Source organism: Limibacillus halophilus (assembly GCF_014191775.1).
Taxonomy (GTDB): domain Bacteria; phylum Pseudomonadota; class Alphaproteobacteria; order Kiloniellales; family CECT-8803; genus Limibacillus; species Limibacillus halophilus.
In genome coordinates, this window is sequence record NZ_JACHXA010000006.1 from 57,051 (window position 1) to 114,721 (window position 57,671).

General features: G+C 55.2%; 49 protein-coding genes and 1 tRNA gene (2 of these 50 cut by a window edge). 24 read left to right on the forward strand and 26 right to left on the reverse strand.

What is annotated here, in order from left to right; all coding sequences use genetic code 11:
- Nucleotides 1-1,887 carry the 3' portion of a PAS domain-containing protein gene (locus FHR98_RS11310; RefSeq protein WP_183416807.1) on the forward strand. It extends 1,383 nt beyond the left edge of the window, so the window shows 1,887 of its 3,270 coding nt (coding positions 1,384-3,270); its start codon lies off the left edge, out of view; the stop codon is at nucleotides 1,885-1,887.
- Between the two features lie 177 nt (nucleotides 1,888-2,064).
- On the opposite strand, the gene FHR98_RS11315 is transcribed toward FHR98_RS11310, so the two are convergent.
- A complete protein-coding gene (locus tag FHR98_RS11315) occupies nucleotides 2,065-2,892 on the reverse strand; it encodes a Rossmann-fold NAD(P)-binding domain-containing protein (protein WP_183416808.1) in 828 nt (275 codons plus the stop codon).
- 113 nt (nucleotides 2,893-3,005) lie between these two features.
- Between FHR98_RS11315 and FHR98_RS11320 the strand changes: the two genes are divergently transcribed.
- Nucleotides 3,006-3,611: a TetR/AcrR family transcriptional regulator gene (locus tag FHR98_RS11320; protein WP_183416809.1), complete on the forward strand. Its 606-nt coding sequence runs from the start codon at nucleotides 3,006-3,008 to the stop codon at nucleotides 3,609-3,611.
- A 37-nt stretch (nucleotides 3,612-3,648) separates the two neighbouring features.
- Here FHR98_RS11320 and FHR98_RS11325 read toward each other — a convergent pair whose 3' ends face one another.
- Nucleotides 3,649-4,467 (reverse strand): alpha/beta fold hydrolase, encoded by an 819-nt coding sequence (locus tag FHR98_RS11325; RefSeq protein WP_183416810.1) that lies wholly within the window; start codon nucleotides 4,465-4,467, stop codon nucleotides 3,649-3,651.
- A 69-nt stretch (nucleotides 4,468-4,536) separates the two neighbouring features.
- Between FHR98_RS11325 and FHR98_RS11330 the strand changes: the two genes are divergently transcribed.
- The 4 genes from FHR98_RS11330 to FHR98_RS16845 all read left to right on the forward strand — a co-directional run bounded on the left by FHR98_RS11330 (nucleotide 4,537) and on the right by FHR98_RS16845 (nucleotide 7,840).
- Nucleotides 4,537-4,839 (forward strand): ArsR/SmtB family transcription factor, encoded by a 303-nt coding sequence (locus tag FHR98_RS11330; protein ID WP_246377760.1) that lies wholly within the window; start codon nucleotides 4,537-4,539, stop codon nucleotides 4,837-4,839.
- A 169-nt stretch (nucleotides 4,840-5,008) separates the two neighbouring features.
- Nucleotides 5,009-6,697 carry a DUF6538 domain-containing protein gene (locus tag FHR98_RS11335; RefSeq protein WP_322091249.1) on the forward strand — a complete coding sequence of 563 codons (1,689 nt, stop codon included), beginning with the start codon at nucleotides 5,009-5,011 and terminating at the stop codon, nucleotides 6,695-6,697.
- Between the two features lie 95 nt (nucleotides 6,698-6,792).
- The gene (locus FHR98_RS16745) at nucleotides 6,793-6,918 is read left to right on the forward strand and encodes a hypothetical protein (protein WP_281369948.1); all 126 of its coding nucleotides are present in this window, start codon (nucleotides 6,793-6,795) and stop codon (nucleotides 6,916-6,918) included.
- A 679-nt stretch (nucleotides 6,919-7,597) separates the two neighbouring features.
- Complete coding sequence (locus FHR98_RS16845) at nucleotides 7,598-7,840, forward strand: type I restriction enzyme endonuclease domain-containing protein (RefSeq protein ID WP_367575441.1); 243 nt, start codon at nucleotides 7,598-7,600, stop codon at nucleotides 7,838-7,840.
- On the opposite strand, the gene FHR98_RS11345 is transcribed toward FHR98_RS16845, so the two are convergent.
- The 6 genes from FHR98_RS11345 to FHR98_RS11370 form a co-directional block, all read right to left on the reverse strand.
- On the reverse strand, nucleotides 7,770-8,768 hold the full coding sequence (locus tag FHR98_RS11345) for a YeiH family protein (RefSeq protein ID WP_246377763.1): 999 nt from the start codon (nucleotides 8,766-8,768) through the stop codon (nucleotides 7,770-7,772). The two genes, FHR98_RS16845 and FHR98_RS11345, sit on opposite strands and share 71 nt — an antisense overlap.
- Before the next feature lie 87 nt (nucleotides 8,769-8,855).
- Entirely contained in the window at nucleotides 8,856-9,617 is a 762-nt protein-coding gene (locus tag FHR98_RS11350) for an enoyl-CoA hydratase/isomerase family protein (RefSeq protein ID WP_183416813.1), read from the reverse strand.
- Nucleotides 9,618-9,627: 10 nt separating this feature from the next.
- Nucleotides 9,628-10,836, reverse strand: a complete 1,209-nt coding sequence (locus tag FHR98_RS11355) for a CaiB/BaiF CoA transferase family protein (protein WP_183416814.1) — start codon at nucleotides 10,834-10,836, stop codon at nucleotides 9,628-9,630.
- Nucleotides 10,833-11,939 carry a Rieske 2Fe-2S domain-containing protein gene (locus tag FHR98_RS11360; protein ID WP_183416815.1) on the reverse strand — a complete coding sequence of 369 codons (1,107 nt, stop codon included), beginning with the start codon at nucleotides 11,937-11,939 and terminating at the stop codon, nucleotides 10,833-10,835. Before FHR98_RS11360 ends, FHR98_RS11355 begins: the two co-directional genes overlap by 4 nt.
- Nucleotides 11,940-11,998: 59 nt before the next feature.
- Nucleotides 11,999-12,976 (reverse strand): PDR/VanB family oxidoreductase, encoded by a 978-nt coding sequence (locus FHR98_RS11365; RefSeq protein ID WP_183416816.1) that lies wholly within the window; start codon nucleotides 12,974-12,976, stop codon nucleotides 11,999-12,001.
- 270 nt (nucleotides 12,977-13,246) lie between these two features.
- On the reverse strand, nucleotides 13,247-14,362 hold the full coding sequence (locus FHR98_RS11370; RefSeq protein ID WP_183416817.1) for a TRAP transporter substrate-binding protein: 1,116 nt from the start codon (nucleotides 14,360-14,362) through the stop codon (nucleotides 13,247-13,249).
- Between the two features lie 250 nt (nucleotides 14,363-14,612).
- On the opposite strand from FHR98_RS11370, the gene FHR98_RS11375 reads away from it, so the two are divergent.
- Entirely contained in the window at nucleotides 14,613-15,518 is a 906-nt protein-coding gene (locus FHR98_RS11375) for a LysR family transcriptional regulator (RefSeq protein WP_183416818.1), read from the forward strand.
- Between the two features lie 24 nt (nucleotides 15,519-15,542).
- On the opposite strand, the gene FHR98_RS11380 is transcribed toward FHR98_RS11375, so the two are convergent.
- The 3 genes from FHR98_RS11380 to FHR98_RS11390 form a co-directional block, all read right to left on the reverse strand.
- The gene (locus FHR98_RS11380; RefSeq protein WP_183416819.1) at nucleotides 15,543-16,925 is read right to left on the reverse strand and encodes a TRAP transporter large permease; all 1,383 of its coding nucleotides are present in this window, start codon (nucleotides 16,923-16,925) and stop codon (nucleotides 15,543-15,545) included.
- Nucleotides 16,916-17,578 (reverse strand): TRAP transporter small permease subunit, encoded by a 663-nt coding sequence (locus FHR98_RS11385; protein ID WP_221205862.1) that lies wholly within the window; start codon nucleotides 17,576-17,578, stop codon nucleotides 16,916-16,918. The genes FHR98_RS11380 and FHR98_RS11385 overlap by 10 nt, the downstream gene beginning before the upstream one ends.
- A 562-nt stretch (nucleotides 17,579-18,140) precedes the next feature.
- A complete protein-coding gene (locus FHR98_RS11390) occupies nucleotides 18,141-18,752 on the reverse strand; it encodes a hypothetical protein (RefSeq protein ID WP_183416820.1) in 612 nt (203 codons plus the stop codon).
- A 97-nt stretch (nucleotides 18,753-18,849) separates the two neighbouring features.
- Between FHR98_RS11390 and FHR98_RS11395 the strand changes: the two genes are divergently transcribed.
- On the forward strand, nucleotides 18,850-19,254 hold the full coding sequence (locus tag FHR98_RS11395; RefSeq protein WP_183416821.1) for a GIY-YIG nuclease family protein: 405 nt from the start codon (nucleotides 18,850-18,852) through the stop codon (nucleotides 19,252-19,254).
- A gap of 188 nt (nucleotides 19,255-19,442) precedes the next feature.
- Here the strand turns inward: FHR98_RS11395 and FHR98_RS11400 are convergent, their stop codons facing one another.
- A complete protein-coding gene (locus FHR98_RS11400) occupies nucleotides 19,443-19,835 on the reverse strand; it encodes a hypothetical protein (protein ID WP_183416822.1) in 393 nt (130 codons plus the stop codon).
- Nucleotides 19,836-20,111: 276 nt separating this feature from the next.
- Between FHR98_RS11400 and FHR98_RS11405 the strand changes: the two genes are divergently transcribed.
- Genes FHR98_RS11405 through FHR98_RS11430 form a run of 6 tightly spaced genes read left to right on the forward strand, consistent with a single transcriptional unit; the run spans nucleotide 20,112 to nucleotide 30,029 of the window.
- On the forward strand, nucleotides 20,112-21,668 hold the full coding sequence (locus FHR98_RS11405) for a class I SAM-dependent DNA methyltransferase (protein WP_183416823.1): 1,557 nt from the start codon (nucleotides 20,112-20,114) through the stop codon (nucleotides 21,666-21,668).
- Between the two features lie 11 nt (nucleotides 21,669-21,679).
- Nucleotides 21,680-22,933 carry a restriction endonuclease subunit S gene (locus FHR98_RS11410; protein WP_183416824.1) on the forward strand — a complete coding sequence of 418 codons (1,254 nt, stop codon included), beginning with the start codon at nucleotides 21,680-21,682 and terminating at the stop codon, nucleotides 22,931-22,933.
- Complete coding sequence (locus FHR98_RS11415) at nucleotides 22,930-23,760, forward strand: hypothetical protein (protein ID WP_183416825.1); 831 nt, start codon at nucleotides 22,930-22,932, stop codon at nucleotides 23,758-23,760. Before FHR98_RS11410 ends, FHR98_RS11415 begins: the two co-directional genes overlap by 4 nt.
- A gap of 47 nt (nucleotides 23,761-23,807) precedes the next feature.
- Entirely contained in the window at nucleotides 23,808-24,590 is a 783-nt protein-coding gene (locus FHR98_RS11420; RefSeq protein ID WP_183416826.1) for a hypothetical protein, read from the forward strand.
- 53 nt (nucleotides 24,591-24,643) lie between these two features.
- Nucleotides 24,644-26,779: a GmrSD restriction endonuclease domain-containing protein gene (locus FHR98_RS11425; RefSeq protein ID WP_183416827.1), complete on the forward strand. Its 2,136-nt coding sequence runs from the start codon at nucleotides 24,644-24,646 to the stop codon at nucleotides 26,777-26,779.
- A gap of 31 nt (nucleotides 26,780-26,810) precedes the next feature.
- On the forward strand, nucleotides 26,811-30,029 hold the full coding sequence (locus FHR98_RS11430; protein ID WP_183416828.1) for a type I restriction endonuclease subunit R: 3,219 nt from the start codon (nucleotides 26,811-26,813) through the stop codon (nucleotides 30,027-30,029).
- A 233-nt stretch (nucleotides 30,030-30,262) separates the two neighbouring features.
- On the opposite strand, the gene FHR98_RS11435 is transcribed toward FHR98_RS11430, so the two are convergent.
- Nucleotides 30,263-31,282, reverse strand: a complete 1,020-nt coding sequence (locus tag FHR98_RS11435) for a hypothetical protein (RefSeq protein ID WP_183416829.1) — start codon at nucleotides 31,280-31,282, stop codon at nucleotides 30,263-30,265.
- Nucleotides 31,283-31,913: 631 nt separating this feature from the next.
- On the opposite strand from FHR98_RS11435, the gene FHR98_RS11440 reads away from it, so the two are divergent.
- Nucleotides 31,914-32,627 carry a hypothetical protein gene (locus FHR98_RS11440; protein WP_183416830.1) on the forward strand — a complete coding sequence of 238 codons (714 nt, stop codon included), beginning with the start codon at nucleotides 31,914-31,916 and terminating at the stop codon, nucleotides 32,625-32,627.
- 58 nt (nucleotides 32,628-32,685) lie between these two features.
- Here the strand turns inward: FHR98_RS11440 and FHR98_RS11445 are convergent, their stop codons facing one another.
- The 9 genes from FHR98_RS11445 to FHR98_RS11485 all read right to left on the reverse strand — a co-directional run bounded on the left by FHR98_RS11445 (nucleotide 32,686) and on the right by FHR98_RS11485 (nucleotide 43,029).
- On the reverse strand, nucleotides 32,686-33,624 hold the full coding sequence (locus tag FHR98_RS11445; RefSeq protein ID WP_183416831.1) for a hypothetical protein: 939 nt from the start codon (nucleotides 33,622-33,624) through the stop codon (nucleotides 32,686-32,688).
- Nucleotides 33,625-34,132: 508 nt separating this feature from the next.
- A complete protein-coding gene (locus FHR98_RS11450) occupies nucleotides 34,133-34,507 on the reverse strand; it encodes a hypothetical protein (RefSeq protein WP_183416832.1) in 375 nt (124 codons plus the stop codon).
- 624 nt (nucleotides 34,508-35,131) lie between these two features.
- Nucleotides 35,132-36,307 (reverse strand): hypothetical protein, encoded by a 1,176-nt coding sequence (locus tag FHR98_RS11455; protein ID WP_183416833.1) that lies wholly within the window; start codon nucleotides 36,305-36,307, stop codon nucleotides 35,132-35,134.
- A gap of 208 nt (nucleotides 36,308-36,515) precedes the next feature.
- Nucleotides 36,516-37,547, reverse strand: a complete 1,032-nt coding sequence (locus FHR98_RS11460) for a hypothetical protein (protein WP_183416834.1) — start codon at nucleotides 37,545-37,547, stop codon at nucleotides 36,516-36,518.
- Nucleotides 37,548-37,561: 14 nt separating this feature from the next.
- Entirely contained in the window at nucleotides 37,562-37,936 is a 375-nt protein-coding gene (locus tag FHR98_RS11465) for a hypothetical protein (RefSeq protein WP_183416835.1), read from the reverse strand.
- A 436-nt stretch (nucleotides 37,937-38,372) separates the two neighbouring features.
- Nucleotides 38,373-38,447: transfer RNA gene (locus FHR98_RS11470), tRNA-Gln, on the reverse strand.
- A gap of 92 nt (nucleotides 38,448-38,539) precedes the next feature.
- A complete protein-coding gene (locus FHR98_RS11475) occupies nucleotides 38,540-39,475 on the reverse strand; it encodes a 4-(cytidine 5'-diphospho)-2-C-methyl-D-erythritol kinase (protein ID WP_246377767.1) in 936 nt (311 codons plus the stop codon).
- On the reverse strand, nucleotides 39,475-41,160 hold the full coding sequence (locus FHR98_RS11480; RefSeq protein WP_183416836.1) for a tetratricopeptide repeat protein: 1,686 nt from the start codon (nucleotides 41,158-41,160) through the stop codon (nucleotides 39,475-39,477). The genes FHR98_RS11475 and FHR98_RS11480 overlap by 1 nt, the downstream gene beginning before the upstream one ends.
- 213 nt (nucleotides 41,161-41,373) lie before the next feature.
- A complete protein-coding gene (locus tag FHR98_RS11485) occupies nucleotides 41,374-43,029 on the reverse strand; it encodes an electron transfer flavoprotein-ubiquinone oxidoreductase (protein WP_183416837.1) in 1,656 nt (551 codons plus the stop codon).
- A 220-nt stretch (nucleotides 43,030-43,249) separates the two neighbouring features.
- On the opposite strand from FHR98_RS11485, the gene FHR98_RS11490 reads away from it, so the two are divergent.
- The 3 genes from FHR98_RS11490 (at nucleotide 43,250) to moaB (ending at nucleotide 46,745) form a co-directional block, all read left to right on the forward strand.
- Complete coding sequence (locus FHR98_RS11490) at nucleotides 43,250-44,161, forward strand: uracil-DNA glycosylase (protein WP_183416838.1); 912 nt, start codon at nucleotides 43,250-43,252, stop codon at nucleotides 44,159-44,161.
- Nucleotides 44,162-44,407: 246 nt separating this feature from the next.
- Nucleotides 44,408-46,195, forward strand: coding sequence for a lytic transglycosylase domain-containing protein (locus FHR98_RS11495; protein WP_183416839.1), 1,788 nt, complete (start codon nucleotides 44,408-44,410; stop codon nucleotides 46,193-46,195).
- 1 nt (nucleotide 46,196) lies between these two features.
- The gene (gene moaB / locus FHR98_RS11500; RefSeq protein WP_183416840.1) at nucleotides 46,197-46,745 is read left to right on the forward strand and encodes a molybdenum cofactor biosynthesis protein B; all 549 of its coding nucleotides are present in this window, start codon (nucleotides 46,197-46,199) and stop codon (nucleotides 46,743-46,745) included.
- On the opposite strand, the gene FHR98_RS11505 is transcribed toward moaB, so the two are convergent.
- Nucleotides 46,742-47,401, reverse strand: a complete 660-nt coding sequence (locus FHR98_RS11505; protein WP_322091250.1) for a TIGR04282 family arsenosugar biosynthesis glycosyltransferase — start codon at nucleotides 47,399-47,401, stop codon at nucleotides 46,742-46,744. The genes moaB and FHR98_RS11505 overlap by 4 nt on opposite strands.
- Complete coding sequence (locus FHR98_RS11510) at nucleotides 47,398-48,090, reverse strand: TIGR04283 family arsenosugar biosynthesis glycosyltransferase (RefSeq protein WP_183416841.1); 693 nt, start codon at nucleotides 48,088-48,090, stop codon at nucleotides 47,398-47,400. The genes FHR98_RS11505 and FHR98_RS11510 overlap by 4 nt, the downstream gene beginning before the upstream one ends.
- A 144-nt stretch (nucleotides 48,091-48,234) precedes the next feature.
- On the opposite strand from FHR98_RS11510, the gene FHR98_RS11515 reads away from it, so the two are divergent.
- The 6 genes from FHR98_RS11515 to uvrC all read left to right on the forward strand — a co-directional run bounded on the left by FHR98_RS11515 (nucleotide 48,235) and on the right by uvrC (nucleotide 54,659).
- Nucleotides 48,235-49,341, forward strand: coding sequence for an aminoglycoside phosphotransferase family protein (locus FHR98_RS11515; protein WP_183416842.1), 1,107 nt, complete (start codon nucleotides 48,235-48,237; stop codon nucleotides 49,339-49,341).
- 70 nt (nucleotides 49,342-49,411) lie between these two features.
- A complete protein-coding gene (locus FHR98_RS11520) occupies nucleotides 49,412-50,494 on the forward strand; it encodes a PA0069 family radical SAM protein (protein WP_183416843.1) in 1,083 nt (360 codons plus the stop codon).
- A 111-nt stretch (nucleotides 50,495-50,605) separates the two neighbouring features.
- Nucleotides 50,606-51,019, forward strand: coding sequence for a peptide-methionine (R)-S-oxide reductase MsrB (msrB, locus tag FHR98_RS11525; protein WP_183416844.1), 414 nt, complete (start codon nucleotides 50,606-50,608; stop codon nucleotides 51,017-51,019).
- Nucleotides 51,020-51,041: 22 nt separating this feature from the next.
- A complete protein-coding gene (locus FHR98_RS11530) occupies nucleotides 51,042-51,827 on the forward strand; it encodes an SDR family oxidoreductase (RefSeq protein ID WP_183416845.1) in 786 nt (261 codons plus the stop codon).
- Between the two features lie 16 nt (nucleotides 51,828-51,843).
- Nucleotides 51,844-52,245 carry a dihydroneopterin aldolase gene (locus FHR98_RS11535; protein WP_183416846.1) on the forward strand — a complete coding sequence of 134 codons (402 nt, stop codon included), beginning with the start codon at nucleotides 51,844-51,846 and terminating at the stop codon, nucleotides 52,243-52,245.
- A 488-nt stretch (nucleotides 52,246-52,733) separates the two neighbouring features.
- A complete protein-coding gene (gene uvrC / locus FHR98_RS11540; protein ID WP_437126638.1) occupies nucleotides 52,734-54,659 on the forward strand; it encodes an excinuclease ABC subunit UvrC in 1,926 nt (641 codons plus the stop codon).
- A 28-nt stretch (nucleotides 54,660-54,687) separates the two neighbouring features.
- On the opposite strand, the gene mutL is transcribed toward uvrC, so the two are convergent.
- Both mutL and FHR98_RS11550 read right to left on the reverse strand, forming a co-directional pair.
- A complete protein-coding gene (mutL, locus tag FHR98_RS11545) occupies nucleotides 54,688-56,496 on the reverse strand; it encodes a DNA mismatch repair endonuclease MutL (RefSeq protein WP_183416847.1) in 1,809 nt (602 codons plus the stop codon).
- A gap of 89 nt (nucleotides 56,497-56,585) precedes the next feature.
- Nucleotides 56,586-57,671 carry the 3' portion of a phosphoglucose isomerase-related protein gene (locus FHR98_RS11550; protein ID WP_183416848.1) on the reverse strand. 198 nt of this gene lie beyond the right edge of the window, so the window shows 1,086 of its 1,284 coding nt (coding positions 199-1,284); the start codon falls outside the window, past its right edge; the stop codon is at nucleotides 56,586-56,588.

Consider the following 57,671-nt stretch of genomic DNA (forward strand, 5'->3'; position numbering starts at 1 on the left):
TTTCGCGAGATTGCGGAAACCATAGGTGAGGTGTTTTGGATCAGCAGCCCGAAGGCAGATGAAATTTACTACGTCAGCCCGTTGTATGAAAAGTTCTGGGGCCAAAGCTGCGAAGAGCTGTACCGCAACCCGATGATCTGGGTCGACGCCATCCACGAAGACGACCGGCCGCAGGTCGACCCTGCGCCTCAGGAATTTCCAAATGGCAGCTATGACGCGCAATACCGGGTCGTCAGACCGGACGGTTCAACGATCTGGATTCAGGACCGCCATTTTCCGGTCTACGATTCACAAGGGACACTCCTTCGAGTGGTCGGTGTCGTTACCGACATAACCGAGCAAAAGATGGCTGCCGAGCGACTGAAGCTCCAGGAAGAGCGGTATCGGCTCGCCGCCAAGATTGTCAGCGATGTCATTTGGGATCGGGATATCGCCAGCAACACGGTCTGGTGGAGCGACGGGCTTCCAGAGGTATTCGGTCATGATTGGTCCGATCCCCACACAAGCAGGCAGTTGTGGAGGGAGCACGTTCATCCCGATGATCGCGAGCGCGTTTTCAAGGAGTTGCAAGACTTGGTCGAGAACGACGCCGGGTTCTGGTCCATGGAGTACCGCTTGCGCCGAGCCGACGGAAAGTATGTAAACGTCTCAAACGATATCGTCATTATCCGCGATAAAAACGGCAAGGCGGTTCGGATGCTCGGCTGCACGACCGACATCACCGAACGAAAGGTCATGGAAGAACAGGTTCGTCAGTCCCAACGGCTTGAAGCGGTTGGACAGATCACCGGCGGCGTCGCTCACGATTTCAATAATTTACTGACCGTGATCTTGAGCAACGCCGAAGAACTGGAGGAGAATCTCCCCCCGAGCTCTTCCCTTCAGGCGCTTGCGGAACTGACACGCATTGCCGCGGAGCGAGGCGCAGAACTGATCAGCAGCTTGCTGGCCTTTTCTCGCCAACAACCGCTCAACCCTAAACCAACGGATGTCAATGCTCTCATTTCAAACATGGCGAACCTGCTAAGACGGGCATTGGGCGCACAGATCTCTATTTCCATGCGCCTGAACGGAAGTCCCGCCCAAGCCATGGTCGACAGCCCTCAACTCGAAAGCGCGATTCTGAACCTTTGCATCAACGCCCGAGACGCCATGCCGGAAGGCGGCGAGTTGATCATAGAAACCGAAAACGTTTCTGCCGCATCGGACGCGGTTCTCCAGAAAGCCAACCTACAAACCGGCGACTATCTGCTTCTTTCGGTGACCGATAACGGCTCGGGCATGGACGCGCAAACACTTGCCCATGCCTTCGAACCCTTCTTCACGACCAAGGAAGTCGGGAAGGGCAGCGGTCTGGGTCTCAGTATGGTTTATGGGTTCGTGAAACAATCCAAGGGACACATTGACGTTCAATCAAAACCCGCCAAGGGAACCCGTACAAGGCTCTACTTCCCCCTTGCGCAAGGTGATGCGCCGCAAAGGACGCATCAGACACGCAGGCCCAGAAGTGCTGCGGGGACCGAGAGGATTTTGTTGGTGGAAGATGATGATCTGGTACGCCGAAACGTTTGCAGCCAACTGACGCTGCTGGGCTACGACGTGACCAGTGTTGCCGATGGCCATCAAGCTTTGCGAAAACTCGAGGAAGGTCGCTTCAATCTATTGTTTACGGACTTGGTTATGCCAGGCGGAGTTAGTGGTCAGAAACTTGCCACGGAGGCAAGACGCCTGGACCCGGCACTGCCAATAATCTTTAGCTCGGGGTACTCCGAAGACGCTGTTGTGGGTAAAAGGGGTCTGGAAACCGGCGTTCATTTGCTGGCCAAGCCATATCGCCGCCATCAGCTTGCCGAAACGGTTCGCAAGGCCCTCGACACCGGCACGTAGGGAACCGAAGGGTTGACGCCGGGTCAGCTTCCTACGGCACTGTGACTCCAAAGCGCGGCATCGGATTTTCCATACCGCGAAGAGAATACTCTCCCAGCGCCCGCCAGTCGGCCGACCTCGCCGATGCAGGCCTGTCCCTGTGATGATCATCTCAGGGACAGGCCCTTGCCAACTCCTTCAAGCTGCGGCTTTCCAGAACCCCTCCGCGGCCGATGCCCGGCAGAAATCCGCGAAGTCACGGGGCTCCCGCCCGAGGGCCCTTTGCACACCATCACCCAGGAACTGGTTCCGTCCGTCCAGTGTTTGACGGCATATCTCCGTCAGGATGTCGGCAATGAAGGCTCCGCTGATCGCGACCATGGATGCGCGGAATGACTCCAGGGAGATTGCGCGGTAGTCGATCTTGCGCCCCAAGACAGAAGAGACCTCGGCTGCGGCGTCCGCGAAGCTCAGTAACCGCGGACCCGTCACTTCATAAAGCTCACCCGCATGACCCTCCTCGGTTAAGGCAGCGACTGCTACATCGGCGATATCGTCGGCATCGACGATTGGCTCAAGCATCTCGCCCGCCGGAAGAGCGATCGCGCCGCCGAGAAGATGCGGGAGCAGATAGCCCTCGGTGAAGTTCTGAGCAAACCACGCGCACCGAACCAAGGTATACGCCACACCGCTGTCCGCAACGATGGCCTCGCAACGCTGTGCATGCAGTTCTCCGCGACCCGATAGGAGGACGAGACGTTGGACGCCCGCTTCGGCGGCAATCTTCGTTAGCGCCTCGATCTTTTCCGCCGCGCCCGGGAACGCGAGGTCGGGAAAGTAGGAAATGTAGATGGCTTTAGTGCCGGCAACAGCAGCGCGCCACCCCTCCGGCCTGTCCCAGTCAAAAGGTAGCTTGGCTTGGCGCGATCCTTCACGCACCACCTCCCCACGGACTCGCAGTCGCTTGCCGATACGAGAGCCGGTCTTGCCGGTAGAGCCGATAATGAGAATTGGCTGAGTGGACATTGCTGTTCTCCTTCAGGTTTCCAATTGAGCGGGAGCGCTACCGCATCTCCCCTTCCCAACGAACTTTACACGATGTAAATTGACACCATGACAATTAGGTGGAGGTTTACACGGTGTCAAGTAAAATTGGCGATACGCAAACCAGAATTTTGGCTTCAACCTGGGAACTCCTTGAAAATGCGAGAGGAAAAGAAGTGCGTATGGCCGATATTGCCAAGCACGCAAAGGTCAGCCGTCAGGCCCTTTATCTCCATTTTCCCTCGCGCAGAGACCTCTTGATCGCGACAACGCACTACATCGACAAGATGAAGGACGTGGACGCCAGGTTAGCCGCCAGCCGCTCGGCGAAGAACGGGCGGGATCGGCTCAATGCCTTTATCGAGGCCTGGGGAAACTATATTCCCGAAATTCACGGTCTCGCGCGGGAGTTAATGGCCATGAGCGACAGGGATGAGGCCGCCAAACTTGCCTGGAACGAGCGAATGACTGCCCTGCGCCAAGGATGCCATGCCGCGGTGATGGCTTTGCGCCGGGATGGGTGCCTCTCTCCTGAGCACACTGTCGAGACGGCAACGGATATTCTTTGCGCGCTGGTCTCGGTGAGAAACTGGGAGTACTTCACGATTGACCGCAATTGGTCTCAACGAACCTACGTCACGAAGATGAAGACCGTCGCCAAACAACTTCTCGTCGGTCAGGCATCACCCGAGTTACCCTGACGCCGCCACGCTCACCCACCAATGTCCGATAATGACGTCATGTGATGGTGGAATGCTTGAGAATGGCCGCGACAATTGCTTCTGGACGGTCTTCTTGCACAAGGTGCCCGGAATCCGGAATCAGGGTGCAGGGACGATTGGAAATCAGCGTTGCTAGTTGCTGCCCTGTCTCAGATGGAATCCATTCGTCTTTTTCACCCCACAGAACAGACACCGGACAGTCCATGGCGTCATATAGGCCCTGAACCTCGTCGGTGTAACTCTGGTCCATTTGTGCGATTTGCCGATAAAAGGCGGCCTGGCCAACCGGCCCCAACCACGGCGCGCTGTAGATCTCGACCGCCTCTTCCGACAAGGGATTGAATGCTGCGGTTTGCAAGTACGCCCTCAACAATGCCTGGTGCATGTATTCCGGCATGCCTGAAAAGGCCGCCTCGTGATCACGCACATGTTGAACGAAGGGTGATCCCCATGGGGCCAATGCAACAGCGTCGAAGATTGTCAAAGCCGCGTAGCGCAAACCATTGAGATAATAGGCACGCAGAGCCGTCGCGCCGCCAAAATCATGAGCAAGCACATGTGGTCGATCCAGATTCCACTCATTGAACATTGCGGCAAGCACTCGGTTTTGAACGGCGAGCGATACATCTTGATCGTCTCGCATTTCAGACTGCCCGTAACCAACGAGGTCAAAAAAGTAAACCGTATACAGATCGACAAGGTGCGGCACGACCCTGCGCCAGACCTGTGAGGAGAAGGGCGTGCCGTGGATGGCGACCAAGGGTGGGCCATTTCCCAGCTGTCCCCATCTAACGGCATTGCCTTCAATGACCGAAGTATTTGGTAGGTCCAACATAGTTGCGGGCCTCACTGTCATATTTACATATAGCTAACTGACTATATAATGACAGTCATGGATCGATCAATGCAGATAAAAGCAATGGCCAGCGAGACCCGCATGAAAATTTTGCAGCTCCTGGTCAAGCCGCAAACGCATTTCGGGCAGCAGTGGTCTGCTGATCCTGTTGAATTCGGGGTTTGTATGACACTGATAGCGGAAGCTTTGGAAGTAGCCCAACCAACCGCTAGTCGACACTTGGAGATACTTAGGCAGGCGGGTTTCATCTCCGTTCGTAAGCACCAAAAGTGGTCTTACTGCAAACGAAATGAAGACGTCATTCAAGACTACTTAGCTTGGTTGGGACGGGCATTGTCAGCGGCTGGTTGAATCTACCAAACCAACCAATACTAGTGCCTTTCCAGAAAATGGCTGGGGCGGCAGGATTCTCAGCCATGAAAATGAATCCCCTTACGTGCCAATAACTTATTGATCTTTATGATCATTTCAATGAGAAAGTGTTACGACGAACTGTCACTTACTCTAGCTACGAGAGATCATGTCACTAGCCACAAATTTAGTACGACGTGGGTCGGTCTACTATGTCCGGGTCACGGTGCCGGCAGACCTTCAGGAAATATTTGGGAAAAGGGAGATCGCACGATCTCTGCACACCAAGGACCCCATGGAGGCTCGCAAACGTTCGTTCTCGGTGTTGGATGAAATCTATCAGAATTTTGAAGCGGCGCGACAGCGTCGCTGCCCAAGCGATGAGGCCATAAAAAAGGCGGTCTGGTCTTTCTTTAAAAGGGAACTGGTGATCGACGAGATTGAACGACAGCAAAACCGGGGAAGCGAGAGTCTGCTCGAGAGAAACAAATTGTTTCGAGACCCGGAAATGGCAGCTTTGAGAAAGCACCTTGCAGAAGGAGAGACGGCATTAGTCGAATGGGCGGCGGACGAAATTATCAAAAGGAATAAGTTTCTAATCTCGAAAGAAAGTCGAGGCTATGAGCAGCTCTGCCATCTGATTGCAAAAGCGAAAATTGAAGCACTTCGGTTAGCGAAAGAGCGAGATCAAGGTATTTTCGAAGGGTCGCCGAACCCTGAGATGGTTGCGCAGCCATCAAAGGAAGAAACAGGCCAATCAGCGCCTCCGGGCCGATCGCTTGCAAACCTGTTTGAGCTTTATGCACGAGAGAAGGCTGAAACGATCAAGGCCGACACTCTCGATCAAAACCGCAAAGCCGTTGCCCTATTTTTTGAATTCGTCGGCAGGAGCTCCGGAGCAGACACTCTAACGCGCAAGAACGTAGCCGCCTGGAAAGACGCTTTGAACGCCTGGCCAAGAAAGGCAGCAGAAATCACTGAACTGAAGGGTCTCGACTTTCGAGCAACGATCGAGGTCAATCGTGCCCTCGGGCGGCCGACGATCTCACAGAGGACGATCAACAAGTATCTCACGGCCTTGAGTGGTTTTTGCCGGTGGCTTCGGTATAGGGGTGACATCAACGATAACCCTGTAGAGGGAAACCTCACTTCACTCAGAAGAGATCGGCAGGAAATTGCGCCCTATTCATCCGAGCAACTGAAAACCATCTTCAATTCCCCTCTTTTCACCGGTTGTCTTTCGGATGCCAAAGAGCATGAAAGTGGCAACCATCTAGTGCTTGATCACCGCTTCTGGCTCCCGTTGCTATCACTCTTTTCCGGTGCTCGTCTGGGCGAACTTTGCCAACTGCTCGTGGAGGATGTCCGGGAAGAAAGCGGAACCTGGATCATTCATATCACCACCGATGGAGACGAAGCGAAGCGGCTCAAGACGAAGAACGCCTATCGGGTCGTACCTCTCCATTCCGAACTTATCCGTTTAGGGTTCTTGCGGCATGTCTCCACTCAAAATAAGCGAAGCGCGAGGCGGCTCTTCCCGGAGATTAAACCCGATGCCCGCGGCTTCCTCTCAGGCTTCCCCAGTCGATGGTATGGCCGTTATACGAAGCGAATAGGCGTAAAGGAGGACAAATCTCTCAATTTTCACTCCTACCGTCATTCGTTCATCGATGCACTTCGGAGAGCAGGCTACTTCAAGGAGGCCTACCAACCGCTGATCGGCCATGCCGGAGCAACCGTAACCGACCGCTATGGACGCCTGCCCGACGGTACTCTTGCTAAACGCCTCGAGATGGTAGAAGCCGTCTCCTATCCTGATCTTGACCTTTCACACCTTTATGATTCCGAAAATGTATAGATGGGCACTGCTTGGCAAGTTGGCCTCGATCTCACGTACGGGCGGCAAATTGCTTGCACATCGGGCGCCCCATAAATCATCTGCGACGAGAGATCATGAGTAAATTGAACCGAGGTCTTGGTCGGAAAATCGATCGCGTACTTTATCTTGAATCCATCAAACGATCAGGCTTGCCCGCCGCACCTCATCTCCATGGAATGCTGGAGATAGCCCCTGAATAATCATCAGCGGTACATAGTATATTGCTGCCTGGCGCTGGAAAGGACGCTTCTCTAAGAGCCGTCAAGTTAGGCAAGATCAAGGGTCCGTTTGGTTGGGCGCACTAAGCGATAAAACAGATTCGCAATTCAATTGTTTATTGCAAATTGAGGTAGGTATAGAGGGGCAGGTTGCGCGTATGCTGGCCGCCGCCAGTCTCGTTGAACTGCTTAAGCTGGTTCTGCACTCGGAAACTGATAAATGACCAAATGTCATCGTAATGTCATGGAAAGGTCATGTGATTCGGGCGAATTTTCGCCTTTTGCGTGATGGCTGCCAGGGATCGAAGCGATCTGGGCTCTAGCCTACGATGCACCCTTTGTGGGTGAATGCCATCTGGCTAGCTCGGTAAGGATGGAGAAGCTCCCGCAACTGAATTTAGCCTTCACACCTGCCTTCTCAAATACCGAGTGGGTCAGATAGCAGGCAAACAGCGGACCCGAAGAATTTTGGCCACCAGACACCCCCGAAGCATGGGCTCATATGAGAGAAGTCTTAGGTGGCCAACTATAAGAATGTAGGTCCAGCCTCTAGAAATCCGCTGAGAAATCCTAACCTTATAGAGGCGCAGTTAAAGCGCTGATTTCCAACAACCTAGGCCAGGAGGGCGCGGTAAAGCGGTGGATGATCGCCTAAGCACTGCTGAATAGCCTCAAGACAAATGCCTCCGTTGATTGGCAATACTGCGATCCCGCTCACGCCCTCATGCACGTTCTGATGAAACGCATCTTACGAAAAATTGGCTACCCACCTGGTCTTCAGAACGCGGCCGTGCAAACTGTTCTCCAACAAGCAGACGGGCCGTTCATCGACCCTACGGAAAAAGAAAACGCGCGGCAGCCAATGCCAAGACCAGCAAGAAAACCGTCTCGGCCACGACGATAAAGACGAACTTACCATCGACCTTGGCAATCTCGCCTAAGTTTGTCTTGATACCGATAGCAGAGATCGCTATCGCCAGCAGCCAAGCCGACAGTGACTTGATAACCGCTACAACCGCGTCCGGTATCACCCCAAGATTAACCAGAATTGCCGCCGCCACAAAACACACCAAAAACCAGGGCAAACCAAGGCGAGCCGTGCCGCTGTGGCGAAAGCCAATCATGACGATCAACATCACGATTGGTAACAGCGCCACACGAACCATTTTTACGAATGTCGCGACGACCCCAGCCTCTTCACTGACGGAATAACCCGCGCCAACGACCTGTGCGACATCATGAATGGTCGCCCCGATCAAAAACCCCGTTTCTAAGTCGGAGAAATCTAGGCACTTGAATAGAATTGGGTAGCAGATCATGGCTACGGTCGATAACGCAGTAACAGCGATAACGACGAAAAGAACGTCGCGGTCCCTTCCCTCCTTTTGAGGCAACACCGACGCTATAGCCAAGGCGGCAGAGGCTCCGCAAATCGCCACCGAGCCTCCAGCCAGGAAGCCAAAGGCCGATTTTCTACCGACCATGCGAGACAGTGCGACACCAGCGCCAAGCGTAAGAATGACGAGAAGGAACACAGCGACAATCGGCCATACCCCCAAGAGCTGGATATCGCCCAAACTTAAGCGGAATCCAAGCAACGCAACGGCAAGCCGAAGCAGACTCTTTGATGAGAAAGCAATCCCAGGAGCGCACTTACTTTCGGTCGCCAGGAAATTGAACGCCATACCGATCAACAACGCAAACAACATGACAGGCGCGGCATAATGCTCGGCAAGAAAGGTCGCAGCGCCCGCGATGACTGCTGCAAGCGCGGTGCCGCCAAAATTCTCTTTCACGGAGACGATGGCACGGTCGGTCATGGATGCGGACATATGTCAAAGCTCATAGCTTTTAGAGGTTGGAAATTGCCATGCGTCGATGTGCTAGCGCATGGCCGCATGCATTGGAGGAGTAACGGGTTACTGACTGGCGCTTTTGGAAACGTAAGCCTGTATGCGATCGGCCAGCCCCGGTGCTGCTGCCGAGCGAGTAAGCTCCGACAAATCTTGGTCTAAGTCCGCAGACCTGTCGCGCGTGTTCCGCAGCAAGCTACTCGCAGCCGCCAAAGTCAGGAAGCTGCTTTCCTTGGCGATGGTTTCAATCAACGATGACCAGTCTTCACTTTCAGTGATCTGCTGCACCACACCCAAGCCCAAGCCCTCTTCGGCCGTGAAGACGCGAGAGGTTCTCAACAACTCGCGTGCCACATCCCTTCCAACCAATTGGGCGAACCGACGCGTTCCCAGCACGATGCCAAATTGCAGACCAGGCATCTTGAACGTAGTACCCGCGGCCGCAACTCTACGGGCGCAGGAGCAAAATATGTCGGCCCCTGCACCAAAGCAACGGCCATGCCCAATCGCCATCGTGTTCATCGGCGCCGTATATATCTTCTGGAGAAGCATTTCTATTCGGACAAAACGATAAAGCAGGTCTGCGTCCGTTTGCTCTTCAAGGCCGGACAAATCAAACCCAGCCGAAAAGGCTCTGCCGCTACCCGAGAAGACGACGAGGCGCGATTCTCGCTGCACCGCTTCATCGAGGCCGCGAATCAATTGTTCAACCATCTCCGCATTGACGGCATTGAGTTTCTCCGGCCTATTCAGCATCAAATGCGTGACAGAGCCCTCGTGCGAGATGCCTACGGCGGTTCGGTCCTGATGAGCGTGAGATTTTTGCATTATCCGGTAATCATTCCTTGCTGGGATCGGTCTTTGTCCATTCAGATAACACCTCTGCGTTATGTTCGCCCAGTTCGGGTGGGTTCCGATAAACGCCGAGATCATATCCGGAAATTCCAACCGGATACTTGACAGTCTGAGTCTCGACGCCATTTGGCAGCCGAAGCGGACAGACTAATCCCATGTACTTTATCTGCGGATCGTTCAGTATCTGCTCAAAATTATTGATTGGCGCACAGGGTACGTTGCGACTGTCCATTTCAACGAGCCAGGCAGAGGCGCTCTTTTTAAGGAATTCCGGCGCCAGCAGTTTAACAAGTTCCACCTGATTCCTTGCCCGATCCGCTTGCGTCAAGAAACGAGGGTCTACAGCTATGTTGGGTAGGCCCACCGCATCACAAACCTCTTTCCAAAGACGGTCGTTACCCGCGGCAATCACAAAGTAGTCGTCGGCTGCCTTGAAGGCCTGATAGGGCGCGTTCCTGGGATGTGCGGAGCCAAGACGTTTCGGCACTTCTCCGCTTCCGAAAAACTCGCTGCTCTGCAAGGCCGAGACGCCGAGCAGGCTTCCGACCATGGAACAGTCGATTCGCTTGCCTATCCCCGTTCGCTCTACCTCTCGCATAACGGAAACAATGGAGAAAGCGGCATAGAGTCCGGCACAAAAATCCCCGACCGGTACGCCGCACTTTACCGGCGGCGCTCCGTCTTCCCCCGTCACGCTCATGATCCCGGCCATTGCCTGAACTGTGACATCGAAGGCACCCTTACTGGCATTCGGCCCTTGCTGTCCGTATCCGGATATCGAGCAGTAAATAATTCTCGGATTGATTGCAGAAAGCGCTTCGTATCCTAACTCAAGACGGTCGAGGACTCCCGGGCGATAATTCTCCAGCAGCACATCGGCGGATGAAACCAGTGTCTTCAACGCCTGCCGATCCCCTGGGTCCTTAAGGTCGAGTGCTATGCTCCGCTTGTTGCGGTTCAAAGACGCAAAATTTTCACTGTAAGCTTCACCCTCTGACGGTTTGCTTAATGGCGGCCAGTTTCGCATACCGTCACCACCGTCGGGGCGCTCGACCTTGACCACATCAGCACCTAAATCGGCCATCAATGATCCTGTGAACGGCCCAGCAGCGATCTGGCCAAGCTCAAGTACACGAATACCCGCGAGCGGCCCAATCGGGCCGCTCGCTTGGCTTTTTTGTCCTGTTGTCATTCCGCTGCCCCACGGACCTCGCTTGGCACCATTTCCTCACGCAGCATCTGGGTGAAAATCTGCCGGGCACGACGTAGCGCTTTGTCCGGCTTCAGGAACAGTTCGGAATAACCCTCGTCTGGAACATCAAACATCGCTTGCTGCTTCTCTAGGGCCCAATGGTCTTGTGCGACGACATCGGGGAACATTGATGCAACCCGTTTAGCGGTGCTCATCGTCGGATCGCCAGCGGACTTATGATCCGCCTTGCAATTCACGCACCACCACCAAATGTGGTTCTTTTCGTCGACGGGTGTATGGAAGTGATAGAGCACATAGCCCCGTTCTTTATCGGTGCCTAGTTCACCTGGCGGCGCATTGCGCATTTCAACACGCGTGAAAGCTGGGCTAACCATCTGATGGGTGTGGAAGCGATCGACTACATCGTAAACAAACCAATCCTGCAGATAGGGCGGCTGGTTGTAGTTTCTAACCTCTCGGATGGTTTTTACATATCTGTTCCCATCGACCTCGTCTTCTTCGTACTTGATGGGAATCTTGCTGTTCTCGAAATCTCCGATGTTGCCGTCATGGAGCGGATAGAAATGCGTGATATCGAGTAGGTTTTCGATCAGCAAAAGATAGTTTGCCGGGATTCTCATTGGCCCGGAATCAATGTTTTCGAAATCTGGATCAGCCAACTCCGGTGTTCGGGGAGGTTTCCGATCATCCTTTCGCGCAGGATCGCCCGGCCAAACCCAAACCAAGCCATCCTGTTCGATGACCGGAAAGCTATTGACCTTGGCTTGCGCCGGGATTTCCTGATCCATCTGCGATGGGATCAAGGTACAGCGTCCCTTATCGTTGTAGCAGAGACCGTGATAAGCACATTCCAAGGTGCCGTCTTCTTTGAGGCGGCCCTCCGACAAAGGAAACCTTTTGTGTGCGCAACGGTTGTCCAGCGCAGCGATTCCTCCATCCTTTGTTCGCCAAATCACCATCACTTTACCGGCAACCTTATGCTCGGTAAGCTTTTCAGGCTCAAACTCCTTTGAAAAGCCGACCACATACCAGCAGTTCTTCACCGATTGATAGGGGCTGATTGAATTCGGTGGAGTCGTCATCTTGTTTCTCCTTGTTTGATCATCTCGCAATTCCATTTTCTCGCCGGTTCCAACCAGCTTTAGTAATCCAAAACGAGGCATGGTGATTTGGCACGCGAACAACAGATCAGCATGAACTGACTGCGGTCTTCTTCATCTAGCACCGAATCTCGGTGGTCCGGTTCACCGCTCAGATAACGCGTCATGCAAGACCCGCAGTATCCTTCCTCACATTGGGTATCGACCGGCAACCCATTGTCCCTGAGGACGTCCACAATCGAGCTGTCAGAAGGGATGTCAAAGACCTCTCCAGTACTAGCAATCTTAACCTTGAAGGCGCTATTCTCCGTCGCTACCAACACATTCTCATCGCTTGATGCGGCGAAGTATTCGAAATGAACGGATTTCCTGGGCCAATGCTCGGACGCTGATTTTACGGCTTTCATGAAGCCGCTAGGACCGCAGTAGTAGAGATGGGTATCTTGGTCGTTGCTTTTCAGGAATGCGTCAATATCCAGACCGCGCGCTGGGTCCCCACCATCATGATAAATTCGCACTCGTCCGTTTTGGATTCTTGGGGTCAAGAACTCTAAAAATGCCGTCGTATCAATGGACCGAGTGCAGTAATGGAGTTCATACGACGCTTGTCGGCTCTCCAGTTCCTGCAGCATTGCAATCATTGGGGTTACGCCGATACCGCCAGCAAGCAGAATGTTGTGGTTGGCGTCCTGGTTCAGAGGAAACAGATTGCGGGGGCTAGATATGAATACTTCGCCGCCCTCGATGAAGGTGCGGTGAATTTCCTTCGACCCACCGCGCCCATCAACTTCACAAAGGACAGCGATCTCGTACCGTGACCTGTCAGCAGGATCACCGCAAAGCGAGTACTGACGAACGACTTCGTTAGGCAAGAAAACGCTGATATTTGCCCCAGCGGTGAAGGGGGGTAGCGGCGTAGCGTCCAAGCTCTCGAATACATACCGTCGAATCTTGTCGGTTTCACAAATAACCCGAGCAATTCGGAGCTTTATTCTCTTATCAGTGCTTTCGGTTGCCATTCTGATTACTTCACTTTATTCCCGGCATGAATTTTATCGTATTTCTGCTCTAAACCTGCTCCTAACGGCAATGCGAGGGGCTGTCCGCCAGTGCAATTGGTGAAGATTATGCTTCATTAAATAAGACATAAAAAACGATATATTCTATATTAATTAGTTCAAATTTATTGATCTATAGGTTTGACTTCGGAACCGTCGGGTTCAGTTAGGCTCAGCGCTTTGCGCTTGAGCCTAACTGATTGAACACCCGTTTATTGAGAGATTGAGTATTTAGCTGGGAAAGGGGTACTCCAAGGCCCGAGCTTTGATGAAGGAGCCTTCGGCGACGTTCGTATAGCGGATTTGATGCCCCCGGAATTCTATCATGCTCTTGAATATTTTCATGGCCATCGGATCACTGTTCGCCAGGTCCTGCATCGCCTCACCCGAAACCTTGCCGATCTCCCTCATGATATCATCGGATAGTTCCTTCACAATCGTGCCATGGTCATTGACAAAACTATCAAGGACCGGTCCAGACCGTGCTTGAAACTCAGCGAGCATAACCTGATTTGTGGCATAGGCGCAGTTTTCGACGATGGCCTTCAGTTCATCTTCCAAACTGTCCCACTTTTCAGCATTGACGAAGAGTTCCAGCACCGTACCAGGCTCATGCCAGCCGGGGGTGTAATAGTACTTGGCGTAGCGGTAGAACCCCATCGATGCCTCGCCATAGGGATTGTTCCATTCCGCCCAATCAATTGCCCCAGAGGCCAGAGCGCCAGGCACCTCACTTCCAGGAAGATTGACCACTGTCGCGCCGAGACGAGACATGACTTCGCCACCCAAACCTGGCATGCGCATCTTCAGGCCTTTGATGTCGTCCAGGCTGTTAACTTCCTTGCGGCTCCAACCAGGATGCTGGATGCCAGTGTTTCCACAGGGCAGGAATTTGCAGCCTAGAGCCGAACGATAAAGCTCATCGCAAAGGTCGCGGCCACCACCGAAATGGTACCAGGCATTGTATTCCTGAGCGGTCAAGCCCATCGGAAAGTTGCTAACGAGCTGCGTGGCGGGCGCTTTGCCCTTCCAGTAGTAGGGAGCGCCATGTCCCATTTCAATGTTGCCCGCTCCCACGGCATCGATCGATTCGAAAGCCGGAACGATTTCGCCAGATGCAAACAATTCAATCGTCAACCGACCACCGGTTGCACGCGTAACCTGATCGGCGAAATGCTGGGCTCCGGTTCCCAGCCCCGGGAGGTTCTTCGGCCAAGTGGTAACCATGCGCCACTTCCGGCGATTCTGGCTGATTGCCGGTGAAGCAAAAGTTGCGGCCGCCCCTGCCCCTACCAACCCGGCCGATGAGGCTATAAACGTCCTGCGCCCTAATTGTGACTTCTTCATACTTGATCTCTCCCTAATGCTCTTTGTTTTTGTTGGCTCGGAAATTCCTGCCAGATCGGTGACATCGGTTCAGCCTTCGGACTGACCTGTAAAAACGAAAGCTTCAAACTTTCTCACCTGCCAACATTGTCCAAGTCAGCAGACTTCTCAACAAACGATATTTTCTTGGTTATAAACACCAATTTTTTTGATATTTCTGTGGTAGAGTCTATTGACACTTTCCGCCTCAACGACAATGGACGAGGGGCTCATGAACTTCCGACAACTAGAGACGCTGTATTGGGCTACCCGCCTGGGCAGTCTTATTGCCGCTTCCGAAAGATTAAACGCGACGCAATCGACCGTCTCCATGCGTATCCAGGAACTTGAGAACGAGTTTGGAATTGAACTGTTCGACCGTTCCCAAAGAACGGCGCGCGTGACGCCCAAAGGGCGCGAAATGGCACGCTATGCGGAAGAAATTCTAGCTCTAGCATCGTCAATGCGAGAAAATTTAGCGGCCCCGAGCAGCCTACCAGGATTGATGCGTATCGGTGTCGCCGAGGTGGTTTCAGCCACATGGCTACCAAATTTTGTGACAAACGTGCGTCGTCAATATCCGAAGATCAGCATAGAGTTCGATGAAGCTCTCACCCAAAACCTGATTGACGGACTCGAGAGCGGTGACCTGGACATTATTTTTATTGCTGGCAGGGCTCCAGGCCGAGAATTGACGACTATGTCACTTGGATTTGTGGATATGAACTGGGCTGCCAGTCCCGAGATTTCTCTTCCAAACCGCCGGCTCAAGGCGCGTGACCTCGAAAAGCACCCGACTATCACTTTGACCCGCGAATCGCACCACTATGAGCAGATAGAAAAATGGTTTGTAACCGGCGGCGCCCGGTTTAGAAGACCATTCACCTGCAAGAGCTTAAACGTCTGCATCCAGCTCGCCAGCGCCGGGCTTGGCGTCACTTTGGTACCTGCCGAGTTTTATCCGCAAGCCTTCGTAGAAAAGCGCCTTCACATCCTAGAAACCTCACCCGAAATGCCCCCGGTAGAATTCAACGCCGTCTACCGAGATAACCATCTACAATCTGCAGCGGTTGTCCTCTGTCAGTTGGCGCAAAAAGCGAGCAGTTTTCGCCAACTCGCGCTACGCGACAAGGCTTGAGCGGCAAACAGTTCCCGGATCAAATCAGTTGAACAAAACCCTGGGAAGCCAAGTCGAGATGTCAGGATAAAGCCACAAAACGCCCAATGCTATCAGTTGGATTGCGACAAAAGGCATAACCCCTCGGTAGATTTCTGTTGTCCGAATTGAAGGCGGTGCCACGGCGCGAACGTAAAACAACGCCCATCCGAATGGCGGCGTCAGAAAGCTTGTTTGTAGATTGACGGCAATCATCACACCCAACCACACAGGACTTATGTCGGCATGAAAGAGAGCCGGAGCTACAATTGGCACAACGATAAAAACAATCTCAATAAAATCGAGAATGAACCCAAGCAAGAAAATCACCACCATAACGATCAACATTGCTGTGGTGAAACCGCCGGGCAATCCGGTTAGAAAGTGATGGACCAATGCGTCACCACCGAATCCCCTAAACGTCAGCGAGAAGATCGACGCTCCTAACAGGATGCCGAAAACCATACAGGTAATTTTTACGGTGCTTTGCGATACTGAGCGCAACAAATCCCAAGAAAGTTGCCCTTTTGCAGCCGCCAGAATTGTCGCCCCGACACCACCAAATGATGCAGCTTCGGTGGGCGTTGCTAGCCCTCCGATTATGGACCCAAGAACCGCCAGAACCAGCAGGCACGGTGGCAGCATTGCCGAACAGAGGTCAAGAAGCAGCGCCTTAAGCTTCACGTCCTGGTCATAAAATGCAGGGCTCACTTCTGGCTTCCTGATCGCTAGGAATACCAACCAAGCGACATAGAACCCTACAAGCATTAGCCCAGGCAACAAAGCCCCGGCAAAGAGATCAATCACACTAAAAGGCTCGAAAATGAAATTCCCTTTGGCAAGTTGAGACTCGGTGTAAACCCCTGCAAGCGCATCACCCAGAATTACCAGGGCTATGGAGGGAGGAATGATCTGACCAAGAGTTCCAGACGCACAGATGACGCCGACCGCGAGTTTCTTGTCATAGCCGGCGCGCAACATTGTGGGGAGACTAAGAAGGCCCATCGTCACAACGGTCGCACCAACGATCCCTGTTGCTGCGGCGAGGAGCATACCGACGAGCGTCACCGAGATTCCAATCCCACCACGCACCGCCCCGAACGCTTGCCCCATCGTCGTGAGAAGCGCCTCGGCTATCTTGGAGCGCTCCAGCATAACCCCCATGAAGACAAATAGGGGTATGGCAACCAAAACTTCATTCGTCATGATGCCGAAGTAACGTGCCGAAATGGAGGAATAGAAGAAAAAATCGAAAACACCAAATAATGAACCTGCAAGGGCCATTAATATGGAAACACCAGCCAATGTGAATGCCACGGGAAATCCAAACATGATAAAAACACCCGTGAAAACTAATAATAAAATAGCGAATATTTCATTCACTGGCATGGCACTTCCACTTCACCTCGTACGATTTCTTCCTGGCTCTGACTAGTGCAGCCGGCATCGCCACCTGTCAGCACAATCAAGCTCCGACAAGCCATTGAGATGCCTTGCGCACCTAGACTGGCGCAAAACGGCAGCATTGTTGATTTCAAGAGAAACAATCCTGGCAGCCCACCAGCTTCCGGGGAGCCTTCGAGACGGTTTATCGAAAGGTTGACATAGGGGTACGCAAACCAAAAAACTACGCCGACCATAGGGAGCAAGAAAAAAAGGACACCGAGTAGATCGGTCAACGCCTTCTTTCTCTCACTTAAACCCTCGTAAATAATGTCTACACGGACGTGCGCTTTATGAAGAAGGGTGTGCCCCATGGCCATCATGATTATCGAGCCGTGAGTCCAAACGTACATTTCTTGGAGCCAGACCCAGCCTAAGTCGAAAACATACCGGAGTATGGCCACGACGCAGGTGTTCAACACCAGAATGGGAACCAGCCAGGATATGCACCGCCCCAACCAGTCGTTCACCGTGTCGATACCGTCGGCTAGATTGATGAGAAATCGTTGCCAGCCTCGGGCACGACTCCTGAGCTCATTGTTTCCTGAATGCATATCAGCCTCAAAACAAGGGTGCGGAAAGGCAGTCGAGATTGCCATTCCCATACCGCCACCTCTGGATCAGAACCCAATCAGGCATAGAGCCGCAGCAAATTTGTCGCTGCATACATAGCTTGATACAAGGAATCGAGTCACCGAAGGTTGTGACGAAATACGGTCAATCTACGTGGGGCGGATTGGAGGTTCTACGCTTAGCCCGGTCCTCAACACTCCCCCATTGAATCTGGGCCATCATGCTCTCGTATCGCTCATACACGATATCTACCTCCCGATCATCTTATTGATTCTTGCTATTGAACCTTCACTAACTGAGCGCTTCAACACAATGGAAAAAAATTGTGCAATTAACTTCAATTTTTTACATCTATTTGGATAAACGCAATCTAATGGGCGATATATAGGGCCCTACTTATGAGGGTTTATGGTGCTCGCGTACCAATAGCATCGTTTCTAGCATCACGGACAACGCCAAACTGCCACCATTTCACCCCATGAAAGAAGTCTTAGGTGGCCAACTATAAGAATGTAGGTCCAGCCTCCAGAAATCCGCTGAGAATTCCTAACCTTATAGAAAGATCAAGACGGCATTTGGAGTCTGTGTTCAGTCCAACACGGACCGGTACAGATCAGAGTGGTCGCCTATCCAGTTGGACATCCCCTCTTTCGTGAGTAGGCCGCGCGGTTCTATGAAGCTTTCAATCCGCCGAAGGGGCTTCTCATGCCATTGGATGTTAAAGGCAGCCAGCTTCGGAAAGAACTGAAGCCGTGAGTAGGGAAGATTGTCGTGTATCCACCAGGCCATCGCCTGCCAGGTGCAACTCCCCTTCTCCATCCTGTCAACCAGATAGGGAATGACAATGCAAGCTGTAGCCCCCATGAAGCCTCCAGCATCTCTTCTATCCCAGATGTGGTTGGCATAGTTGGCTTCGTTACGCGCGCAGTTATGCCCTTTCCGATTGCCGAGTTCGTTCACCTCGCAAGACCGGTAAGCCGAACGGATTGCGATACGGCCAAACCGCATCTGCAGAGGTTCAAGAAGCTCCTGGCAGAGCTTGGCTCCTGCGGCGACAGCAAGCTCCGGGTCATCTGGAACGTTCGATAAGCCGTAGAAGCTGGCAATTTCGCTGTGCAGGAAGTCTCTCAGAAAGAAAGATTGGGACAGCCGCTGCCGGCCAAGCTCCTCCAGCGCTTTGACAGAGCCGAATTTCTTCATACACTGCTCCAATATATACTTTCGGTTGTTATAGTTTATGTTAGCTCGCGATTGCAGGCAGGTGCGCCCTACTGAAGTCGCGTGATAGGAGGCCAGTATGACTGATATGAAGGCTCTCACCGAAGCGGTTCATGAGTACGAGCAGACTTGCCGACATCCGGACCTTCCAGCATTCGAGATCAGCCCCGTCTATGACACTCATACGAACTGGGACACCGGTTATCCGTTCGGAGATAGGGCCGGCTGCTATGCCTTCTTCGATGCTAACAAGAAGCTCGTCTATATAGGCAAGGCTTCCCTGAGCCACATTCTCGGCCGGAGGATTGATAGCTACTTCCTCCGCTCCGGCAGCTCACCAAGTGCCGTCCTAAAGCACCAGTGGGAGTCACCCCCTCGCTATATCGTTTCGATCGCCGTTACCAAGCCTTACGAAGCCCCTTCCCTGGAAGAGTTCCTGATTGACAAACTCCAGCCATCGGAAAATTCGAGGGGACGACACTAGGCGCCTCGCAGTCACCTCCAAGCCCCTCGGTAAGAGCACAAATGACGTCGAAGCGCTTTGGGTGCTGAACGTCACACTTCGGCTTTACCGGGGGGCTTTTTCTGACGCTGCTTACTGCACGCTAGAAACTTGAGCCTTGGGCCATTGGAGAGGCGCCCACCACCTCACAACTGGAATCTTGGTTCGCATCACCGGGACTTGGGCTTACGAATTACTCTGGCAATATCGAACAGCGTCCTCCCATCGAAATGAGGGTCGGAGTTCCAGGTCGCTTCGCGGAGACAGGCGATCAAGACCGCTTCATTGTCGGTGATGTGATAAGCCATCGATCCCTTCAGGGCTGCCCACAGCTCAGGGTGATATTCTTCCACCACTTTCCGTGCCAAATGCTGAGGATCGAGCCCCAGCACCTTCGCCACCCGCGGAACGGCGGCAAGAGGAACTTTGGCTTCCCCGTGCTTGATCATCGACAGGAAGTTGGTACTTGAAAACCCTGCCAGAACTGCAATCTCTTTTTGCGGTTTCTCATGCGCATCGATCATCTTCTCCAGGAGTTCCGCAACGGTCGTGTATCGCTTCATTCGTCTTTTCCTCACTCAAAGTTCTAAAGTACTGAGTGAATTATAGACGGGCCGACTTGGGCGTTTCGTCGCGGTGACGCTGATACGTGCAGCAAACTGCATTAAATCAACCGATTATTGAAAACGCCCAAAACGGCAGGCAAGATACTGCCGCCCTCGGATCATCATTGTTCGTCGCCAGGACTCGGTAAATGCTGGCACAACCACGATGCGGGGAAGATCGCTCAACGACCCTGCGAAATTGAGGCTCGAACCAAAAAGGATAGATACGGCAGAATGGCCAAGGGAAAAAATACTAAAACCAATGGGAATGGCGCCAATCTTGGCTTCGAGGCGCAGCTCTGGGCGACGGCGGACAAGCTGCGCGGCAACATGGAACCTTCGGACTACAAGCACGTAGCCCTGGGTCTCATCTTTCTCAAGTACATCTCCGATGCCTTCGAGGCGAAGCGTACCAAACTCCTTAAGGACGAGTTGGCTGATGCGGAGGACCCGGAGGAATACCTGGCCGAGAATGTCTTCTGGGTGCCGAAGGAGGCACGCTGGTCGCACCTCCAGGCGAGAGCCAAGCAGCCAACGATCGGCCGCGATATCGACGATGCCATGCTGGCCATCGAGGCCAGGAACGAGAGCCTGAAGGGAGTCCTGCCGAAGGATTACGCCCGCCCGGCCCTCAACAAGATCATGCTCGGCGAATTGATCGATCTCATCAGCGGCATCGGCATGGCAGAGGAAGCCGACCGCTCAAGGGATATCCTGGGCCGTGTCTACGAGTACTTCCTTGGCGGCTTCGCTGGAGCCGAGGGCAAGCGCGGCGGGGAGTTCTACACCCCCCGCTCTGTGGTCAGGTTGCTGGTCGAGATGTTGGAGCCCTACAAGGGCCGAATCTATGACCCCTGCTGCGGCTCCGGCGGCATGTTTGTCCAGTCCGAGAAGTTCGTGGAGGAGCACGGCGGCCGCATCGGCGATATCGCCATCTACGGCCAGGAAAGCAACTATACCACCTGGCGGCTTGCCAAGATGAACCTGGCGGTGCGCGGCTTCGACGCCGACCTCCGCTGGAACAACGAGGGCAGCTTCCACAAGGACGAACTGAAGGACCTGAAAGCCGACTACATCCTCGCCAATCCGCCCTTTAACATTTCTGATTGGGGCGGCGACCGGCTGCGGGAAGACGCGCGCTGGAAGTTCGGCGTCCCTCCGGCCGGCAACGCGAACTACGGGTGGCTACAGCACATCCACCATCACCTTGCGCCGAACGGCACGGCGGGCGTGGTGCTCGCCAATGGTTCCATGTCCTCTGGCCAGTCCGGCGAGGGCGATATCCGCCGCGCCATGGTCGAAGGCGACGTGGTGGACTGCATGATCGCCCTGCCCGGCCAGCTCTTTTACTCGACCCAGATTCCGGCCTGCCTTTGGTTCCTGAGCCGCAACAAGAACCCCGGAAAAGGGTGGCGCGACCGGCGCGGTGAGGTCCTGTTTATCGACGCCCGCAAGCTCGGTCACATGGTCGACCGCACGCGCAAGGAATTCTCCGGCAATGATATTGAGAAGATCGTCGGCACCTACCACGCCTGGCGCGGCGAACCGGACGCGGACGCCTACAAGGATGTGCCGGGCTTCTGCAAGGCTGCGACCCTCGAGGAGATTAGAGAGCACAACCACGTTCTCACACCGGGCCGCTATGTCGGCGCGGAGGCGGCAGAGGAAGACGATGTGCCCTTCGAGGAGCGGTTCACGGAGTTGAAGGAGACGCTGGCCGAGCAGTTTGCCGAGGCCGAGACTCTTTCATCAACAATTGAAGCAAAACTAGCTCAGATTGAGGCCGTGTGATGGCGTGGCCAATGCTCTCAGTAGCCGAATGCGTCGAAGCAATAATCGACTATCGCGGCAAGACGCCCCCGAAATCTCCAATTGGCATCCCAACGCTCACCGCGGCGAATGTGAAGAACGGTCGCATCGACAAATCGAGCATTTCATTCGTTTCACACGAGACATACGAAGCCTGGACCACACGCGGGCTCCCGGCGCCGAATGATGTTCTGATTACAACCGAAGCACCTGTTGGAGAGGTCGCGCCGTTCCCTGGTGACCAGACCTATCTAATCACCCGCCGCCTCATTGCTCTTCGCGCAAAAAGAAATCAGGTTGATCCAGCATTCCTTTTGTACACACTCCTCAACCCAGAAACCAAAGAACGGCTCTTAAGCGGCGCGCGTGGATCAACTGTTCCGCGCGTTCTCAAGACTGACATAACAGGCCTACAAATATCGGTGCCGGACATTGGTGTTCAGCGATCTATCGCCAGCCTTCTCCGCGCGATCGATGACAAGATCGAGCTGAACCGGCGGATGAACGAGACGCTGGAGGCGATGGCGCGGGCGATCTTCAAGGACTGGTTTGTCGATTTCGGCCCGACCCGCGCCAAGGCCGAAGGTCGCCCCCCTTACCTCGCCCCCGAAATCTGGGACCTCTTCCCCGACGCTGTCGACGAAGAGGGCATGCCGGTGGGGTCGAGGCAGGGGACCCTTGCGGATGTTGCGGACTCACCGAGACGCGGAGTCAGTCCGGCCGATGTCGCCGAAGACACGCCTTATATCGGCTTAGAGCATATGCCGCGCCGTTCGATTGCACTCTCAGAGTGGGAAGGCGCGGGGAAGGTCACGAGCAATAAGTCGGTATTCAAGAAGGGTGAGTTCCTGTTCGGGAAACTCCGGCCGTACTTCCACAAGGTCGGGTTCGCCCCGCTGAGCGGCATTTGTTCGACCGACATCGTTGTCGTGGTCCCGCGAGCCCCAGAGTGGGGAGCCTACACTCTCGCCTGCCTATCTTCGGACGAGTTCGTGGACTACACGGATCAGACATCGACCGGGACGAAGATGCCGCGCACGAGCTGGAAGACAATGGGACAATACAAGGTTTGCCTCCCATCAGCGCAGATCACTCGCGCCTTTCAGAACTTGGTGCAGCCGCTTCTTGATCGTATGCGTGCGAACATTCATGAAGCTCGCACGCTCGCCCAAACCCGCGACCTCCTCCTCCCGAAACTCATGTCCGGCGAGATTCGCCTCCGTGACGCGGAGAAGGCGGTCACATGAACCAGCCTTGGGCAAATAGCGAGCCGCTCTCCTCCAGCGAAACCTTCGAGGAGGTTCATCAGGGCCTGACGGTCCGCCTCGTCATGACGCGGCGCGACAACTTCGAGATGTGTGATGCAGACGATCCGGTCTCGACAGTCGCGGCAAAAAACACGAACCGTTACGACTTCATTCCGGTGATGTCGGCATCGGCTAAGGGCGAACGCATCATCGGACTCTTCTACGCTGCCCCCTACTTCAAAACACCGCCGCCCAAGGGCTGCATCAAGGACCACCTCGTGCCGTTGGACGAGGAAAACCTGATCGGCGCCGACGCGAGCATTCTGGCCTTCATCCTGGAGGCAGACACGAAGCCCTGCCGCCTCGTTCTCTCCGGCGGTGGCATCTGCGGCCTCGTCACACTCTCAGACCTCCAGAAGCTTCCCGTCCGGGCAGCCCTTTTCGCTCTCATAACAGGCTTCGAGATCACCATGGCTGAGGCAATCCGGAATCGGCACCCAACGGACGAAACTTGGATGGAGTTGTTGAGTGAGGAGCGCCTGACTGAAACTCGGAAGAAAATTGACGCCAGCAAAAAGAGCGAGAGTTTTGTTGACGCCCTCCTTTTCACCGAATTCGCTGACAAGAAGACAATCATCAAGAAGTCCATCGCCCTCAGCATAAGCAAAAATCAACTCGAAGTTAGGCTGACTGAGATTCAAAAATTTAGAGACATGGTTGCACACGCCAATGAGTACGCACCCTCCCCTGAAGAGGCGAAAATGGTTTGCGCAACCGTGCGTGACCTTATTGATCTACGAAAACTCATTGCGGAGACACCGGGATGAGCAGCCTCACGGATATCGAGAAACGATACCTGGAGAAGCTTCTCGGTATGGAGAGTGGCTATGTCCTGGACTTTAGCGATGCAACCTATGGCGAGTTTTTCGCCAGCCACGGAATCAACATCCATAGCAAAAAATACCAGACCCACGGTCCTTCAAAAGCCAAAAAAATGCGCGCCTTTTGGCAACAGGAACCGGATGCTGTCGTCGGACGTGTTCTTGCTGAGATGGTCAAATCTTACGAGGCAAGCTGTGAGCTAGACGGCCGAACAATCGACAAACCGATCCTCGAGAGAACGAAGGCGATTGTCAAACGTCTGACCGGGAAGGTTGATGCGAATCGATCCTCTGACAGCGTAGATGACTTTCTCCATCAAGAGTTTGCGATCCCAAACCTCCAGCGACTGCCAATTGAACCGGCGTTGGTGCCGATCATTGAGACCCGACTAGAGGAAGCGCGCAGAGCGCTTCGTGGAAAAGCCTTCCTATCTGTTGTCATCATGTGCGGTAGCGTACTGGAAGCCGTATTGCTGGCAAAAGCGCAAAGCGAACCGGCATTATTCAACAAGGCAATCTCAAGCCCCAAAGCCAAAGACGGAAAAGTGAGGCCGTTCCACGAATGGACGCTGGCACAATTCATTGACGTCGCCAGCGAGGTGGGCGTCCTAAAACTCGACGTGCAGAAGTTCAGTCACGGACTGCGAGACTTTCGTAATTTCGTCCATCCTTATCAGCAGCTGGTCACAGGATTCGCGCCTGATGAGCACACTGCAAATGTGTGCTTTCAGGTGTTAAAGGCCGCACTGGCCAGCGTAGCGGGAGAGCGGAATTAGATGAACATAATTAATCGACGCAATACGGACAGCACAAGCCTCGGAGTGGCTTCATGAAGATATCAACAGCACTAGATAAAATTGATGAGTACCAGCTCTTTGTTCCTGCATTTCAGCGGGAGTATGTGTGGAAGCGCGACGATGCCAAACAGCTCGTGGATTCCCTAATCAAGGAGTATCCCACGGGCACAATGCTGACCTGGGAAACCAATAATCCGCCTGAGCTGAAAGGCCCGTATAAATACGATGAAAAGCAAGGTGCGGTTCGTATCCTCCTGGATGGACAGCAGCGTCTCACAACACTTTACATGCTTATCCGTGGCCAAATTCCGCCCTACTACACAGCGCCTGAAATCTTGAACGATACGCGTGGGCTTCATGTCAACGTTGAGACGCTAGAGCTGGAGTACTACTCCAAAACAAAAATGGCGAACGACCCCCGTTGGCAGAACATCACAGACGTTTTTCAGCGTAAGGTTCGAGCGAAGGACATTGTCCGCGATCTGGAGAAAAAGGGAGATGAGGTTAGCCGGGAGCGTGATGATCTGCTCGATGACAATACGCGTGCAATCGAGAATATTCTTGATCGCGAGTTTCCCGAGCAAACTGTTCCGGTCAAGGCAACGGTGCGCGAGGCCATCGATATTTTCTACAAGGTCAATGCGAGCGGCGTCTCTTTAACCGATGCAGAATTGGCTCTCGCTCAAATTTCGGGCTACTGGCCCGAAGCACGGGACATATTCAAGCGCAAACTGTCTGAGCTGCAGGGTAAGGGCTACGTATTTAAACTGGATTTCATCGTCTATGTACTGTTGGGATGCCTGTACCACCTCGGCTCGGACATGAAGAAGCTTCATGGTCCGGAAAACAACGAGACGATCCGTGACGCGTGGAAACTTCTTGATGAACAGGTGCTGGACTATGTTGCCAGCATTATGCGTTCACACGCGTTTGTGGACCATACAGACGAGATCAACTCCGTTTATGCACTCGTGCCCATTATTGTTTACTGCTTCGATAAGGGTGGGCAGCACCTGAACGACTACGAAATTCGTAAGCTCGTCAAATGGTTCTACTACTCCCAGATCAGGTCGCGGTACGTAAACCAACTGCCACAAAAGCTTGATCGTGACCTTCGCACCATTAAGGAGGCAGAGAATGCCTTCGACGAATTGCTCGCAGTCATAAAGGAAGAACGCAGGCTCGAGATAACGCCGGACGAGTTTGTGGGGCGCTCAATATCCCATCCATTGTTTGGCTTGGTTCGCTGGTATTTGAAAAGCAAAGGGGCCTTCTGTTTTACAACAGGAGTCAAATTGCGACAGGCAATGGGGGAAAAATATAAACTTGAGAACGATCATATTTTCCCGTTCTCGAGACTCAAGGCGCTGGGATATGGACGCGAAAATCGTCTGAAGTACTCGTTGGCTCAAGAGCTGACGAACCGCGCTATCCTCACTCAATTTGCCAATCGCAGCAAAGGCGCAATGACCGCAAAAGACTATCTAGGTGCCGTTAAGGAACGGTTCCCGGACGTCTTGGCGTTGCAATGCATCCCAGAAGACCCTGAATTGTGGGAAATCGAAAATTACGAAGGGTTTCTCCAGGCTCGTCGTAAAAAGCTGTCTGAAGACTTGAATGCTTTTCTAGAAGGAATCACTGAAACCAAACCCCCTGCGGTTCCTATCACGCTCGAAGAGATGATTGCCGAGGGCGAAGGCGAAGAACTGGAGTTCAAATCTTCGCTACGTTGGGATTTCGTGGAAGGTTCTGTGAATAAGAAGCTGGAAGACGTTGTCGTAAAGACCATCGCTGCGTTCGCCAACGGGCAAGGGGGAACCTTGCTGATCGGCGTACAAGACGATGGTGAAGTGCTCGGACTCGAGGGTGACTATCACGCTCTTGGCGAAGCCGACCGTGACAAGTTTGAGTTGCACCTCCGAAATATTTTGAACAAATCCTTCGGCACCTCATTTGTGGCAAGCAGGGTAAGGGTTTCGTTCCCGTCGGTTGGCGATACCGAGATTTGCCAGTTGGACATCCAGTCATCGGCGAAGCCGCTGGTGATTACCGTGAAGGATAAGAACGGGCAGACCCAGGAGAAATTTTACGTAAGGAGCGGAAACTCATCACAGGAAATTTCTCTAAGCGAGATGCAGTCTTATTTGGCTGAGAGGTTTCGGGCGTGACTTGTTTGATTGTTTTTGGATGGGGGAATGCATGAGTCGCTTCTCCGAAAGTCACGTCGAGGAAGCGGCGCTTGAGATACTGGCGGAGCTTGGCTACGAGCTGGCGCACGGCCCCGATATCTGCCCTGACGGCCCAAAACCTGAGCGTGAGGCTTACGCCGACATTTTGCTTGAAGGGCGGCTAAGGGCTGCCATCGACCGGCTCAATCCCACTATCCCTGGTGACGCACGCCGCGACGCGCTAAAGCAACTGCTTGCGGTGGCAAGCCCATCCCTAATCGAGGAAAATCGCCGGCTGCACAAAGCCATTATCGAGGGCGTGGATGTCGAGTTCTACGACGATGATAACGCGATCCAATACGCAAAGGTGCAACTCGTCGATTATGATGATCCGGCCAGCAACGACTGGTTGGCTGTGAACCAGTTCACCGTGATCGAAAGCTCTTCCAACCGCCGCCCTGATATCGTTTTTTTCGTAAACGGCATTCCTCTTGGCGTTATCGAACTTAAGAACCCCGGCGATGAAAATGCCACGCTCACCAGCGCCTACAATCAGCTCCAGACCTACAAGGCAGAAATCCCATCACTCTTTCGGACCAATGCAGTTCTTGTGATTTCAGACGGCCTGAAAGCACGGATCGGCTCTTTGACGGCGGACCAGGAGCGCTTCATGCCCTGGCGCACCACGGATGGGGCGGAGGTCGCGCCCAAAGGGCAGCCGGAGATGGCCATCTTGATCAAGGGCGTTTTCCAGCAACAGCGGTTCCTTGAACTGATTCGCGACTTCACGGTGTTTGGCAGCAATGGGTCGGAGTTGATCAAAATCATCGCCGGCTATCATCAATTCCATGCCGTCAAGCGGGCGGTCGTATCCACATTGCGCGCGCTGCCCTCTGCGCCAGGTGTTGTACCCGCCATCGGCGTGCGGGAAGACCCGCGAAAATTCGGTTTGCCAGACGTTAGTTCCCAGCATGAAGGGGATAAGCGCATCGGCGTGATCTGGCATACTCAAGGCTCAGGGAAAAGCCTTCTGATGGCCTTTTATGCCGGGCAGCTTGTACGCCTGGAGGAACTTGAAAACCCGACCATCGTTGTTATCACTGATCGCAATGACTTGGACGATCAGTTGTTTGGAACCTTTTCCATGTGCAGCGACCTGGTGAGGCAAACGCCCATTCGGGTGGAAGACCGGAACGATCTACGTACCGAACTGGCCCGAGCCTCCGGTGGTGTCATCTTCACCACTATCCAAAAGTTCAGCCCAGCCACCGACGAGGCGCACTTCCCTCTGCTTAGCGACCGACGCAATGTGGTGGTGATTGCCGACGAAGCACACCGCAGCCAGTATGGCTTTCGAGCAAAAATGAAGCAGAAGACCGGGGAAATATCCTACGGCTTTGCAAAACACCTTCGTGATGCCCTACCCAATGCCTCCTTCATCGGCTTCACCGGCACACCCGTGGAGAAGGAGGACGTCAACACACCCGCGGTTTTTGGACACTACATTGACGTCTATGACATCACCCGCGCGGTCGAGGATGAGGTAACGGTTCCGATTTACTATGAAAGCCGCTTAGCCCGTATAGAGCTGGACGAAGATGAGCGGCCGAAGATCGATGCCGAGATCGCCGAACTGACGGAAGACGACGATCTTCCTGAAAGCGAGAAGCTCAAAAGGAAATGGTCAACAGTCGAAGCGCTGGTTGGGGCAGAAAACCGCCTTGCGCTTGTAGCCCAAGACCTGGTTGATCACTTTGAGAGCCGCGTAGCCGCTATGGACGGCAAGGCCATGATCGTTTGCATGAGCCGGAGGATTTGCATTGCCCTCTATGAAGAGATCATTCGGCTGCGACCCGATTGGCACAGCGATGATGACGAGGATGGGAGCATAAAGATTGTGATGACTGGCGCCGCTTCGGACCCAGTGGAGTGGCAGAAGCATATCGGTGGGAAGAAGCGCCGGGAGCTTCTCGCGAAGCGCGCCAAAGACCCCGTGGATTTCCTCAAATTGGTGATCGTTCGCGATATGTGGCTTACCGGCTTCGACGCTCCCAGCATGCACACCATGTACGTTGATAAGCCGATGCGAGGGCACGGACTCATGCAAGCCATTGCTCGCGTCAACCGGGTCTTTCGTGACAAACCTGCCGGATTGATCGTTGATTACATTGGCATCGCCCAGAACCTTAAGAATGCGCTCGGCCAGTATTCTGGCAGTGACCAAAAGCATGCTGGCATTGACGAAGCAGAAGCCGTAGCGGTGATGCTAGAGAAGTATGAAATCGTGGCGGGCATGTTCCATGGATTTGACTACCAGACAGGATTAGGGGGTGCGCCTCTACAGCGATTGGCTGCTCTCGCTGCCGCGATGGAGTGGGTTCTCGACATGCAGCAGCGAGAAGCGGCCAAGGAGGATACCGAGGAGGGTAAGAAACGCGCCCACCGACGCTTCAACGACGCCGTCCTGTCTCTTTCCAAAGCCTTTGCACTTGCTTCCGCCAGTGACGAGGCGCGCGAAATTCGAGATGAAGTCGGCTTCTTTCAAACTGTACGCGCCGCACTCGCTAAGAGCGCCCCGAATACAGGTAAGACAACAGCTGATCGCGACTTTGCCGTTCAGCAGATCATCAGTAGGGCAGTCATATCCACCGAGATCGTCGACATCCTAAAAGCAGCGGGACTGGAAACCCCTGATATATCTATTCTTTCTGATGAATTCTTAGCCGAGATTCAGGGCATGGAGAAAAAGAACCTTGCGATGGAGGCGCTACGAAAGCTGATTAATGGCGAAATTCGCTCGCGGGATCGGATTAACGTCGTTGAGACCCGTGCGTTCTCAGAACGGCTAGAGGATGCCATTGCGCGATACCATTCCAATGCACTGACGACTGCTGAGGTTGTTCAGGAACTGATCAAACTGGCAAAGGACATTCGAGCCGCGCATCAGCGCGGTGAGGAGGAAGGACTCAGTCGGGAGGAAATCTCCTTCTATGACGCTCTGGCCCAGAACGAGAGCGCGGTCGAGGTGATGGGGGATGAACAACTCCGGGTGATTGCCCAAGAATTGCTAAATAGCCTCAAGACAAATGCCTCGGTTGATTGGCAACACCGGGAGGCAGCTCGCGCCCGCATGCGCGTTCTGGTGAAACGCATCTTACGAAAATATGGCTACCCACCCGATCTTCAGGATGCCGCTGTCCAGACCGTTCTTCAACAGGCTGAGGCACTTTCTGCACGTTGGGCCGCTTAGTCGAAGCGTTAGTTCCGAGTGCTGAGCTAACTATGATTGGGAGGTCAATGTGGTTAACGATCCCCGCCTCAAAGGGTAGTTACTCCTAGGCGCTGGCATGGGAGATGGCCGGATGGAAAACCACTGATGTGGACATGGAGGAAGAGCGCGTAACGTTTGTGCGGGGATAGAGGCCAAAGGTGAGCGATCGCTATTCTGCGATTTTCATCAAAAATAAAAAACTCCTCGGTCGTTTACATACCTTGACTCGCAAGTTCTTTATCCGTCACAGATAAAAGGAGAGCGTCCAAATCAACACCATCTCCCCCCAACTTGTTGTACTTAGAGGCTGTTCGGCCTCGCCCAACTTCCTCTTGCGCTAGTGATAAAAATCTTCGACACGCGCGTTCCGAAATTACAGTCATACGGCTTCTAGTTTCTTGATCTGCATCACCCCAGCGCAGTGCTATCTCGTGCGCGATTATTAATTGATCGAGAATCTCTGGACGTAGGCCCTGATACGCTTTTTCCTTTTCACGACCATGTTGATTACCGTCATTACTATTACGGAAGAATAATCGCCCTCTTTCGATCAAAATCGATGAAATGAAAAGGACATCAAGGAACTTCCTAGAAGGATTCTCATCAGTAAACTTAGAAACATCGACAGCACAGAGTAAGTGTAAAGTCCGAAGAACAGAGATAGCCTCGTCCGCCCACTTTAAAACTTCGTCACGTCTAAGTTCCTTTTCCCGCCACCAGTACCAAGTTGAAAGCAGCGCCGCTGTTGCTACCACCGCTGAGATTATTGAAGCCATTCCATCAAACATCTGTGGCATACTCCTATCTATCTCATGCCTCGCGACCATGGTGCCTATAGCGCCCACCAAGATCGCCGCTCCGCCACTCGCAAACGCCCATAATGACGCCCACAGTGCGCGCCGATTTCTGATACAAACTTCAGGCTCGCTTGCTGTACCGGCAGCGACCTGCGCGGCCAATGGCGGGCTTGATTTCTCTTCCGCGTCATAAGCAAGGTTGCACTCTCGCCGCCAGCGCTGATGGAAGGCATTTAGCACGATGCCGGAGAGAAAGCAGGTCAGTGCTAACACCGCCGCTATATTCAGAACTGTTAGCGTCTCTTCCCTAATAGTATCGGTCAGAAGCGTCGCGATAGTTGCCGCCCCGCCGCCATTAATAAGCAGCAGCAGCTTTCCCAGTTGCGCGTCCATATCTGCGCGCAGCTTGTAACCAACTTGAGGGTCACCATCCATTTTTCGACGTTCCAATTATCGACCGTAGTTTGGCAACCATGAGTTTAGGAGGCGCAAAGGAACCACGGCAAATAATTAATTTAGACTAAAGCTGAAAGTTCCCTGGTAGTGGGGCGTCCCTCGTCGCTATTAGCAGGCGCTTTCGTTGCGTTAAACCCTCATAGTATTTTGACAAGCACGGTGGATACGTTGATCGATACTGCCCCTATAGCTTGCAATTTTTTTTGCCTAGCTCGATTATCTGTCAGCAGATTCACAAGATGGGCGTTGCATGGGCCCACAAACGCCCAGCTTTCGGGATGAAGCAGTGAGAGACAGCTATCATAAGCGTTTTTCAGACGCAGTTGGAGGCATGTCAACCACAAACACAAATGAGTAAACTACCTTTCCGGTTGATCACCTATACTGGAATCAAATCACAGTATCATTTGAACCCGTCGTAAGAGAATGGGTTACGAAATGCCCAGTTGCATAAATTGACATTTAGGTAGGTAGAGAAATGACCGCATACGATTTTCTAATAACCTTATTACTTATTCTCGTGTCTTTTCTTCTTTTTACAGCACGATCCTGGATTTACTCCAGAATATCCAATGATATAAAGCATGAGTATGATGCCAAAATTGAGAAGATGCGGTCAGCACTAAATCGCATCGAGAAAGAATTTGAACATGATCTCGCCAAAAGGGAGCAAGAAGTTCGGGCGCTTCGTGATTCTGTGATAAGCGGGAGAGCAAGGCGACAAGCTCTAATCGATGAAAGAAAAATCAAAGCAGTTGAAACTATGTGGACCTACGCTACTACTGACCTCGCCGCATTCAAATTTTTATCAGGCATGGTTGCCGTATTAAAAGTAAGAAATATCTCCGAAAAAATAGACGATGAAGATAATTTTCAAATAATTACAGAAATAAAAAAAATGAATAGAAAAATTAACTTCGAAAATCCCGAAATTAATTTAATAAGAACAGATATAGAAATAGAGAGAGTATTTATATCTGACGTTTCATGGGCTTATTTAAATGCTTATCGGACAATTATTCTCTCGTCGTATATGATATTTATTGCATTATTTAATCGTGTTAAAGAAATTTATAATATAATTGACATAGAATCAATTAGATCAATTGTGTTATTAGCCGCTCCAGAGGCGAAAAGCTTTGTGGAGTGCCATGAAGTAGAGAGCTACTATTATTTACTGCCGGTACTTGAGGAAAAATTATTAAATCAACTGAGAAATGACATGAGTGGAATAGAGGTTGATAAAGATGAAATAGAGAAATCAAAAAAAATAATGGAAAATGTTAATGCGTTGTTTAGTAATTACAACAAAAATAAAAATTAAATATTTGGTGATAACTATTTTTATATATTGTTTCTCCGAACAAAATGTATCTTCTTTTTTATTTGCGTACCAATGCAGGCATAAGCGCTCTTGCCCCTGCGATCAGTTCATGACCTTTGATCTCACAAAATTTGCTGCCTCGTTCCTTGATGCGATCTAATGATTTGTCACTGCATCCCTGCCTAACCAGCACGCTCACAACCACACCAGCGATTACGCCAACCCACACCGGCCCACCAATCATTAGGGACGTCGCAATGAGCGACCCGCTGGAAGCAGACCCGGATAAAAGCCCCTTCAGTGCACCCTTTCCCGCATCCTTCTGCTGCGAAAGCTGGTAGGTCCTTGCAGCACCTAGAACGACGACAACCGCAAGGATTGGGTTCAGCGAGACCATCGCTGTTACACCAAGAGCACCCACTATCTCTGAGAACTCTTTCACTTGGGCCTGCCTCCACTTCAATACGAGCGCAAGCGCGCCAACCAGGGCACCAATCCCCTCTGTCGCCGTGAATGTAGCAAGGTCATAAAGCCATTCGTAGGACACGCCCAGGGTTTGTTGCAGACCTTCTGCGACTGCATCATACCTTCCCTTGTCAAATGAAATGACGGGCAACCCCATCGGTGTCACAACGTCTTTCCAGATAGCTGAGAGATAGCCAGACACCTCTTGCCCGAAGGTGTCGTCAGGCAATGCTTCCCTCACTCGTTTCCACGCTGAAGCTAAGTCGTGCCCACCATCAAAAAGCCGGTGATAGGCACCGCCGAGAGCCTTTGTGGAACCCACTCGCATCGCATCGAGATAAACGCCGTCCAGCGCCTTGTCGTAAACCGTAGCAGCGGATTGGGAAACCTCAGTCAGCCAGCGATCAAGCTGTATAGCGGCGTCGGTGGCCAACACCGGGTTGATCCAAAAAGCTGATGATGCAGCTATATCGGAAACCGCCTTTGCCTTCATCTGTCCATGCATCAATGCCGCAGCAGAGGTACCAAGCATGAAGCGTCTGAATGACTTTCGAGCCTGATACAAAGATGCTGGAGAGGTGAATTTTCGCTTTCGCACCATGCGAGCCAGTGTATCAAGTTGTAAATCTCGACGCACGTGTTCGCGTGGGCAAGTATCACAAATGAGTTATCAAATGACCCACTGCTCCTATTACATCTTTACTGGAATTTAGAGCCCTTCCCGGCATCATAGATTTGGTGCCCTGCAAACGGCGAAGAGGGTCGGCAAAAGGAGTTTTCCAGAAGAGGGCCTGTGCCTTCTCGAATGGGATATTGCTAATAGTCCTGAAGGATACGGTGGCGAGAAACCGCACATCCATGTGCCGGGGCGTCTTGGCCCGCCCACCGAAGGCGATAGTTCCAAATGCTCAGTCAGCGCGAATTGTTTCCATCCATTGATATTGGGCTTGTTTTCGCAAAGCCACGAACCTCTATACTTACTGTAAAATACGAATATTTACTATGTGCGTTCATTTTTATAAATTATCATATAGATTTACTTATTTTTTTAAAATTGGTGCTGGCATAAATTCATCCTCATATACGCCCTCTCTATTCGCCCACGCTATTCTATCAATCTCATAATACTTCTTGTTTCTGAAAATCCTTCCACCAGTTCGGGTGTCTATCTCATAGGACTCACCGGAAACCTGTTCTCCGTAAATTTCTGAAACAACCCGTTCATCCTTTAACGCCTGCACGCGGAGGTTAAGGTATTCTAACCTGGCCTTTTCAGGATCATCACGCGAAGCTACCTGCGCTTTAAGCCATAGACCTTTCACGATTGCCCCGGACTCCATTTCGTCGGCGGCAAGTTCATACAAAGCTACTTCATCAAGTCGCTGCACAGCGTCCAGAATTTCCTTTTTCCGCACAATTCACCTCCAACTACTTGAAGCAGCAAAGACTACTCAGGTAGCACTTGGCTAGATAACTTCAAAGCAACAGTTCATTGCGTACATAATGATGCCGAAACATATTCATATTGGCAATTAGAGGCACGGCGATGATGCACACAGCAATTACATCTTGCTTCGATAACCGAGGCAGCGGTCCTACACATGGCGCGAGCCCCGTGAACTGCCGCTCGGCAACCGAACTTGCCTCTTTTGGCGGGCAACCTTCCACAGCAATGGCTCAGCGAACGCCGAGGTGGTTCAAACTCGAAGAAGATGCGTGATTGCAAGTGAGCCGCTCTGAGATGCGGTTGCGATTTCACCGATTGTATCATCTGACATTTAGGGTTTTACCACTCACTTTTCTTTCTTCTTGAAAGCGGAGTGAGAACGCCCACCTGATGCCCCTCACAAGACGCGTTCGGTGATGAAAGCTCGCAGCCAATCAGTCAGAAAAGAATGACTTTTTTGGTAGTTTGGCACCGAGATTCGTGCAACGCCAAAATGGCCTATGCCAGCAACGGCAAGGGATGAGGGCTTCATGGGTGGGCGCTCTCTAATAACTAAGAGGTTAAGTAGGGGATGAACCCTATGAGTTTTCCTCTACCAACGAAGATAACGAAGCGCTCCCCTCACTTTCTCATTCAACTCGCTATATTCAATCAAAGGACCATTGTTATGCGGTGGTGAGATAGTCCGATGCACACCAGAGGACGCCTTTCCCCTTTTCCGCCACTGCCTTGTTCTCCGTGTCGCTCCCCAACCCGTAGCGACCCCCATGACACCTTCATCGAGGAAGCGGCCAATCTCTAGTAATAGCCTCTTCCGGCTCGCATGATCACTGACCGAACTGCTATCGCTTCCCTCCTCCATTGCAAAGGTCGGCAGGTAGAAGGGGAAATAGGTTCGTCGGAGCGTTTCAAAGTCAAACCTTCTCAGGTCCGATATAGTATCTATGTCCAAACGATCAATCTCCTGCCGATACAATGTTACCTCTACTCGGGCACGGCACTGTTTCAGGGGGAGCGCCTCGAAATCAGTTGAGCTTCTGCGCTTGTCAGTTGTCTTATCCATGACACGCCACCCCACGCCTTTTTTTTGGGGTCCTATCTGATAAGTGCCGTCAACAAAGGGAGACCTTGAACTAGGAGCCGGGTCCTTCTCGGCTCTTGTCTGTCCTAAATCATCATTGATCCAGAAAGGGACTTCCCCGAGCCGCGCAGCACTCCGCGGGAGGCCCATTGGTTGCCAGGCTTCCGGATGCTTCAGAAACAAATGACGTTGCAGCAACCCAACCATCTTGAGACGTTCTTTTGTACGAGAGCTTTTCGGATAGAAGTCGATCGACACTTCCATAGCATTGACTGATGCCGGTCCTCTCAGTTTGAATTCACAGCTGAGCAAATGGATTGCATCCGCCACCAAAATCCTCTCTGGGTTTTGAAATTTAATAATCCAGCTAGCAGACACATAGCGACTTTCTCGGCCCAGATTCTTCACCCAGATGTTCGTATTTCCCGCTTGCTCAACTATATGCCTCAGCTTCATTACATTCGTCTTGCGCTGTAGAACTACCTGCACCTCAAGCCAATCAATCGTCGCATTGGTTCGGAACCGCGATAGGTCGATCTCAGGAGCAAGTATCTTCAGTCCTTGAAAACGCCGCTGTTTCAGTTCGTGCGGGATAATCTTGTAATGCAGCCTGGTCTTGCTGGCAGACTTAAAGAACTCGAGCGCCACGTCTGCTTTTTTCGTTTCTAGATTGATGTTCCGACGCATTCTATTAATTCCATTCCTTATGTTGTTGTGCCCCTTCAGCATTCTCGGTAACGCTGGAGGGACATGCGGACATGCCCAAAGCGATACCCTGGCTCCAGAGAAGCGCCGAGGTGGTCTATGGACGTGCAGGTGGGTCAATGGGTTTCACTAAGAACCGAGGTCAAGCGCTTGTCTTGAAAGCACCCTCACGGAGCAAACGCCTCCGGCGCTACCATTGGACTGCTCTCAGAGAGGCAGCCACCCTTGCATTGAGCTCGCTGAACTCAACAAGATGCCGTGAATTCCACACAAGCTCTTCGGGACGTTGACCACCCATCCCGACCTCCACCACTCTTCCATAGGTCGAAAGGCGGAACGGGAGATAGACGGGCCTAAGCGCTTCAAGATGAAGCCGATTCAGATCGGATACTTGGTCGATCCCAAGTCGCTGCAACTCCTTCGGCCCAAACATGAGATCAAGCCTCACCTGTTGCCGGGCCTCAACCTGGGCGAACACTTCGCCACCTGGTTCCGCCCCCGGAGCGCTTACTTCAGCCAGCGACCATCCAATGTCACGTTGGGCCGGAGTTGGCCTGAGCATTCCCGCTGCAAATGGTAACTCGGTAGAGCAGATCACCTTGCCCGCTGGCGCCGCAGCCTTCTTCATGTTTCGAGCGTGCCGAGGCACACCAAAGCCGTTTTGTGCTTGCTCGGATTTAGCGCCCATTGAACCATTCTCGATGAAGACGCAGAGATGACCTGCGATCAAACTTGCCAGCCGGGGATCACCTAGCAACTCATTAGTGCCGGACTTGAACTCCAGCGAAACCTGCATCCCCTGGACGCAAGGTTGTGCCGCAAGCAAGTATTCCCCCCTGAGAGCCGCTACGGCGCGCTTGAGGAGGCTCCGATCTATATCATGGAAGCGCATGTGCCAGGAATCGTCAGGTCTGCGAGTGACACCGTCACCGCTAGCGAGTTCAAACCATCCCGGATGAGCGCTGGAGATCACATTCCTCAGTTTTTCCGCACTTGTTTTACGACCCAACGAGAGCCCAATCTGAACCCAGGTTACTTTCGCGCTGATCTCGATCCGGGAAACCTCGATGCCCGGCACGATGACATGCAGGAACTGGTGTCGAGGATCACAACCGCCATAAGAAATTGCAAAGTACCTCATGAGACCCGGAGCGTCTTCCATGGGGCAGCTGGAATCCAGGTCGCTGCGGGCTTCGGAAAGGCTGATGAATTGATGCTGCATACGATGTTCCTCTTTCAGGCGTCCTGGGGGGTGAGTTCGACAAGCTCGGTACGGTCGAGCCGCTCACTGATGCGTTTTCCAAGCCGGCGCAGATAAGCGTCGACACCGAGCCGCTCAATTTCGGCCCTGAAGACGAGAAAACGGTCCGGAAGAAGATCGAGCTTCAATTTTGCCCCGACGGTTAAAGGAATCTCGAGACGCTTGCACTTTTGGAGCAGAGTCGACTTCTGGACCATGACATAGCAGATGCCACGATAGCCGCTGTCCTTCCCCTTTTGCGGTCGCAAAATGTTCCGGCGTTCGATCATCCACTGATGGGAGTCATAAGAAAGTCGGTAATAGCCGTCTACGGAAAGGGGGAATAGGGGCTGAATTCGGGAATCGCGCACTGGGTACCTCCTTGTTTGTGTGCAACGGAGGTCAACCCATCTAACGACTGATTATTGGGACGTCCTAGGAATCTTTGCCAATCTTAGGCCTCCCTAGGGAACCCCTAGGGAAATCATCGATTTCACCCATCCAACCCATTGATATCAATAATATTTGCAAAAATGTCACAGTTTTGAATTTTAGATTCTTGGGAATTTGTCGCCAAGTCGGCACAGATGAACGACATCCACCAAGCTTCTTCCAGCCGCATCGACGAGAAGGGACTCTGAACCTGATGAGTCCAAGCGCCTATTATCTGGCGGGGCCCCGAGAATTCTTGTCCTACGCGGCCGTCATTTCTACCGTCTCAGTAACACAGGAAACTGTTACGACCTGTCCCAATCCAATCCCGGAAGATTCGATCTAAACCATTGATAATAAACATTTTTGAGAAAATGGCTGGGGCGGCAGGATTCGAACCTGCGAATGCCGGTACCAAAAACCGGTGCCTTACCGCTTGGCCACGCCCCAACAGCCAGGGCCAACCGGCCCGAAGTGAGCCGGAAGATAGCGCCCCTTTCCGGGCACTGCAACGCCCTCTTTTCGATTAGCCGTCTCTTTCGTCATTGTCGGCGGCACGCTGCCGCGCGGACCCACCACTCTGGCCTTGCCACCTGAAGCGCCGCCTCGCCATGGCGCGCTTCTTGTAATGTCGCAAAGAGTCCGAAGCAACTCGCGCCGCTGCCCGACATGCGGGCCAAAACACAGTTGGGGAGAGCTTCCAGCCTATCCAGCACCTCTCGCACTGACGGTTGCAGGCTGATCGCTGCAGCTTCAAGATCGTTGGGTCGACCTTCCAGAGTCGCCACGAAGCTCTTAAGATCGGCAAAGGATTCCGGCCAATCGGTAACCTTCGAGAAGGCGCCCTGCCGTGCGCGAAAGACATTCGGCGTCGCCAAAGCCGCCCCCGGATTGACCAAGAGCAGCGAGAAATCTGGCAACTCTGGTGCCGGATCGATAACCTCCCCTACTCCACGCATGATGGACGCCTGGCCATGCAGGCAGACTGGAACGTCCGCCCCCAGGGACCGGGCCAGTTCAAACAGTTTTTCAGGCTCGATGGGGAGCTTCCATAAGGCAAGCAAGCCATCGATCGCCGCTGCCGCGTCAGCCGAGCCACCGCCCAGCCCGGCGGCAACAGGTAGACCCTTTTCAAGGCGAATTGCAGCCCCCGGTGGATTGCCTTCAAACGTCGCACCCGCCAACAGTCCTCCCGCAGCGCGCAGAACCAAATTTTCCTTAGTGTCCTTCAGCGCCGCGGCGAAGGGTCCCGCAACTTGGAGCGAAACCGTCGCGGATGGCCGGAATGAAAGCCGGTCACCAAAATCGGCAAAAACCACGAGGCTTTCCAGTTCATGATAACCGTCTGGGCGCTTTCCGATGATCTGCAGAGAGAGGTTAACTTTGGCGGCGGCCATGCGGACGATACCGGCTTCCTCTCCCGCTCTGCAGTCCTGCTTCCCGCCTGCGGGTACTGACCCGGAAGGCAACGCGGTCATCAGATATCCTTCGGCGAATCCGTCAGACCAGTCTCAAGCTTCTGCTCGATGAGCAGCCGCTGTTCCTCGTCATCCTGCAACCCCAAAGCGCGGATCCATTGAAAGCGGGCCTCCCGTTTGCGCCCGACCTGCCAGTAGGCATCACCCAGGTGATCGTTGATGGTGGGATCTTGCGGACGCAATTCGACGGCCCGCTCCAATCGGTCCGCCGCTTCTTCGAAACGACCGAGACGGTAATAGATCCACCCCAGACTATCGACGATGTAACCATCCGAAGGACGGGCCGCCACGGCCTGCTTGAGCATCTCCTCGGCGCGCTCAAGGTTAATACGCAACTCGACCCAGGAATAGGCGAGATAATTAAGGACGTTCGGTTGTCCCGGCTCAAGCTCCAACGCTTTTAGGAAGTCGGCTTCGGCCATACTCCACTGATCAGACTGCTCGTAGGCAATGCCGCGGAAATAGTAGATCGACCAATGCCGACGTTCCGACACGCCGATACGCTCCAACGCCTTCGAGTAAGCATCAACGGCCTGCGTAAAGCGTTCCTCGGATCGAAGCAGGTTGCCAAGCCGCACCAGCGGCTCGAAGCGATCCTTGCGGTCGGCAGCTAGTGTCTTGAGCACCCATTCCGCTTCATCCACTTTTCCGACCTCGGCCAACTCTCCAGCAATCTGGAGCAAGGCGGTCCAGCCAAGCGGGGTCTTTTCGTCGATGCGTCGGAACGCCTTGATCGCCGACTGTGATCGACCTTCATTCTGGTGAATTTCGCCAGCGAGCATGTTGGCTACATCCAAGTCCGGCCGCAGGTGCAACGCTAGCTCGGTGAAGATCAAAGCGACGTCGTTCGCGCGCTGCTGGCGAAATATCGTCGCCAAATGAAAGAGCGATTCCGAAAGTCCATCAAGTGGCGAGGCGATCAAGGGCTTCGGGACCTGGCCAATATCGAGGCGCGCAAAGGCGGGTTCGAAAAGATTACCATCCGATTGCTGCGACGCCTGATCCTGGTACAGCGCACGTGCCTGTGCCGCCTTTCCGCTGCGTTCGAAGAAATTCCCGATTACCAGCGCCGAACGGTAGGAGATCCGTTCACGGTCGCTCAACAATGCCTGATAAGCCGTATCTGCCGCCACGACCTCGCCTGCCAAATCATTGATCATTCCAATGTGAAGGTCGCGTAAAGCCGAGGCACCCTGCAGTTTGTCCAAGGGCTGAAGCGCGAGCAGCGCACCCTCGCGATTGGAAGCGGCCATGGCAACCCAAGCCTTGAGCGGCGGGCCGACAAGTTGAGCCACACCACTATTGGGCAGACTGTCCAGAAAACTCTGGGCCAGCGAAACCTTGCCGCGCTTCAGATCATCCACCACCAAGACCGTTAGCGCCGTCGCATTAGCGGGGTCCTGGCTGTAAAGCTGCTGCGCCAATGGCACCGCTTTTACCAGCTGTCCCGCCGACGCCAAGAGCGAGAACGTGCGTCGCAACAACTCAACGTTCTCCGGGTCCCGGGTCAAAGCGCGTTCGTAATAATGCGCCGCTTGCACGATATCGTTTTGCAGGTCCGCGTGGCGGCCCGCCAGATAGTCGCCTGCGGCCTGCGCCATGGCGCTTCGCGGCAAAGGTGCCAGCGACAAACCAAGGATGAAGACACCGGCCGCCAGCCGGCGAAATACTTTCAAGTCTTTCATAGTGGTAACAGCCACAAGGAGGCCTCGCTTCCCGTTGATCGGGGGTATCCCGTTACGGACGCCTTTTGGATGTCTCCTGCGAGATACACCACCAGCACGTCACCCGTCACGATAGTCTAGCGCTCAAGCACAAGCCGCCTCAATCGCCGAATGATGGAGTAAAGGGGAAGTGACCGGGTAACCAGCCACTGATCCTCCCCCTACGTCCAGCGGTTACATGTTCGGATAGTTCGGGCCGCCGCCGCCCTCGGGTGTTTTCCAAACGATGTTCTGTTTCGGATCCTTGATATCACAGGTCTTACAGTGCACGCAGTTTTGCGCGTTGATCACGAACTGCGGGTTCTCGCCCTTATCGTCATACACGACCTCATAGACACCGGCCGGGCAGTAGCGCTGGGCCGGCTCGTCGAAAAGCGCCAGATTGTGCGAGATCGGCACTGAAGGATCCTTGAGGTGCAAGTGCACCGGTTGATCTTCTTCATGGTTGGTATTGGATAGGAAAACGCTCGAAAGCCGGTCGAAAGTAATCACGCCATCAGGTTTCGGATAGGCGATCTTCGGCATTTCCGAGGCTGGCTTCAGGCTCTCGTGATCGGCGTGCTTGTGATGGAAGGTCCAGGGCGCCTTGCCGGCAAGCACCTTGAGATCAAAGCCACCGTACAGCGTGCCGCCGAGCAGTCCCCAGCGAGCAAAAGCCGGACGGAAATTCCTGGCTTCGTGCAGTTCCTTGTAAACCCAAGACGATTTGAAAGCCTCCGGGTAGGAATCCAGCGTCGGCGCCGGGCTGTCGTAATCGGACTCTAGCGCCTGAGCGATGGACTCCGCCGCGAGCATTCCGCTTTTCATCGCGTTGTGGCTACCCTTGATCTTGGGAACATTCAAGAATCCCGCCGTACAGCCGATCAAGGCGCCACCAGGGAAAATCAGCTTGGGGATGGACTGCAGTCCGCCTTCGTTTAGCGCACGCGCTCCGTAGGCAATCCGCTTACCGCCATCCAACAACGCGCGGATTGCCGGATGCGTTTTAAAGCGCTGCATCTCTTGGAACGGGCTTAGGTGCGGATTCTGATAATCCAGCCCAACCACGTACCCGACGTAAACTTGATTGTCGGGCAGATGGTAAATAAAGGAGCCGCCGTAGGTCGCGCCATCCATCGGCCAACCCGCGGTATGGACAACCGTGCCTTCCTGATGCTTCGACGGATCGACTTCCCACAGTTCCTTGATGCCAAGTCCGTAGGTTTGCGGGTCCGCTCCGTCGCGTAGATTGAATCGCTGCTCCAAGGTTTTGGTCAATGAGCCACGGCACCCCTCGCCAAACAGCGTGTACTTGCCATGCAACTCCATGCCCGGCTGATAGGAGTCCTTGTTGTTGCCGTCCTTGCCGATGCCCAGATCACCCGTCGCCACGCCTTTGACCCGGCCGTCCTCGTGATAGAGCACTTCAGCGGCGGCAAAACCCGGATAGATCTCCGCGCCAAGCGCCTCGGCCTGCTCGGCCATCCAACGGCACAGGTTTCCAAGCGAGATGATGTAGTTGCCATCGTTGTGAAGCTGCTTGGGCAACAGAGCGATGGGAAAATTGAACGCTTTCTTCTCGGTCAGCATCATAAATTTCTCATGCCGTACCGGATTTGTGAGCGGTGCGCCTTTCTCCTTCCAATCCGGGATCAACTCGTCCAACGGCCTGGGTTCGAACACAGCGCCCGAGAGAATATGTGCGCCAACCTCGGATCCTTTTTCCAAGACACAAACCGTGATCTCTCGGCCGGTTTCCTGCGATAACTGGCGCAACTTTATGGCGGCGGCCAAACCGGCAGGTCCGGCGCCAACGATGACGACATCGTACTCCATATACTCGCGTTCCATAGCTTTCCTCCGTCACCTTGGCGCGTTGCAATCACCCGACATACTAAGGGCAGATGCCAGCCCTGCAAGTCCTGCGGCAGCATAAATCATTCATTGCCCTGACTTAATTTGAGGCTCTATCGCCGATGCGACAGATTTCACCCTGACTGGCGTCTTTAGGCGCTCTCAAATCGCAAAAATTCCCTGCCATCGGGCGCCTCGGGTGCTAGCTTGTCTCATCATGAGTGGTGACAACGACAAAACGGATGCCAAAGCGGCAGATCCTGGGCGAGCCGCGGCGCTCGAGGCCCTCCGCTGGCAGATCGAGTTAGGCGCGGACGAAGCAATCGCCGACCTGCCGCAGGATCGCTATGCGGAATCGAAACGCGAGCCTGCTGCGCTCCCCGCGACTCCCGGCAAGGCGATGCCGAAGCCAGACGACAAGGCTGTTGCTTCCCACACGGCCAATAAGCGCGGGCCAGAGGAGAACTCCGGCCCAGCGACAGGAGTATTCGAACCCAGGGTTTCCGAATTGCGATCCCAGGATGCCGCCGTCGCAGAGGCCCGCGTACTGGCTGCGACCGCTTCGACACTGACCGAACTGCGTGCAGCGCTTGAAGGATTCGATGCCTGTCCTTTGAAGAAAACCGCGAGCAACACGGTCTTCGCCGACGGAAACCCCGAAGCCGACCTGATGATCATTGGAGAAGCGCCGGGGGCCAATGAAGACCGTAAGGGTCTGCCCTTCGTCGGCGACGCGGGCCAACTGCTCGACCGGATGCTGGCCGCCATCGATCTGGATCGGACGCGGGTCTACATTTCGAACGTCGTGTTCTGGCGTCCGCCCGGCAACCGCACGCCCACCCCGGCGGAAGTGGCGCTTTGTTTGCCCTTTGTTGAAAAACACATAGCGCTGGTTCGGCCCCGCCATCTGCTTTTTGTCGGCGCTAGCGCCGCTAAGACCCTGTTGGATACGACCGAGGGTGTCTTGCGGCTGCGCGGTCGCTGGTTCGACTACAGGAATGAATTCCTCGACCAACCCCTACCGACGCTGGTGACATTGCATCCTGCCTACCTGCTCCGCATGCCGCAGCAGAAAAGCTTGGTCTGGCGAGATCTGCTATCACTCAAGGCGCACAGAGAAGAAGCTTGATCTCTTGCATCCCGAAGGCCCGGCGAACACATCGTTTGATCGAAAAAGTACGGCAGCCGGCAGGCCGCTACGAAGCCGAAGCATGAGCCGCCCGGACGAGACGCTTGTCGCGCCGCCCCGCCCGCGTCTAGACTTCCCGCTTTCCATAAGGCGTCACCCCTGGTTTGAAGGGGGGGCCGAACAGGCTCAACGATCAAGGAACCGCTATTGCCATCCCCTTGTAGGATTTCCACAGCAATTGTGAGGATGGCAGCCTTTATCTGTCTGCTAGTGGTCAGCCTTGTGCTTTCCGGCGAACCGGCGATCGCCGCGGACAAGGTGGAGGCCACTGGGGTCCAGAGCCTGCCAAGGCCACTCAGTCAGGCCGACGCAGAGCGCTACCAAAAGATCTTAGCTTTGCAACGCCGCGGCCAGTGGGATGCTGCAGACGGGATAATTTCCGAACTGGAAGATCCCCTTTTGCTGGGGCACGTTCTTTTCCAGCGCTACATGCACCCAACCGCCTATCGGTCGCGTTATGGCGAACTGGCGGCGTGGTTACGGGATTACCGCGACCATCCCGGCGCGGACCGCATCTACAAGCTTGCCCTTCAGCGGCAACCGGCATCGGCACCGGCGCTCGTCGAACCCAGAGCAAGCGGTGTCCTGCTGCCCCCCTTCTCCCTGGCGCTCGACCGGACGCCTGCTTATGTCTCGCCCCGGGCTCGCAGTTCTTCCGAAAGGCAGCAGGCTACGGAGATCCTGACGCAGGTCCGGCGCAACGTAATGCGCGACCGACTGAGCGCGACCGAGGCTTGGCTTGCCAGCGCCGAAGTCCGGCAGGTTCTGGATCAGGTCGAACTCGATGTTGCCTACGGTGAGGTTGCGGCAGGCTGGTACTATTTAGGGCGCGACAACCGCGCCCTGGCCTTGGCCGCACCGGCGGCTAAGCGCTCCGGCGCCATGGCGCCCTATGCGACTTGGATCGCCGGGTTGGCAAGCTGGCGGCTGGAAAGGTTCGAGGACGCCGGCGCCTTCTTCGGAAAGCTCGCTGGAAAGGGGCGCGCGTCACCGGCAAGCCGTGCTGCCGGCGCATACTGGGCTGCGCGTGTCGCGTTGCGGTTGAAGCAGCCTCAGGCCATGAGCCACTGGCTTAGACTCGCCGCCGCCGAAGGCCATAGCTTCTACGGCCTCTTGGCCCGCGACGCCCTCGGCATTGCGGCAGTGCCGTCGATCCCACCGAGCAATCTGGCGGCGCTCGGTGGTTTGGAGGCCAATCCGGCTATCAAACGCAGCATGGCCTTGCTGCAGATTGACCGCCGCGATCTCGCGGAGGCGGAACTTCTCCAATCCGGTGGTTGGGAGGAAGAGGTCGGTGCGCGTCAGTTGCTCATTCTGGCTGATGCCGCCGGGCTGCCGCACCTGTCCTATCGCTTGGCCGGGCAGCTCCTTCGTCTGGGTGTCGCGCCCGATGACCCGCATGTCATTACCGGCCTTTATCCCCTGCCGCACTGGAAGCCAGAGAGCGGGTTCCTCCTCGACCGGGCCTTGATTTTCGCGTTTGTGCGCCAGGAGTCCCGCTTCGATCCGCGGGCACAAAGCAGCTCAGGCGCACGCGGCTTGATGCAGATATTGCCGTCGACAGCCAGCTACATCTCCGGAGACTCCCGCTATAGCAACGGCCGTTTACGAAATCTTTACATTCCTGAAGTAAATCTTGATCTCGGCCAGAGCTACCTTAGCTATCTGCTGGACCAGTCGATGGTGGAAGGTGATCTGTTTCGGCTTGCGGCCGCCTATAACGGCGGCCCCGGTAACTTGTTGAAGTGGCAAAGGGAAACCGACCACCGCTATGACCCGCTACTCTTCATCGAATCGCTGCCATCGCGCCAGACTCGGTTTTTCATCGAACGCGTGTTGGCAAACTTTTGGATGTACCGGGCCCGGCTTGGACAGGAATCACCTTCATTGAAAACACTGGCAGCCGGTGATTGGCCTCACTATCTATCCTTGGATGACCCCCTTCAGGAGGCCGCACGGCGCGGCACGGAATAGCATGGCGCGAATTGACGAGACACTTCCATTTCTTCCCGTAAACGTTGCAGTTCTGACCGTGTCCGATACGCGCACGCCGGAAACCGACAAATCAGGCTCTCTTCTGGAACGCATGATCCAGGAGGACGGCCACAAGGTCGTGCAGCGCGAAATCGTGACCGACGACCAGACCGGTATCGCGCGCGTCCTGCATCGTTTGATCGAAGATCCCCTGATCGATGTCATCATCACCACGGGCGGCACCGGGGTAACGGGACGCGACGTGACGCCGGAGGCCCTGCGCCAGGTGATGGACAAGGAAATCGAGGGCTTCGGCGAGCTGTTCCGCTGGCTGAGCTACGAAAAGATTGGGACCTCCACCATGCAGAGCCGGGCTGTCGGCGGCGTGGCGCGCGGCACCTACCTCTTCGCCCTGCCGGGTTCACCCAGCGCCTGCAAAGACGGTTGGGGGCAAATCCTGCGCTATCAGCTCGACAGCCGCCACAAACCCTGCAACCTCGTCGAACTGATGCCCCGCCTTCAGGAACACATGAACAAAGCCGCCGGCTAAGCGCTGCTGCGCCACCGCGCCAAATCATCGGCGGTGTCGATGTCGATGAGCGGGCGGAGGAGCGCGAGGTTTGCACCCTGTGCTGCCAGGTTGGCCGCGGTGTCTGCGCGCGAGGAACTGCCACCCCAGCGCACCTGGTCGAAGGGGGCGTGCCGCAAGGCGCCGTTCGCCAAGCCACGCCGCAGGCCGATCAACCAGTAGCCGCCATCCTCCGAGGGCCCCAACACCGCGTCGTGGCGCTGTAGGCTCTGGAAGGCAGAGGCTATATCGGCGCGCTCAATGCCCGGAATATCCGACCCAACGATCACCAGCGGACCCGGCGGCAGAACTGTAAAAACCCGTGCCATGCGCCGGCCGAGATCGCCCTGCCCCTGACCCAGGAGACGCACCCCGCGCGGGAGAGGCCACAGGCCCCCACTGCCGCCCGCACCCCCGCCGTCAGGCCCGGAGGCGGTCTTCGGATCCGGCGTTACCGCAAGCCAAGCGGTCCAGCGCCGGTCGCAACCCAAGCGGCGCAGCAGCGCCGCCGTGGTGTCGCGGTGAAAGCGCCAAGCGGCCACCGCCCCCAAATCGCGCGCCAGGCGCGTCTTGACCGTCCCCAGGCGCGGCGCCCGGGCAAAGATCACGAGATGGCGTTGCAGCGGTCCCAAGGTCACCGGTAGCGCTCCGCCAGCCACGTCGGCGACGCACCCAGGAAGTAGAGCCCCAACAGCCAGAGGTTCTTGAACGGCCGCCGCCACCAACCGTCCTGACGGTAACGCGCGGCGGAGGTCACGGCGATCAGATTCAATGGACTCAAACGGCGGCGGCCAATCTTGCGGACCAGGGCCACATCCTCCATCAGGGGTTGGTCCGGATAACCGCCCAGATCCTGATAGAAAGCGCGGGCGATCAACAGACCCTGGTCACCGTAGGGAAGACCCAAAGCCCTTGCGCGCCAGTTCGCCAGGGCCGCCACGCGTGCCGCGGCGCTGCCCGGCTCGTCGAAGGCCAGTCTGCAATAACCGGCGCGGCGGCGGTTGCCCGCATCGCCGATAAAATCGAGAACGACCCGCCGCCAACCGTCACCCAGGCGCGTATCATCGTGCAGGAAGAATAGCCATTCGCCGCGCGCTGCTTCGGCGCCCTGGCGAAGCTGCGGCCCCCGCCCCTTGGGTGCTGCGATGACACGGGCGCCGGCCGCGCCTGCTAGCGCGACGCTGGCATCGCTCGACCCGCCATCGACGATCACCAACTCACATTCGAGCGCGCGCGCGCCGTTACCCGCAGTGAGGGCCGCCAGGCATCCAGGCAAGCGCTGAGCGCCATTGACCGTTGGAATAACGATGGAAAGCGATGTCTGCATATCCTGCCCGTGATAGCACGCCGGCGCGCGGCGTGATATGCCTTCCGATAGGTCCGGCGGCCACGTTTTTATGATCGCTGGACTTCTTGGCAAACGTCGGTAAAGCGCGTGGGGACGGGCTTTTAGGGGTACGCGGTCGGAAACATGGTGGAAACGCAGATCATACGAGCCTTGCACGCGCGGCTGACCGCCGTTGCAGGCTTTTACCACCTGCCCATCGAGGCGCTTGAAGAGATGGATGCCAAAGGCTTGGCGCACGATCACCTGCGGGTAAAGGGTACAGGCTGGTTGCTGCGTGTCCCCAAACAAAGCCAGTTCGGGTTTTCCGCAAGCGAAAACCTAACCTATCAAGCCGCTTGCTTCGGGCGGGTCGGGGCCAGCGGTCAGGCGCCGCGCCTGAGAAGTGTTTTCGAGCCGGGCCCCGATCTGCCCATGGGGGCGCTCCTGGTTGAGGAAATCAATGGCATGGCGCCCATTCTGCCGCGCGATCTTCCTCTCCTGGCCGAAGCCATGGCGCGGGTTCATGCCCTGCCCCTGCCGCCACCTGCGGAACGGCCGCCGCTGGAGGATCACAGCGACCCGGTCGCCGGGATCCTCAAGGAGATCGAATCCCAGGCGCGCTATTTAAAGCCTGCCGGATTGGACCCGCGTGCCGAAGCCGCCATCGAAGGTGAACTTGATTGGGCCCGCTCCTTTGCCGCTGCGGTTCGACGCCGAACATCGCCGCAGCCGGTGACATTGGTTCTGACGGACACGCATCCCGGCAACTTCCTGATCACCAGCAGCAAAGCAGTCATCGTCGATCTTGAGAAGGCCCTTTACGGTGCGCCCGGTATCGACCTTGCCCATGCAACGGTCTATTCCTCGACTACTTGGGACAGCGCCACCTATGCTGTTTTGACGTTGGCGGAGATCGCCGGTTTCTATCGAGCTTATCTGACTCAGGTCGCCGCGCTTAAAAGTATGGATTTCGCCGTGCAGCTGGAGCCCTGGCTGATTCCGATGCGGCGCCTTTTGCTGCTGCGTGCGCTGACATGGTGCGCACTCTGGCGCGTCGAGCATAAGAAGGCCGCAACCAGCGACAAGACCTCCGCAGCCGAGACACGCGATTGGTCTGCCGATAACACCGATGCCACAGTGATCGACCATGTCCGTGACCGGGTCGATCATTACCTGAGCGGCGACACGGTCACCATGATGCAGTCCGAATGGTTGGAATCGCCGACGCTCGAAGGCCTTATCGATCTCTGATTTCATCTTAAAGTTCTTGTTTTGTTCTGTTTCTCTGCTACCCTCTCGATAAGCAGAAAGGATAGCGGCGATGACGAGGCAGGGTGTCCATAAAGGCAGAGGCGCGTTGTCCAACAGCGATGGTCGTTATGAGCGGTTCCAGCATGAAGCCGTCGACGATGGGTGGGGTTCTTTGGAAGCGGAAAGCGAGCATGAAAAACCGCAAACTCAAATCCAACCGGATCGCAGTCGCAGCATCCTGGCACACAACGATTCACCAGATGTGCCCTTTGATCGCTCGATCAATCCCTATCGCGGTTGCGAGCATGGTTGCGTCTACTGCTTCGCACGGCCGACGCATGCCTTTCTAGGGCTTTCTCCGGGTCTCGATTTCGAAACCAAACTCTTCGCCAAGTATGACGCCGCATCCTTGCTACGCCGGGAGATCAGCCGTCCTGGATACCAACCCTCGCCGATAGCTCTGGGTGCCAACACCGACCCCTATCAACCGTTGGAAAAGAAGCTGAGGCTCACGCGGCAGATTTTGGAGGTTTTGGCCGAAGCGAAGCACCCGGCCACCATCGTCACGAAATCCGCGCTGGTGCTGCGTGATCTGGATATTCTGACGGCAATGGCAAAGCAGCGCTTGGTGCGGGTTTGCGTCTCGCTCACCAGCCTTGACCCGCGGCTTTCCAGAATCATGGAGCCGCGTGCCGCCAGCCCGCAAAGGCGGTTGGACACGGTTGCGGCTCTCAGCCGGAGCGGGGTTCCGGTAACCGTTCTGACTGCCCCATTGATCCCGGCGATCAACGATCATGAACTGGAGGCACTCCTTGAGGCAGCGGCAGAAGCCGGCGCGGGGCACGCGGGTTATGTTCTTTTGCGCCTGCCATTGGAGATCAAGGATCTCTTCGAAGAGTGGCTGGAAACACATTTCCCGGATCGAAAGAACAGGGTACTGGCACGCCTCAAAGCGATGCGCGGCGGTAAGCTGTACGATGCGCGCTTTGGCCGCAGGATGTCGGGCGAAGGACCCGAAGCACAACTGTTATCGCGGCGCTTCAAACTGGCCTGCAGGCGGCTGGGCTTGGAGCCTAACCGTGAAACCTGGTCTTTGGATGTGAGTCTTTTTCGCAGACCCATGGAAGACAAAGGTCAAATGAGCCTGCTATAAGGCTCTCACGAAATGTGAACGGCCTTGAACCGGAAACGCTGGACAGTAAGCTGCGCCGCGCCCACCTTTTCTCGCAGGCAAGTCAGGTTCGAAGTCAGGAGATTGTATGCCATGACCCAGCGAAAATTCAGCCAGGACGAATTGCGTCAGAGACTCTCGCTAGAGGCTTATCACGTGACCCAGGAGGAAGGCACCGAGCGGGCCTTCACGGGTAAACTTTGGGACAACAAAAAGGCTGGCACCTACCACTGCGTGGTCTGCGGCGAAGCGCTCTTTGCCGGTGATCATAAGTTCGATTCGAGAACGGGATGGCCCTCGTTCTGGCAACCGGTAAGCGAAGCGGCGGTAGAGACCAAGACCGACCGGAAACTGTGGATGAAGCGGACGGAGGTGCATTGCGCCACTTGCGGCGCGCACCAGGGGCATGTCTTCGAAGACGGCCCGCAACCGACCGGCTTGCGATACTGCATAAATTCAGCCTCACTCACCTTCAAGGCTAAAGAAGGCGAAGGCGAGGCTTCTTAGGCAAGATGGAGAAAGAGACGGCATGAGCCCCAGGGTGCATGACAAAGATTATCCTAAAGCGGCTTTGGTTACCGGCGGCGGTAAACGCATAGGGCGCGCCCTGGCGCTCAGGCTGGCCGAAGAAGGGTATGCCGTCGCGGTGCATCACAATCGTTCCTCGAGCGAGGCGCTTGCCGTTGTGCGCCAGATACGCGAGAGCGGCGGGAAAGCGGTCGCGCTGAAGGCAAACCTGGCAGACGAATCGCAGGTCGCCGAGCTGCTGCCGGAGGCGCAGCGAGCCCTGGGTCCACTCGGTGTCTTGGTCAACAACGCCTCCACCTTCGAATGGGATACTGTTGCAAGCGCTGACCGGAAGACGTGGGACATGGCCATGGAGCCCAACCTGCGGGCGCCTTTCGTCCTCGGCCAAGCCTTCGCAAGAGCTTTGCCGGATTCCGCCTGTGGCGTCATCGTCAACATGCTGGATCAGCGGGTTTGGAACCTGACACCCTATTTCATGAGTTACACAGTCTCCAAGGCGGCGCTTTGGACGCTCACACAGACCATGGCGCTGGCGCTGGCTCCGCGCATCAGGGTGAACGGCATAGGCCCCGGCCCGGCGCTTCCCAGCCCGCGCCAGAGCGACGAAGAGTTTCGTCGCATGGCGCGGTCCATGCCCCTGGGCCAGGGCACCAGCCCCGAAGAGATCGCTAGCGCACTGTCATTCATCCTTGCGGCGCGTTCCATGACCGGGCAGATGATAGCGCTGGACGGCGGCCAACATCTCGCCTGGAGCCTACCAAAAGACACCCGCCCCCCACAGGAATGAATGAGCACGAGGTATCATGACTTTGGATATTCCCGACCCCAAAGCGCTCGGATGCGTTGTCAGCGGGCAGAAAATACGGGTGCACAATATGGTTGTGGAAAGCCATATCGGATATCCCGATTGGGAGCGTGAGGAACGACAACGCCTCAGGCTGGACCTGGAAATGACGACGCGGGTGATCCGACCCCTTGACGACACAATCCATCACGTCGTGGATTACGGCCCCATCCTGGATCGCATCCGCGAAATCTGTGCAAACAGCCGTGCCCGTCTGTTGGAAGTTTTGGCCGACCGGATCGCCGCGACCTGTCTTGAAGCTGAGTTTGTCGAATCCGTCACTGTATCGATTGGCAAGCTGGAACTTTGCAACGATGCGGAATCTGTGGGTATCGAAGTTACTTGGCAAAGAAACACTTAAAGATTCGGATATTCGGCAAGCAATTTTGGACCCCACTTTGAGGCTTTCACCTCTCGGTTAATTTCAAGCAAGGTCGTTAAGTCTTTGGAATCAATGACGCTGGCCCATCGCATCAAAGGCGAAAGTTTTACACAGTCAATTTGAGGGTTTCTTGTAGCACAGTGAGTCAATGTAAAAAAGACGATCGTGACATTTTAATTGCAGTTGACAGGCCGTACTTATAATAAAATCAATTGGTTATAAACTTTGCCCAAAAATTAGGCAAAGCATAGAAAGGCTAGGAGGGCCTAGGAGGGGACCACCTCCCCGAGAAGTTAATCACAGCTTTGTCCACAGGAATGGTGGATGACTGCGGGAACGGTTTTCCGAAGGATCAACAACCCTTAGAATTTATTTGCAAATCCGCAATAAACCCCGAAGGCATCATGGCCCAACGAAAAGGAACCAGACGACCGAAGGACCTGAGCCAAGGCGGCAAGCGGGCACCTATGATGCTGGCCGAAGAGGCTGAGGCTTACCGGGCCGAAGCAAAGCCGGAAGCGGAATCCAAAAACAGTCCACGCGGCATTTCCCGCGGTGTCGAAGCCATTGCCGCAACAGTGCGAACTCTGCCCCATCAACCGGGCGTCTACCGGATGCTCGACAGGCGTGGCGATGCGCTCTACGTGGGAAAAGCCCGCGACCTCAAGAAGCGTGTCGCAACCTATACACAGATACAAAAATTGCCACGCCGCCTACAACGTATGGTCGCGTCAACGCAATCCATGGAGGTTGTCACAACCGCCAGCGAAGTCGAGGCCCTGCTGCTGGAAAGCAATCTGATAAAGCGATTGATGCCGCGCTACAACGTACTGCTGCGCGACGATAAATCCTTCCCTTACATCCTGATTACCGGGGATCACGCCTTCGCACAGATCACCAAGCATCGCGGCGCGCACAATCGGCCGGGCAAGTACTTCGGCCCCTTTGCCTCGGCCGGCGCGGTCAACCGCACGGTGACGGCTTTGGAGAAGGCCTTCCTGCTTCGGTCTTGTTCCGACCACGTGTTTTCCAGCCGTACACGCCCCTGCTTGCTGTTTCAGATCAAGCGGTGCTCAGCGCCCTGCGTCGAGCGCATCAGTCAGGAAAATTACGCCGCGTTGGTGGATCAGGCACAGGCCTTCCTCTCGGGGGCCAGCAACCAGATTCAGCGCGAACTGGCGAGCCGGATGGAGGCCGCCTCCGATGCTCTCGATTTTGAAACGGCGGCCATTTACCGCGACCGCGTGCGGGCGCTGAGCCACATTCAGTCGCACCAGGAAATCAATATCGAAGGGTTGGAGGATGCCGATATCCTGGCCTTGGCCGAGGAGGGCGGGCAGACCTGCATTCAAGTTTTCTTTTTCCGCGGCGGGCGGAATTACGGCAACCGGGCCTATTTCCCAAGCCATGACAAAAGCGAAACCGCCGAGGCGGTCTTGGGTGCCTTTATCGCCCAGTTCTATGATAACAAGCCTCCGCCGCCAGATGTTGTGATGAGCCATCAAGTGCCGCAAGCAAGCCTGTTGGCTGAAGCGCTGAGCTTGAAGGCCGGTCGCAGGGTGCGCCTTGCCAGACCTCTTCGTGGCACCCGCCGCAAGGTGATGGAGCAAGCACTGAACAATGCGCGAGAGGCATTGGCGCGGCGGTTGGCGGAAAGTTCCGCGCAACGCAAGCTGCTGGCCGAGCTTGGCGATCTCATGGGATTGGACGGCACACCGGAACGGGTCGAGGTCTACGACAACTCTCATCTGCAAGGTACGTCCCCCTACGGCGCAATGATTGTCGCCGGGCCGGAAGGATTCCAGAAGAACGCCTATCGAAAATTCGGCATCCGCAGCCCGCAAACGGAAACCGGTGGTGACGACTACGGAATGATGCGCGAGGTCATGCAGCGGCGATTCAGCCGGGCCCAGAAGGAAGACCCCGACCGCGACAAGGGTCAATGGCCCGATCTTGTCCTGCTCGATGGTGGTAGGGGCCAGCTATCGGTCGCCCTGGAGGTATTGGCGGAGCTTGGAATTGACCAGCAACCCATCGCCGCCATCGCCAAGGGTCCCGACCGCGATGCCGGTCGTGAACGAATTTTTCTGCCGGGCCGTGAACCGATCCTGTTGGCGCAGCGTGACCCCGTACTCTATTTCATTCAGCGTCTGCGCGACGAAGCCCACCGCTTTGCCATCGGCTCGCACCGTCTGGGCCGCGCCAAAAAGCTCACGGCATCACCACTGGACGAAATTTCAGGGATCGGCGCGCGGCGCAAAAAAGCTTTGCTGCTCCACTTTGGTTCCGCCAGAGCCGTCAGTCGCGCCGGTCTTGCCGATTTGACGGCTGTTGAGGGCATCAGCGAAACCGTGGCACAAAAAATCTACGATCACTTTCATCCGCAGCCATGATGAGTGCCTGGCCTCCGGCCCGGATGGGTCAGCGCCGACCGAAGAGCTTCTCGATGTCGGCGAGCTTCAGTTCGACATAAGTCGGGCGCCCATGGTTGCATTGCCCCGAGTGAGGCGTCGCCTCCATTTGCCGCAACAACGCATTCATCTCCTCCGCCGCGAGGCGGCGTCCGGCACGGACGGAGCCATGACAGGCCATCGTACCGCAGACCTCACCCAAACGTTCGGTCAAGGCGAGCGCCTGATCCATTTCGGATAACTCATCGGCGAGATCACGTACCAGACCCTGCACATCTAGTTTGCCGAGCAGCGCCGGCACCTCGCGCACCACCACCGCACCAGAACCGAAGGCCTCCAGCACCAACCCCAGCGCCGCCAATTCTTCGGCTCGATCAGCTAGGCGGCGAGCATCTTCCTGTTCAAGTTCCACAACTTCGGGGATCAGGAGTATCTGTCGGGCGACGCCTGCACCCGCCATCTGCTCTTTCATGCGTTCATAGACCAGGCGCTCATGCGCGGCATGCTGGTCGACGATGACGATGCCATCTGCGGTCTGAGCGACGATGTAGGTCTCGTGTAGCTGTGCGCGAGCGGCGCCCAACGGGAAGTCGGTTGCCGGGCCGCTAGGCTCCTCCGGCGCGCCGTCAATACTCCGGGCACTGCCGTCGGGCGCAAGCGGCTCGCCTGCCAAGCCGGACAACGGCGCCTGATAGTCAAAGCCGCGATCCGAAAGACCGCGGGGCAAGGCACTCCCCCGGTAGCTGCCCGCGTAGTTTCCAGGTTGCTCCCGACGGAATGCGCCCAACGCACCTTCCGCCACCGTCGTGCTGGCCCTATGCCTGGCTTCGGCGAGCGCATGGCGGCAGGCGCTGACGATCAAGCCGCGCACCACGCCTTGATCGCGAAATCGGACCTCGGCTTTCATGGGGTGAACGTTGACGTCCACCTCATCGGGCGGAATATCGAGAAAGAGCGCCAGAAGCGGATGGCGGTCATGCGCCAAGAAATCACGATAGGCGCCACGAACAGCGCCGTAGAGCAGCTTATCGCGAACCGGTCGCCCATTGACGAAGAGGTACTGCAATTGACTCGTCGATCGGTTGAGCGTCGGCAGACCGATAAACCCCGACAGGCGAATGCCCTCGCGTTCAGCTTCGATAGGCAGGGCATTCTCGCCAAACTCCCGCCCCATGATGGCGCTCAGGCGCTTGAGGCGTTGGTCGAAAAAGTCTCCCTGTCCGGCGGGCAGGCGGAGATGATCCCGGCCATCCTCTTCCAGCGAGAAGGCAACCGAGGGGTTGGCCATCGCCAAACGCTTGACGATGTCGAGTGTGTAACCGGTCTCGGTTCGGCTTTGCTTGAGGAATTTGAGCCGCGCCGGGGTCGCAAAGAAAAGGTCACGAATTTCAACCCTCGTGCCGCGATCCAACGCCGCCGGCTTCGGCTTTTGTTGCTTGCCACCTTCCACCACCAGGGCCCAGGCTTCGTCGGCACCGCTCTGGCGGCTGGTCAGTGTCACCCGTGCCACGGCGGCGATTGACGGCAAGGCCTCCCCCCGGAATCCCAAATGACGGATATGCACCAGGTCGTCATCGGGTAATTTGGAGGTGGCATGCCGTTCCACGGCCAATTCCAACTCTTCGCGTGTCATGCCGCAACCATCATCGGTGACGGCGATTAACGCCTTGCCGCCATCGCGCAGGCTGACATCAACCCGTCGAGCGCCAGCGTCCAGAGCGTTTTCGATCAGCTCTTTAACTGCCGATGCCGGACGCTCGACCACTTCGCCGGCGGCGATTTGGTTGACCAGGGTTTCCGGCAGTCTGCGGATTGGCATAGCGAACTCTCCCAGTGCCGCGGCACGTACCACGGCCTCCTAGACCCCAACTGGCTCCTACCCCCGGAGGCCGCGTCCGTTGGCGGCTCTCAGACCTCCTTCAGGTAATCGCGTGCCAGACGTTTTCCGGTCTCGACCGCAGGCTGGCCGAAGGGATCGACACCGAACAAGTCCGCAGCCAGGATGGTTTCCAGCATGAAATGCATGAAAAGCGATCCTAACTCATGCTCGTCGAGTCGCTGCAGTGTCAGTCGGCGAACCGGCCGACCGGCCATAAGCAGACTGTCCGCCGTGGCTTGCGCCGACGCCCTCAAAAGATCCCCCATCTTGTGACCGCGCAGGTATCGCAAGTCAGGGTCGTGCGTCAAATCTTCGGCAAAGCGTGCACCGCCCCCATTTTCCTCCAACTCGATGAAGGTGAAGAGCTTGTCATCAGGCCCATCGAGATAGAGTTGCAACTGACTGTGCTGGTCTACCGTGCCCAGCGCGTTGATCGGTGTCGTACCCTGCTTTTCCTTGCCCAGACTTTCCGCCCAAATCTGTCGGTACCAGTAACCGAAGGGCTGTAAACGGTCGCTGTAGGGCATCATGATCGACTGGCTGATACCCCGCGTTTGGCAAAGGCCAACAGAGATCGCGGCGCCTACCGCGGGCAAGTTTTCGTCGCTCTCACCCGATACCAGACAGCGGTTCAACGCCTCAGCGGCACCTGCGCGAAGGGCCGCACAGTCCAGCCCGGCCAGACGCGCCGGTAGCAACCCGACATTGGTCAAAACCGCAAACCGTCCGCCGATATCGGTCACATGATCGGTTCTCGGTAAGGAAAAGCGCGCTGCCAAACGACTGAGCGCGGAATCGCGCTGCTCGGTCAGAACAAGAAAGTGCGCGGGCAAGGCAGCTTCATCCAAGGCGCTGCGAAAAAAATCCAAAACCAGCGCGGCTTGCGCCAAAGTCTCGGCGGTGCCGCCGGATTTGGAGATAACGATGACGCCGGCGCGCGCCGGGTCGCAGTCCGCCAGACGATCCGAGACGCTGACCGGATCGACGTTCTCCAAAAAGATAAGCCGCGGTTTGGATGAAAACCCCGCCAACCGGGTGATTGTCCTGGCGCCGAGCGAAGAACCGCCGGTTCCCAGAATAAAAATCTGATCGAAGGACTCCCGGAACCGGGTCGC

Bases quoted from the DNA above. Each gene is read 5' to 3' on its own strand.
- FHR98_RS11315 (WP_183416808.1), bottom strand. From the start codon at position 2,892: ATGTCCACTCAGCCAATTCTCATTATCGGCTCTACCGGCAAGACCGGC.
- FHR98_RS11325 (WP_183416810.1), bottom strand. From the start codon at position 4,467: ATGTTGGACCTACCAAATACTTCGGTCATTGAAGGCAATGCCGTTAGA.
- FHR98_RS11330 (WP_246377760.1), top strand. From the start codon at position 4,537: ATGCAGATAAAAGCAATGGCCAGCGAGACCCGCATGAAAATTTTGCAG.
- FHR98_RS11335 (WP_322091249.1), top strand. From the start codon at position 5,009: ATGTCACTAGCCACAAATTTAGTACGACGTGGGTCGGTCTACTATGTC.
- FHR98_RS16745 (WP_281369948.1), top strand. From the start codon at position 6,793: ATGAGTAAATTGAACCGAGGTCTTGGTCGGAAAATCGATCGCGTACTT.
- FHR98_RS11345 (WP_246377763.1), bottom strand. From the start codon at position 8,768: ATGTCCGCATCCATGACCGACCGTGCCATCGTCTCCGTGAAAGAGAAT.
- FHR98_RS11350 (WP_183416813.1), bottom strand. From the start codon at position 9,617: ATGCAAAAATCTCACGCTCATCAGGACCGAACCGCCGTAGGCATCTCG.
- FHR98_RS11355 (WP_183416814.1), bottom strand. From the start codon at position 10,836: ATGACAACAGGACAAAAAAGCCAAGCGAGCGGCCCGATTGGGCCGCTC.
- FHR98_RS11360 (WP_183416815.1), bottom strand. From the start codon at position 11,939: ATGACGACTCCACCGAATTCAATCAGCCCCTATCAATCGGTGAAGAAC.
- FHR98_RS11365 (WP_183416816.1), bottom strand. From the start codon at position 12,976: ATGGCAACCGAAAGCACTGATAAGAGAATAAAGCTCCGAATTGCTCGG.
- FHR98_RS11370 (WP_183416817.1), bottom strand. From the start codon at position 14,362: ATGAAGAAGTCACAATTAGGGCGCAGGACGTTTATAGCCTCATCGGCC.
- FHR98_RS11375 (WP_183416818.1), top strand. From the start codon at position 14,613: ATGAACTTCCGACAACTAGAGACGCTGTATTGGGCTACCCGCCTGGGC.
- FHR98_RS11380 (WP_183416819.1), bottom strand. From the start codon at position 16,925: ATGCCAGTGAATGAAATATTCGCTATTTTATTATTAGTTTTCACGGGT.
- FHR98_RS11385 (WP_221205862.1), bottom strand. From the start codon at position 17,578: ATGGCAATCTCGACTGCCTTTCCGCACCCTTGTTTTGAGGCTGATATG.
- FHR98_RS11390 (WP_183416820.1), bottom strand. From the start codon at position 18,752: ATGAAGAAATTCGGCTCTGTCAAAGCGCTGGAGGAGCTTGGCCGGCAG.
- FHR98_RS11395 (WP_183416821.1), top strand. From the start codon at position 18,850: ATGACTGATATGAAGGCTCTCACCGAAGCGGTTCATGAGTACGAGCAG.
- FHR98_RS11400 (WP_183416822.1), bottom strand. From the start codon at position 19,835: ATGAAGCGATACACGACCGTTGCGGAACTCCTGGAGAAGATGATCGAT.
- FHR98_RS11405 (WP_183416823.1), top strand. From the start codon at position 20,112: ATGGCCAAGGGAAAAAATACTAAAACCAATGGGAATGGCGCCAATCTT.
- FHR98_RS11410 (WP_183416824.1), top strand. From the start codon at position 21,680: ATGCTCTCAGTAGCCGAATGCGTCGAAGCAATAATCGACTATCGCGGC.
- FHR98_RS11415 (WP_183416825.1), top strand. From the start codon at position 22,930: ATGAACCAGCCTTGGGCAAATAGCGAGCCGCTCTCCTCCAGCGAAACC.
- FHR98_RS11420 (WP_183416826.1), top strand. From the start codon at position 23,808: ATGGAGAGTGGCTATGTCCTGGACTTTAGCGATGCAACCTATGGCGAG.
- FHR98_RS11425 (WP_183416827.1), top strand. From the start codon at position 24,644: ATGAAGATATCAACAGCACTAGATAAAATTGATGAGTACCAGCTCTTT.
- FHR98_RS11430 (WP_183416828.1), top strand. From the start codon at position 26,811: ATGAGTCGCTTCTCCGAAAGTCACGTCGAGGAAGCGGCGCTTGAGATA.
- FHR98_RS11435 (WP_183416829.1), bottom strand. From the start codon at position 31,282: ATGGATGGTGACCCTCAAGTTGGTTACAAGCTGCGCGCAGATATGGAC.
- FHR98_RS11440 (WP_183416830.1), top strand. From the start codon at position 31,914: ATGCGGTCAGCACTAAATCGCATCGAGAAAGAATTTGAACATGATCTC.
- FHR98_RS11445 (WP_183416831.1), bottom strand. From the start codon at position 33,624: ATGCTTGGTACCTCTGCTGCGGCATTGATGCATGGACAGATGAAGGCA.
- FHR98_RS11455 (WP_183416833.1), bottom strand. From the start codon at position 36,307: ATGCGTCGGAACATCAATCTAGAAACGAAAAAAGCAGACGTGGCGCTC.
- FHR98_RS11460 (WP_183416834.1), bottom strand. From the start codon at position 37,547: ATGCAGCATCAATTCATCAGCCTTTCCGAAGCCCGCAGCGACCTGGAT.
- FHR98_RS11475 (WP_246377767.1), bottom strand. From the start codon at position 39,475: ATGACCGCGTTGCCTTCCGGGTCAGTACCCGCAGGCGGGAAGCAGGAC.
- FHR98_RS11480 (WP_183416836.1), bottom strand. From the start codon at position 41,160: ATGAAAGACTTGAAAGTATTTCGCCGGCTGGCGGCCGGTGTCTTCATC.
- FHR98_RS11485 (WP_183416837.1), bottom strand. From the start codon at position 43,029: ATGGAACGCGAGTATATGGAGTACGATGTCGTCATCGTTGGCGCCGGA.
- FHR98_RS11490 (WP_183416838.1), top strand. From the start codon at position 43,250: ATGAGTGGTGACAACGACAAAACGGATGCCAAAGCGGCAGATCCTGGG.
- FHR98_RS11495 (WP_183416839.1), top strand. From the start codon at position 44,408: ATGGCAGCCTTTATCTGTCTGCTAGTGGTCAGCCTTGTGCTTTCCGGC.
- moaB (WP_183416840.1), top strand. From the start codon at position 46,197: ATGGCGCGAATTGACGAGACACTTCCATTTCTTCCCGTAAACGTTGCA.
- FHR98_RS11510 (WP_183416841.1), bottom strand. From the start codon at position 48,090: ATGCAGACATCGCTTTCCATCGTTATTCCAACGGTCAATGGCGCTCAG.
- FHR98_RS11515 (WP_183416842.1), top strand. From the start codon at position 48,235: ATGGTGGAAACGCAGATCATACGAGCCTTGCACGCGCGGCTGACCGCC.
- FHR98_RS11520 (WP_183416843.1), top strand. From the start codon at position 49,412: ATGACGAGGCAGGGTGTCCATAAAGGCAGAGGCGCGTTGTCCAACAGC.
- msrB (WP_183416844.1), top strand. From the start codon at position 50,606: ATGACCCAGCGAAAATTCAGCCAGGACGAATTGCGTCAGAGACTCTCG.
- FHR98_RS11530 (WP_183416845.1), top strand. From the start codon at position 51,042: ATGAGCCCCAGGGTGCATGACAAAGATTATCCTAAAGCGGCTTTGGTT.
- FHR98_RS11535 (WP_183416846.1), top strand. From the start codon at position 51,844: ATGACTTTGGATATTCCCGACCCCAAAGCGCTCGGATGCGTTGTCAGC.
- uvrC (WP_437126638.1), top strand. From the start codon at position 52,734: ATGATGCTGGCCGAAGAGGCTGAGGCTTACCGGGCCGAAGCAAAGCCG.
- mutL (WP_183416847.1), bottom strand. From the start codon at position 56,496: ATGCCAATCCGCAGACTGCCGGAAACCCTGGTCAACCAAATCGCCGCC.